This is a genomic window from Ectothiorhodospira mobilis (assembly GCF_900114895.1).
Taxonomy (GTDB): Bacteria; Pseudomonadota; Gammaproteobacteria; order Ectothiorhodospirales; family Ectothiorhodospiraceae; genus Ectothiorhodospira; species Ectothiorhodospira mobilis_A.
Genome location: NZ_FOUO01000009.1, coordinates 1 through 56,357 on the forward strand (window position 1 = coordinate 1; position 56,357 = coordinate 56,357).

A 56,357-nucleotide genomic window follows, 5' to 3' on the forward strand; every position below is an offset into this window, starting at 1 on the left:
CAATTCCAAAGAGCCCGACAGCTTCGCCCGGAGCGCTGGAGTGGAAAGACTCGTAACTGGTCGCATGTCGATATCGTCACCATGAATCCTGAGCGCGTTGCTCAAGATCAGCCACTGAAAATGGCTGCATAACGATGTGCTCTCAGGCGACAACCACCTTGACAGCCGCCGAGGCCCCCACGTGGAGCTCACAAACGCCGTCTTAATCCCTTCTTCTTCAGGGAAGGTTTTCGGTCTCTCGGAGGTCTTCACGCAGGACCTGGAGGACATGTCTTAATCCCTTCTTCTTCAGGGAAGGTTTTCGGTCGTCTGGTGGGTGCCCCGTGGGTAGGGGCGTGGTGGTCTTAATCCCTTCTTCTTCAGGGAAGGTTTTCGGTCCCCTGAAGATGGCCGAGAAATCCGCCCACATCGACGTCTTAATCCCTTCTTCTTCAGGGAAGGTTTTCGGTCTCCGTCGCACCGGAGCACCGTGCGGGCTGGCCGGATGTCTTAATCCCTTCTTCTTCAGGGAAGGTTTTCGGTCTGATTGCCGCTGCGCTGGCGAGCCAGGCAGCGAGCGTCTTAATCCCTTCTTCTTCAGGGAAGGTTTTCGGTCGCGGCATGAGGCAGGAGGAGCACCAGGAACAGGCGTCTTAATCCCTTCTTCTTCAGGGAAGGTTTTCGGTCAAGATGAAACAACAATTTACTGGTTTGAAGCGGAGTCTTAATCCCTTCTTCTTCAGGGAAGGTTTTCGGTCCAACCAACAAAGGAGAAGCACTATGAATCCGTCTTAATCCCTTCTTCTTCAGGGAAGGTTTTCGGTCGCGGGCGACGAGATGATCTCGTTCCATTATCCGATGTCTTAATCCCTTCTTCTTCAGGGAAGGTTTTCGGTCGAACCGAACCAGAGAACCGGGCGAATGAGTATAGGTCTTAATCCCTTCTTCTTCAGGGAAGGTTTTCGGTCTGCTCGATGCGGATAATGCTGCAGAAATCATGACTTGCAGCTGGGTTTCCGGAGAACTCCGGCTTCTGTGGAGGGAACTTCGGTTTGAGTGGGCCATTCCATCCGGATGGACGGGGGATACGGGGTATCCTGCTGCCGGTTGAATGTACTGGTTTGGTCTTCATGTCTTGTGCTGTCCTTGCAGGAAAAGGGCCAGGCCGGGGGCCTTATCGGAGTGTAGTTCCACATCGTCCGGAAGGCTACCCCGGCCCAGGGTATGAACCTCCATGGGGCGGGGGATGGGGTAGGCACGCACATCGTCTCTTCGGGGGTCGATGAGTTCTTCCAGGTCCTGCAGGAGACGGCCCAGTTGGCCGGTATGGCCTTCGTAGTAGAAGACCGAGTACTGCACCGGTTGGCCGTGTCCCTTGAGGAACCGGTGAACGCGGGTGAGGCGCTTGGGGTCGCGGATATCGTAGCAGATGATCCATTCCTTCTGCGCCGTCACCGACATCCCGAGATCTCCGAGCGGATGTGTCGTTTCAGATCCCCCAGGTGGTGGTGGACCCTGACGGCATTTTTCTGTACCCAGTTTTCAAAGAACACCAGGGCTTCGGGCCGGGTTTGCACCTGCCTGGGCAGGGTGCCGCAGTGCAGATTGAGTTCGGCCCACAGCAGGCGGGCGATGTCCTCCGCCAGCGGCAGGGGCACACCGCCAAAGCCCCAATAGTAGGGCTGCATCCCTTCCTTGTTCAATCGTTGTTCCACGACCCCGTAACACCATCCCAGGGATTCGTCGGGGAAATGGTTGGGGATCTGGTCGGCATAGACGAAGTCCCGCTTGATGCCCTCCAGGATGCCTGCCGGCGGGGGATGCCCCTGTCGACTGAGTGCGTTGCGCCAGGATTGCAGCACGTCCATGCGGCGGTGCTTCAGCCATTGGGGGTACTGATCGGGCCATTCGGGGCGATCCAGATAGCGCTGGATCGCGTCTGCCAGCGGTCCGGCACACCCGGGCGGTGGACTCAGGGTGCCCAGGGGGTGCCCTGATCCATCCACCCAGGTGATGGGGATGCCATATCCGAGACAGGCCTGCAGGGCCTTTCCGTTCCAGGTGACCTGTGGGCCGGAGAGGATGCGGTCCAGCCGGGACAGGGGCAGGTTCGTCACATGCGTCCCATTGCGCACCGCCAGGCTGGTGTCCCGGGCGGTAACCTCGCGTGGCCCCTCCAGGAGGTACAGGGGTTTGCGCGCGGGTTCCTGCAGGGGGTCATGTCTTCCATCATGGTGACCGTGCATCCCTTAATCCTCCTCCTGCTCCGGGTCTTCCAGCCATTGCGCCCCTTCGCTGCGCAGGGTCCGCGCCAGCCGGGCGCAGCGCTGCCGCAGCCAGCGGCGGTGGAGTGGTGCCGCGGTTTCCCAGTGGGCATAGAAATGCCGGCGGCCGGCCTTTCCCAGCAGGCAACCCTGGCCGTGCCGGCTGAAATGATCCGCGGTCAGTATCTCCTTGCGGAACAGCCCCCATACCCATTCGTCCGCCAGCGGCCTCAAGGGCTCCACGAGATCACAGGCGAGGGATTCGCGACCGATGGCCGGGCGATGATAGAAGCCGATCAGGGGGTCCAGCCCGGCGATCTGCGCGGCGCGTACGGCGTCGAAGTGCAGCAGGGTGTACGCCAGGGAGAGGCAGGCATTCACCGGGTCCCGGGGCGGGCGACGGTTGCGCCCGGAAAACCCCAATGCGGGCGGGAAGAGGCTGCGCAGGGCAGTGAAATAGGCACGGGCCGCAGCGCCCTCCAGCCCCCGCAGCGGGGGAATGGCGGGTTCGGGACCGGTTTCCAGGCGCCCCAGGCTGTCCGAGAGGGTTTGGATGCCATCGGTGAGAGCCTTGCGGGCATCGGGACGGGATCGCCTCGCCTTGCGCAGGAGGCGAACCTGGCGGGATACCTTGGCGCGCACCAGGTCCCGGGACCAGCGGCTGCAGAAGGACTCGTCCGAGAGGCGTCCGGTCTGGGCGATGCGTACCGCCGCCTCGTTGTGTCTGGGGCCCAACACCAGGGCGATGCGCCGGGATTGCCGCGGGCTGAGGACGAGCACCGAGGCCCCCGCCTCGGCCAGGCGCGACAACACCTCCGCGTCCAGGCGGGTCTGACGGCCCTGGATGATGACCCGTTCCAGCAATTTCAGGGGCACATTGCTGTAACGCGCCCCCTGCTGATAGAGGGCCAGGGCTTGGCCATCCATGCGTACCTCCAGGTCCGCACGGTCCAGCAGAAGGGTTCCCATGACATCACCCCATGTAAAACAGGTCCGGATCGCAGGGCTCGGCCCCCTGCCCTAAGGTATGCACCCGCCCGCGGGCATCCAGGCGCAGCAACAGGAAACGGTCCTCGCGCTCGTCCAGCAGCAGTGCCATATCGTGCAACAGTCCATGGCGCTCGGCCGGTGTGAGAAAGACCTCATGTACGGATTTCTGTCCGCCGGTGGCATAGGCCCTGACCAGGGCCAGGGCCGCCCGCAGACGACTGGGGGAGGAGACGTCATAGGCCGCCAGATAGAGGGCTCTCTTGGTCATCTTTCATGACACCTCCTCTCAGGAAAAACAGGGGGACGCCGCATCCCTGCGTCCCTGGCCCTTCCCTTGGTCCGGGCCGCGCCCCACGGGATGCACAATAGCGCCCCGGGTCCCTGGGGAGGGATGAGGCAGGCTTGCCACGGTGATCCATCGCCGGCAGGTGACGGGCCGATGGCCCCGGGAACCGCGACTGGTTGCGCTTCTCGATGCAGGTGCACTAGGGTGCCTTGTCTCCCTCTTCCCGGGCTGGCCTGCCGCGGGCTTCGCCCCGGGATGCGGGAGGTGACAAGCTTGCGGGATCATCACCGCTTCACGGCCCCTATACCGGAAACGGTCGACATCCCCTGCCCTGCCTCATCCACGATCATCCAAGGGACAATCCGACATGGCCCGTCTGTTCATCTCCTTTCTCGGAACCGGCAATTACCTCCCCTGCAACTACTGTCTGCCCGAGGACGGCCACGGGGCGCGGCGGGCGAACAATGTGCGTTTCGTCCAGACCGCCTTGCTGGGACTCCACTGCGCCGATTTTGGCCCCGAAGACCGGGCCCTGATCGCCTGCACACCCCAGGCCCGGGAGAAGCACCTGGAGGCCTTGCGGCATGAGCTGGAGGCCCGGGGCTGGCCGGGGCGCGTGGAGGCCCTCCCGATCCCCGAACCGGGAGGGACGGACGATGCCTGGGAGATCTTCCGGATCTTCAACGATGCGATACACGAGGGAGATGCCATCACCTTCGACATCACCCACTCGTTCCGCTTTCTCCCCCTCCTTTTCACCGTGCTGATCCAGTACCTGAAGGTCACCAAGGACATCCGTCTGAAAGGGGTGTACTACGGGGCCTTCGAACGCCTGGGCCCTCCCAGGCAGGTGGAGGCCATGCCCGTGGAAGAGCGGGATGCCCCCATCATGGACATGACCCCCTTCCTTGGCCTGTTCGACTGGAGCGTGGGCATCGACCGTTTCCTGCGCTCCGGTCAGCCGGACGATCTGAACCGCCTGGTCCAACAGGAGGTTCAACCCGTTCTCCGAGAGACCCAGGGCAAGGACGAAACGGCCCGTGCCCTGCGGGGCATCGCCCAGGGGCTTACGGAACTGGCGGAGGGGATCGATACGGTGCGGGGGCAGGAATTGGCCGAATTCAAGGCCCGGAAGCGCATCCTGGAACCCCTGCAGAGGGTGCAGACGGATATCCTGCCGCCGCTGCAACCCGTATTGGAGCGGCTTTCCGAGGACCTGGCGCTTTGGGAGGACCAATCTGCGGAAAATCTCCTCCACGCGGTGGGCTGGTGCATCCGCCACGGCCAGACCCAGCAGGGATATACCTTGTTGCAGGAGGGCATCATTACCCTGCTGGACCTGCGCATCCCCGAGATGGAGCGCATCGATGCAAAGGTGGCCGATACGAAGGCCGCCACGAAAGCGCGGCGTAATCTGCTTTCCAAGCTATTGAATGTGCTCGGCGGCAAGGAACCCAGGCCGGAGTCGGAATGGAAGGAAGAGCTGGCCGCCTATCCGGAGGTGGCCCGCGCCGCCCGGGAGTGGATCCCGAAGGCCCTGGTGCCCTGCTATGAGCGCATCACGCAGCTGCGCAACGACATCAACCACGGCGGTTTCATCCAACCTTCCAAGGCGAAGTCGCTCCGGGAGGAGCTGCAGCGCCTGCACCAGGAGGTTTCGGCCCTGCTTCTCACCTGAGAACCTTCCAGGATTACAGCGGATGCCCACCACCTACCAGCTCTACATCCATCTGCGCCGACCGTGCCGCCTCCAGGCGGGTCGGTTGCCGGCGGCGCGGCTGCCGGCGGGGTGGTATGTGTACACCGGCAGCGCACGGCGGAACCTGGCGGCGCGGGTGGAGCGGCATTTGCGTCGGGACAAGACCCTGCGCTGGCATGTGGACTGGCTGCTGACGCGGCGGGAGGCGCGGGTGGTGCATGTGGTGCTGTCGGAGGCGCCGGAGTGCCAGGCCAATGCCCGTGTGGGGGGCGAGGTGCCGGTGCCGGGGTTCGGGGCCTCGGACTGCCGCGCCGCCTGCGGCAGCCATCTGCGCTATCTGGGGCCGGAGCGCCCCAGGGTGGTGCCGGAAGCGGCGCTGCGGCGGCGCCGGCCGGGGCTACGGGCCCTGCGCGCGGCGCTGGAGGGGGGATGAGACGCTAGATCACCGCAACCGTACCCGCCCCTGGGAGTGCCGAGCACCCGAGGGGGCCGGGTGGGCCCGGCGGTCCTGGGGGGATTGCTGGGAGCGTCTAGCCTTGGTTTGGCCCTGTCGTGCCGAGCTGGGGCTCGGCGTTCCCAGGAGGGGGCGAGTGGGCCCGGCAGTGCTGTGGGGGTGCTGGGAGCGTCAAGCCTTGGTTTGGCCCTGTTGTGCCGAGCTGGGGGCTCGGCGTTCCCGGGGGCTGGTATCCGCCGTGGCTTTCCCTGGTCATGGGTGTTCAGGGTCGGCTACCATCCAATCATCATGCCCGAACTGGTCCATAGATATGAGCAAAATCCAATGAGTAGCGAAACTCGGCGGGACGAGGTGCTGGCGATCCTGCAGCAGTTCAAGGATCGCCGGGGGGAGCGCTATGGGATTACCAGAATCGGGTTGTTCGGTTCGGTGGCCCGAGGCGATTCGGGGCCGGACAGTGATATCGATGTCGTATACGAGACCGACGCACCCAATCTGTTTCGGGCCTCGCATATGCGCCAGGAGCTTGAGGAATGGATGGGCTGTCATGTGGACGTCATCCGGTTACGAGCCCGCATGAACCCACGTTTGAAGGCCCGCATCCAGAATGAGGCGCGTTATGTCACTTGATCCTCTGATCGTTGAACGATTGGAGGATGTACTGGCTGCACTTGAGCGCATCCCACGCCGATTCACCGGCATCACGACACCCGAAGATTTTTACGATAGCCCCGAGGGACAGGATCGACTGGATGCCATCTGTATGGTCCTGATCGCGGTGGGTGAAGCATTCAAGCAAATGGACAGGCAAACGGGTAGCAGCCTACTGGCACGCTATCCAGGCGTCGATTGGCCGGGTGTCAAAGGTGTTCGAGATGTGATCGCACACGGGTATTTTGATGTCGATGCCGAAGAGGTTTTCTCAATTTGTCAAAACGATATCCCAGTGCTCATGGATACGGTTCGCACCATGCTCAAGGATCTCTCCGATGATGCATCGTTATGATCTTGAGAAGGGGCAATAGAAATACCCTATCAGGAAACCTTTGATCAATGAGCCGGGAGCGCCGGACTCCAGATTGGCTCTGTGTATGCCGAGCTGGGGCTCGGCGTTCCCAGGAGGGGGCGAGTGGGCCCGGCGGTCCTGGGGGGGTGCTGGGAGCGCCTAGCACCAGCTTGGCTCTGTTCTTGCCGAGCTGGGGCTCGGCGTTCCCGGGGGGCCGGGTGGGTCCGGCGGTCCTGGGGGGCGCTGGGAGCGCCTAGCACCAGCTTGGCTCTGTTCTTGCCGAGCTGGGGCTCGGCGTTCCCGGGGGGCGGGTTTGGCCCGGCGGTCCTGGGGGGCGCTGGGAGCATCAAGACTTGGTTTGGCCCTGTCGTGCCGAGCTGGGGCTCGGCGTTCCCGGGGGGGGCGAGTTTGGCCCGGCGGTTCTGTGGGGGCGCTGGGAGCGTCTAGCCTTGGTGTGGCCCTGTCGTGCCGAGCTGGGGCTCGGCGTTCCCGGGGGGGCGGGTTTGGCTCGGCGTTCCCGGGGGATGGGCTTGAGGCTCGGCGTTCCCGGGGGCGGGGTTGGGGTTCGGGGCTCCCGGAGTGGCGTTTCTCAGTCGAAGACGATGGTCTTGTTGCCGTGGATGAGGACGCGGTCTTCCAGGTGGTAGCGCAGGCCCCGGGCGAGGACGGTGCGTTCCACGTCCCGGCCCAGGCGGATCAGGTCGTCCACGGTGTCGTCGTGATGCACGCGCACCACGTCCTGTTCGATGATGGGGCCCTCGTCCAGTTGGTCGGTGACGTAGTGGCAGGTGGCACCGATGAGCTTGACGCCCCGCTCGAAGGCCCGGTGGTAGGGCCTGGCGCCGACGAAGGACGGCAGGAAGCTGTGGTGGATGTTGATGATGCGCCCGGGATAGCGGGCGCAGACCTCGGGGGGGAGGATCTGCATGTAGCGGGCCAGGACCACGGTGTCGGCCCGGGCCTGGTCGATGAGTTCAGTGATGCGGGCGAAGGCGGCGGCCTTGTGATCCGGGTCCACCGGGACGTGGTGATAGGGGATGCCGTGCCATTCCACGTAGGCCCGCAGGTCCTCGTGGTTGGAGAGGACGCAGGGGATCTCCGCCAGCAGCTCGCCGCTGCGCCAGCGGTAGAGCAGGTCCGTGAGGCAGTGGTCCTGCCGGCTCACCAGGGGCACCACCCGCCGCGGGGTGATGTTGTCGATGACCTGCCAGCGCATGCCGTGGGCCTCGGCCACGGGGGCGAAGCGCTGGCGCAGGCCGTCCCCATCGAAGGGCAACGTGGCGGCATCGATCTCGCAGCGCATGAAGAACCAGCCGCTGGCGGCATCGCAGTGCTGGCTGGCCTCGGTGATGGAGCCGCCGTGTTCGGCGAGAAAGCCGCTCACCGCGGCGACGATCCCCACCCGGTCCGGGCAGGCGAAGGTGAGGCGGTAGCGCGGGCGTCGTTCGCTCATGGGTTGTCCGGGTCCAGGACGACGATGCCGTCCTCGTCGGCGAAGAGGAGATCGCCGGGGTTGAAGCGTACACCGGCAAAGCGCACGGGGATGTCCTCCCGGCCCTCGCCGCGTTTCTGGGTCTTCAGGGGATGGGTGGCCAGGGCCTTGATCCCCAGGGGCAATTCGGCGCAGGCGCGGGCATCACGGATGCAGCCGTATATCACCACGCCGGACCAGCCGTTCTTCACCGCCAGCAGGGCCAGCTGGTCCCCCAGCATGGCGCAGCGCAGGGAACCACCGGCGTCCACCACCAGCACACGGCCGCGGCCGCCCCGTTCCAGCAGGGTGCGCACCAGGGAATTGTCCTCGAAACACTTGAGGGTGACCACCTCCCCGCAGAAGGCCTTCTCGCCCCCATAGTCCCGGAAGACGGGTTCACAGATGCGGAGGTCCTCTCCCGGGTGCTCGTCGCACAGATCGGCCGTTCCCTGGAAGCTCAACCGCCGTGATGTCATGGATCGTTCTCTCCACTGGTTGGAAAAAAGCGGGGCCGCACCCGCAGGATGCGGGGCGGCCCCGGTGGTGGAACCGGATGCGGACCGGCCTCAGCTACTGAACTGGCCTTCCTCGGTGGAGCCCTTGAGGGCCGTCACCGAGGAGGTGCCACCCTGGATCACCGTGGTGATGTCGTCGAAGTAGCCGGCGCCCACCTCCTGCTGGTGGGAGACGAAGGTGTAGCCCTTCTCGCGGGCCTCGAACTCGGGCTGCTGCACCTTTTCCACGTAGTGCTTCATGCCCTCGCCGCGGGCGTAATCATAGGCCAGGTCGAACATGTTGAACCACATGCTGTGGATGCCCGCCAGGGTGATGAACTGGTACTTGTAGCCCATCTCCGAGAGCTTGTCCTGGAACTCGGCGATGCTGCGGTCGTCCAGGTTCTTCTTCCAGTTGAAGGACGGCGAACAGTTGTAGGCCAGGAGCTGCCCGGGATTCTTCTCCCGCACGGCCTCGGCGAACTCGCGGGCGAAGCCCAGATCCGGCGTGCCGGTCTCGCACCAGACCAGGTCGGCATAGGGGGCATAGGCCACGCCGCGGCTGATGGCCTGCTCCAGACCGTTCTTCACGTGGTAGAAGCCCTCGGCGGTGCGCTCGCCGGTGATAAAGGGCCGGTCGTTGTCGTCGAAGTCGGAGGTGAGCAGCGTGGCGGCCTCGGCGTCGGTGCGGGCCAGCAGCAGGGTGGGCACGCCCATGACGTCGGCGGCCATGCGCGCGGCGATGAGCTTGTGCACCGCCTCCTGGGTGGGCACCAGCACCTTGCCGCCCATGTGGCCGCATTTCTTCACCGCCGCCAGCTGGTCCTCGAAATGCACCCCGGCGGCGCCGGCGGTGATCATGTTCTTCATCAGCTCAAAGGCGTTGAGCACGCCGCCGAAACCGGCCTCGGCATCGGCCACGATGGGCAGGAAGTAGTCGACACCCTCCGGGTCTTCCGGGCTGATGCCCTTGGACCACTGGATCTCGTCGGCCCGCTTGAAGGCGTTGTTGATGCGGCGCACCACGGTGGGGACGGAGTCGTAGGCGTACAGGGACTGGTCGGGGTACATGGTCTCGGAGGTATTGGCATCCGCCGCCACCTGCCAGCCGGAGAGGTAGATGGCCTCGATGCCCGCCTTGGCCTGCTGCACGGCCTGTCCGCCGGTGAGGGCCCCCAGGCAGTTGACGTAGCCCTTGCGGGCGCCGCCATGGACCCGATCCCACAGCTTCTCGGCGCCGCGCCGGGCCAGGGTGTGTTCCACCTGCACGGAGCCCCGCAGACGCACCACATCGGCGGCGGTGTAGCCGCGGCGCACGTCCTTCCAGCGGGGGTTCTCGGCCCAGTCCTTCTCCAGCGCCTTGATCTGTTCTTCTCGATTCATGCCTGACCCTCTGTCACTTGAGCGAATGACCCGTCACCGGGCTTGTTGTATCCGGGGGCCTGGACCGCCCTTCCCTGCGAAGATGGCCGCCCGCCTGCTGCGGCGTCTGCCCTGCCCCGGCATTTGACGTAGAGCAATCCAGAGTAACGCGCACGGGAACAAATGCCAGCAAGAAATTTCAATAATAGTCATTAATTGATGCAATGCAACATAATCGGGCGCCAGCGCCGGTGGCCCCGGGCCCATGGGGGCCGATGAACGGTCTGCGGCAGCGCGTCATCCGACGGATCGCCCCGCCGGGGGCGTGATACAGTGATCGGGTATCCGGCCGTAACCGCATAACAGGTGACCAGGCATGCAGGATCGCGCACGGCAAATCGCCCGTTCCATCCTCACGGGTTTCGAGCGGCACTTCTCCTTCTTCCAGGAGATCACCAGCGGGGCCCGGGAACGCTTCGAGCAGGCGGACTGGGAGGCGGTGCGCGCCGCCTCGGTGAAGCGCATCAGCTCCTACGACGAGCGGGTGCAGGAGACCCAGGCCAAGGTCAGGGCCAACTTCGGCATGGAGGGGTTCGACAAGACCCTGTGGCAGCAGGTGAAGATCGCCTACATGGAGCTGCTGCAACACCATTCCCGCCCGGAGCTGGCGGAGACCTTCTACAACTCCGTCTTCTGCCGCCTGTTCGAGCGCAAGTACTACAACAACGACATGATCTTCGTGGAATCGGTGGCCGACCGGCAGGACCTGGCGGAGCGCTACCGGGGCTATCTCACCTTCCACACCCGGGACGGGGGCCTGGAGACCTGCATCTGGGAGATCCTCTCCGCCTTCTACTTCAACCTGCCCCACGCCGATCTGTCCCGGGACGTGGCCAACATCGCCCGCACCCTGGAGCAGCGCTCGGAGTTCGGGCCCGAGGCCATGGGGGATCTGCGCATCGACATCCTGGAGTTCCCCTTCTTCCGCAACAAGGCGGCCTATCTCATCGGCCGTGTGGTGCACGAGGGACGCAGCCACCCCTTCATCGTGCCCCTGACCAACAACGAACGCGGCGGGCTGGTGGCGGACACCCTGCTGGTGACACGCCAGGAGGCGGCGGCGGTGTTCAGCTTCGCCCGGGCCTACTTCCTGGTGAAGACGCCGGTGCCGGCGGCCACGGTGGCCTTCCTCAGCGACATCATGCCGGATAAACCCATCGCCGAGCTGTACATGAGCATCGGCTTCCACAAGCAGGCCAAGAACGAGTTCTACCGGGACTTCCTGCACCACCTGGAGCGCAGCGACGATGCCTTTGTCGTCGCCCAGGGCACGCCGGGGCTGGTGATGCTGGTGTTCACCCTGCCCTCCTACCGCTACGTGTTCAAGGTCATCAAGGACCGCTTCCCGCCGCAGAAGGAGGTGACCCACGAGCTCATCGAGCGGCGCTACCTGCAGGTGAAGATGCACGACCGCGTGGGCCGCATGGCCGACACCCTGGAGTTCTCCGAGGTGGCCTTCCCCCTGGACCGCTTCTCCCCCGAGCTTCTGGAGACCCTGCAGCGGGAGGCGGCCCACCAGCTGGAGATGGACGGGGACAACCTGGTGATCCGCCATCTCTACATCGAGAAGCGCATGCTGCCCCTGGATGTCTACCTGGAGCGGGCCAGCGAGGCCGAGGCGCGCCAGGCCCTGGACGACTGGGGGCAGGCCATCAAGCAGCTCATGGGGGTGAACATCTTCCCCGGCGACCTCTTGTTCAAGAACTTCGGCGTCACCAAGAGCGGCAAGGTGGTCTTCTACGACTACGACGAGATCTGCTATCTCACCGAATGCCACTTCCGCAAGATCCCCGAGCCCCCCTTCCCCGAGGATGAGCTCAGCTCCGAGGCCTGGTACTCGGCGGGGCCCAACGAGATCTTCCCGGAGGAGTTCATCACCTTCCTCAGCACCGACCCGAAGATCCGCCGCACCCTGAAGGAATTGCACCCGGAGCTGTTCGACTACCGCTACTGGCAGCGGCGCCAGGAGGAGGTGCGCCGGGGCATCCACGGGGATGTCTTCCCCTACCCCCAGTCCCTGCGTTTCGAGTATCACGCCCCGGACACAAGCCAGGCCCTTGAGCAGACCGTTACCGGCACCCGGGTCAGTTCATGCTGAGCAGGACTCGGCGTTTTCAGTGGCCGGGCCTTCCCACGGGGATCGCTGGGAGCGCCAAGCCTTGGTTTGGCCCTGTCGTGCCGAGCTGGGGCTCGGCGTTCCCGGGGGGGTGGATTGGGGCCCGGCGTACCCATGGGAGTCGCTGGGAGCGCCAAGCCCTAGCTTGGCCTTTTCCGTGCCGAGCTGGGGCTCGGCGTTCCCAGGGGGCGGGCTGGGTTCTGACGTGTCCATGGGGCGCTGGGAGCGCCAAGCCCCAGCTTGGCCTTGTCCGTGCCGAGCTGGGGCGCGGCGTTCCCGGGGGGCGGGTTGGGTCCGGCGTCTCCATGGGGATGGCTGGGAGCGCCAAGCCCCAGCTTGGCCTTGTCCGTGCCGAGCTGGGGCTCGGCGTTCCCAGGGGCGGGCTGGGTCCGGCGTCTCCATGGGGATGGTTGGGGGCGCCAAGCCCTAGCTTGGCTCTGTCCGTGCCGAGCTGGGGCTCGGCGTTCCCGGGGGGCGGGCTGGGTCCCGACGTGTCCATGGGGCGCTGGGAGCGCCAAGCCTTGGTTTGGCCCTGTCGTGCCGAGCTGGGGCTCGGCGTTCCCAGGGGGGTGGATTGGGGCCCGGCGTACCCATGGGAGTCGCTGGGAGCGCCAAGCCCTAGCTTGGCCTTTTCCGTGCCGAGCTGGGGCTCGGCGTTCCCGGGGGGTGGGCTGGGTCCGGCGTTCCCGCATGCCGATTCGGGTCCCATTCACGGCATATCAGGTCACAAGGCGGCGAAGCGCTCCGGGACGCCGCCTCCCGACCATGGCGCGCACGGCCTGGCGGCAACCTCGAAAAATGGCCCCCGCTGGGGCATCATAACCGCAGGCCTGTAGCCGGGCTTCATCCGCGTCGCACAACCCTCGTCTTTGAAAAGACCGTGACGTCCTGCTCTAGGAGCTGGGAGACCCATGCCCCCAGTGACGTTTTCCCCTGAACAACACCAGGCCATCCAGGCATTGGCTCGGCGCCATGGCTGGTGTCTGGTGATCCTGTTCGGTTCCACCGCACGGGAAGGGGCCGGACGCGATATCGATCTGGCTGTATTGCCGAAATGCGTGCCGGATTTCATGACCCAGGCCCGCTGGCTGCGGCAGTTGGAAGAGATCCTGCCCGGGCCGGTGGATCTGCTGGTACTGCACGATGGCACGGGCCCGTTGATCCGGTATCACGTGTTCCGGGATGGATTGTGCCTGCATGAAGAAGAACCCGGCCGCTTCGACCGGGAGCAGGACCGGGCCTTTTTCCTGTACGCCGACTCGGTTCAATTCCAGAAACACGCCGAGGAGCCGCTCTATCCATGACCCCGGACCGCGTGGAGATTATCCAGCGCAAGCTCAGGATGTTGAGGCAATTCCTCACCGACCTGGACTCCTATTCCACACTGGATACCCAGGGCCGGCGCAGGGAACATTACGCGGTGGAACGCCTGCTGCAACTCCTTTGCGAATCCTCGGCGGATCTCGGCCTGCAGCTACTGCGCCTGGAGGGGCACCCGCTGGCCGCCAGCTACCGGGAGGTCTTCGCCGTGCTGCGGGACCGTCTGGGCCTGCCGGAGGAACTGGCCAGCGCCCTGATGGACGCCTGCGCCATGCGCAATCTCCTCACCCATCTCTACGATTCCATCGATCTGGATCGGGTGATCGGGACCATCGAGCCTGCACTGGAGGTGTACGGGCGTTTCGAACGTTGGGTCCGCTCCAGGGTCGCCTGAGTACCACCGCCTGACCGTCACAAGGCGGCGAAGCGCTCGAGGGTGGCCGCCTCTCGGCCCATGGCGCGGGCCAGCCAGGGGGGCGGAGAGCCCCGGAGCACGGTCTGGAGTTCCTCCAGGATCTCCCGGGCGTGGACGCCCCCCGGGCGCTTGATGGGATGGACGCCGGCGCGGATCACCCGGGCGGCGGCGGGGCCGCCGATGCTCTCCACGTACAGCAGGTGACAGTCCCCGAGGAGCCCGGCGCGGGCGGCATTGCGCTCCGGTGCCTTGTCCAGCTGCGCCGTGGGGCGGATGTCCACCAGCAGGGCGGTGTCCCCCGAGACCTGATAGATCAGAAAGCGCACGCAGGAACCGAAGTGACCGTCCACCCGTTCCCCGCTGTTGGAGGCCAGGGCCACGCGCAGGGAGCCGGGCAGATCCCCTTCGCTGTAGGGGGCCAGGGGCGGCAGGGGCGGTTCCACCTCCCGCTCGCCGTGCAGGTAGCGCAGGGCCATGCCCAGGCCCCGTTCATCCCATGGAGGACCCTCCGCGTCCGCCGGGCGGGTGCGTTCCAGTCCTTCCTTCAGGTGATCGGCGCTGAGGCCGTCCAGGGCCTTCACCGTGATGGGCGCGCCGAGCCGGGAGATGAGGATCTCCACGAGGCGGGCGAGTTCGATGCCGGGGAGGACCCGGCGGGCCAGGGCAATGCGCAGGGCGCATTCACGGTCGAGCATCTCGGTGGGCATGGGGATCTCCGGGTTGCTGGATGGGGGCGGATCCCTCGCGGGCCTACAGGCGGCGGGCGCGCAGGGTGATGGGCAGGCGCGGGGCCTCGTCCATGGGTTCAAGGAAGTACCGGGATCCGTCCGCCAGGGTGACCTCGCCGCCCCAGCGGCCGGGGCCTTCGTGCTCCAGGGAGACGATGGCCTCCTCCAGGTCCTTCTTGGGGACGTAGAGGGAGAGATCGCCGCTGGCGGTACGGTTGATCATGACGCTGGGCATGGGGACGTGCTCCTGCAGGGTCTTGGGGGAACCCCGGGGGCCTGTGGCCCCCGGGGCGCGCTGCACCGGGCCGGCCTCAGCGCACCAGGTCGTAGTGGTAGTCGGTGACGCCCATCTCCATGGTCTCGTCGTCCAGCCGCTCCAGCACCGCGTTCACCAGGGTGGTGAGGATGTACATGCCGCCCTCGTAGCCCAGGGTGGTCATGCGGTGCAGGTGGTGGCGGTCGAAGATGGGGAAGCCCATGCGCACCAGCGGCACCTGGAACTCCCGGCCCTTGGTGAAGGTATCGCGCTCGATGAACTTGCCGTAGGAGTTGCCGATCATGAAGTCGGGCTTGTCGGTGAACACCAGGGAGCGCAGGTGCCAGAGGTCACGGTTGATGTGCACCTCCGCCTCGGCGCCGTAGGGGCTCTCGGAGAGGATCTGCTCCATGGCCTTCTTCCAGCGCTTGTTGGCGTGGTGCACCAGGATGTGCCGGGGCTCGGCCCCCAGTTCCAGGAGGAACTTGCTCATGCCCATGACAAAGTCCGCATCCCCCCACAGGGCGTACTTCTTGCCGTGCAGCCAGGTGTGGGAGTCGGTCATCATGTCCACCAGGCGGCCGCGTTCCCGCTCCAGGGATTCGGGGATGGGCCGGCCCGTGATCTCGGAGACCTTCATGAGGAAGGCATCGGTCCATTCAAGCCCCATGGGGATGTTCACCCTGGGCACCTCGTGCTTCCAGGTGCCCTGGATGAACTTGCGGGTCTTGTCCAGCTGCCAGGGCTGAAGCAGGAGGGTGTCCCGGGCGTTGGGGGCGTCCTGGATCTCGGCCCGGGAGGTGCCGCCAGCGTACATGCGGTACTCGCCATCGGCGGGGGTGTCCAGCACCTCCGCGGGATCGCACAGCAGGGTGTGGTCCACCCCCATCTCCTCCATCATGCGGTGCATGACCCGGTAGTTGCCCAGGTAGGTCTCGAAGCCGGGCACCAGGTTGAGCTTGCCGTTGCTGCCCGCTTCCTTGCCCTCCATGTCGTTGAGGGTGAAGTAGCGCATGGTCCCCTCGAACATGTTGTCCCAGCCCGTGACGTGACTGCCCACGAAGGACGGGGTATGGGCATAGGGCGTGGGGAAATCCTCGGGGATGGCCCCCTCCTTCTTGGCATTGCCCACATAGGCGTTGAGGTCGTCGCCGATGACCTCAGCCATGCAGGTGGTGGAGATGGCGATCATCTCCGGCTGGTACAGGGCCCTGGCGTTTTCCAGCCCCTCGGTCATGTTCTTGTGGCCGCCGAAGACCGCCGAGTCCTCGGTCATGGAGTCGGAGACGCAGGCCACCGGCTCGCGGAAGTGGCGGTTGAAATAGGTGCGGAAATAGGCGACGCAGCCCTGGGAGCCGTGCACATAGGGCAGGGTCTTCTCAAAGCCCAGGGAGCAGAGTACGGCCCCCAGGGGCTGGCAGGCCTTGGCGGGGTCCACCGTCAGGGCCTCCCGCTGGAAGTTGAGGTCCTTGTATTCCGCCGTGGTGGTCCACTCGAAGACCTCGCGGATCTTCTCGGGGCTGTAGGCCTCCTCGGAGACGGCCCGCTTGCGGGCCAGCATCTGCTGGTAGTCCTCCTCCTGGAAGAGGGGGTAGCAGGGCTTGATCTGTTCGGGGTTCTGGCTCATGGGTCTTTTCTCCTGCCGCGCCACTCATCCGTGGACGGACGGCCTTGGAAAACGGGATGGGGGTCGCGGCGCCGGGTGTGGCGCCGCGGGATCGTCACGCCGCCCTGGCGCCTTCGGCCGCTGCCTTCTTCCACGGGGCCTTCAACTGGTCCCAGCAGGGGTTGTTGAGGGTCATGTCCATGTCCCGGGCGAAGATGGCAAAGCCGTCGTAGCCGTGGTAGGGACCGGAATAGTCCCAGGAGTGCATCTGGCGGAAGGGGATGCCCATCTTCTGGAAGATGTACTTCTCCTTGATCCCCGAGCCCACCAGGTCCGGGCGCACCCGCTGCACGAACCGCTCCAGCTCGTAGCCGGTGATGTCGTCGAACAGCAGGGTGGCGTCGCCCATATCCTTGATGGTGCGGTCGTAGTCGTCGTTGTGGGCGAACTCGTAGCCGGCCCCCACCACCTCCATGCCCAGGTCCTCGTAGGCGCCGATGACATGCCGCGGGCGCAGGCCGCCCACGTAGAGCATCACCCTGCGCCCCTCCAGGCGCGGGCGGTACTTCTCGATGACCGCGTCCATCTGGGGCTGGTATTTGGCGATGACCCGCTCGGCCCCCTCCTGGATCTTGTCGTCGAACAGGGCGGCGATCTTGCGCAGGCTCTCGGCGATCTTGGTGGGGCCGAAGAAGTTGTATTCCATCCAGGGGATGCCGTACTTCTCCTCCATGTGCCGCGCCAGGTAGTTCATGGAGCGGTAGCAGTGCAGCAGGTTCACCTTGGCCTTGGGGGCCAGCTCCAGTTCAGACATCGTGCCGTCCCCGGACCACTGGGCCACCACCCGCAGGCCCATCTCCTCCAGCAGGATGCGCGAGGCCCAGGCGTCGCCGCCGATGTTGTAGTCGCCGGTGAGGGCCACGTCGTAGGGGGTGGACTCGAAGCGGTCGTCCCCGTCCCGGCGCGGCAGGACCCAGTCACGGATGGCGTCGTTGGCGATGTGGTGCCCCAGGGACTGGGACACCCCGCGAAAGCCCTCGCAGCGCAGGGGCACCACCGGCTTGTCCAGCTCCTTGCCCTTCTTCTTGGAGACGGACTCGATGTCATCGCCGATGAGCCCCACGGGGCACTCCGACTGGATGGTGATGCCCTTGTTCAGGGGGAACAGGGTCTCGATCTCGTCGATGAGCTTCTCCAGCTTCTTGTCACCGCCAAAGACGATGTCCTTCTCCTGGAAATCCGAGGTAAAGTTCATGGTGCCGAAGGCGTTCACCCCGGTGTGGCCGGTGTAGTAGTTGCGCCGGCCGGCGCGGGAGTACTGGCCGCAGCCCACGGGGCCGTGGGAGATATGCACCACGTCCTTGACCGGGCCCCAGACCACGCCCTTGGAGCCGGCGTAGGCGCAGCCGCGGATGGTCATCACGCCGGGCTGGGACTTGCGGTTGGAGACGATGCACTTCTTGGCGCTCTCCGCCGAGGGGTCGTTCACCGCCAGATGCTTGGCCCGGTCCTTGCGGGCCTTCTCCGGGTAGACCTCCAGCACCTCCTGGATGAGGGCCTCGGCCTCTTCGCGTTTCATTGCGCACATTGCAGGATGCTCCTCTGCTCGCCGCCACTTCGCCGTGGACGGGCGTCAGGTGGGATGGGCGACGCCGGACGTTCCGCCGTCGGGATCAGGCCGAGGCCCCCGCCTCTTCCTCGGCGGTCTTGCCGACGATGCTCTCGTCCTCCACGTCCAGGATGCCGAATTCCATGAGCAGGTCTTCCAGCTCGTCCATGGTGCAGGGGGTGGGTACGACGAAATGCTGGTTATCGATGACCTTCCGGGCCAGGGCGCGGTACTCGTCCGCCTGTTTGGCCTTGGGGTCGTACTCGATCACCGTCATGCGGCGGATCTCGGCCCGCTGCACCACGTTGTCCCGGGGCACGAAATGGATCATGGTGGTGCCCAGCTTCTCCGCCAGGGCGATGATGAGTTCGTCCTCGCGGTCGGTGTTGCGGCTGTTGCAGATCAGCCCCGCCAGGCGCACGCTGCCGGAACTGGCATACTTGACGATGCCCTTGGCGATGTTGTTAGCGGCAAACATGGCCATCATCTCGCCGGAGACGACGATGTAGATCTCCTGGGCCTTGTTCTCGCGGATGGGCATGGCAAACCCCCCGCAGACCACATCCCCCAGGACGTCGTAGAAGACGAAGTCCAGGTCTTCCTCGTAGGCGCCCTCTTCTTCCAGGAAGTTGATGGCGGTGATGACGCCGCGGCCGGCGCAGCCGACCCCCGGCTCGGGACCGCCGGACTCGACGCACTTGACGTCGCCGTAGCCGGTACGCATCACGTCCTCCAGCTCCAGGTCCTCGACGCTGCCGGCGTCGGCGGCCATCTGCATGATGGTCTGCTGGGCCTTGGCATGCAGGATCAGGCGGGTGGAGTCGGCCTTGGGATCGCAGCCGACGATCATGACCTTCTTGCCGGCCTCCGCCAGGGCGGCGACCAGATTCTGGGTGGTGGTGGACTTACCGATACCGCCCTTGCCATAGATGGCGCATTGACGTGTGGGCATGGTGTGGATCTCCTCTGACGCGGGTCAGGTTGGGTTCACCAGGGGGTTTGCAACCCCCGTGCCATGCCGGAAGATGGCTTCAACACCCTGTTTTAACGGAATAAAACCCCATACCAGGCAGGAATCGAGGCGTTGCATACACGACAAAGACCCCAGAGCTGTGGGGATAACGACACCGGCCCCACCCTGCCCGCCGGGGCGCGCCTGCCCATCAACCGCTGCAACCTGCCAGCGGTGATCCTGGGCAGCCTCACCTACCAGCGCCATCCGGCGCCCCTGTTGCTGGACGGGCTGGCGGACCTGCACCGGGACCTGTGGCGGCATCTGGACACCCTGGACGATCCCGCCCTGCGGGCGGAGGACTTCATGGCCTGGATGCGCGGACAGTTCTGCCTGGACGATCCGGCGGCCTGCGGCCTGACGGGGCCCGGAGGGCGGGAGAAGGCGGACTACCGGCGGCTGGTGCGGGGCTGGGGGTTCAACCCGGACGGAAGGGAGGCGGCGGTGATCAAGGGGTGGGTGGAATCCCGCTTCGGGCTGGTGACCCGCTTCCATCGCGGGCCCCTGCAGGAGGCCGCTGGCGAGGCCTACGCCCGCTTCCTGCACGAGCGCACCAGCGGGCTGTGCAACACCAACGCCCTGGAGGCCCAGCTGGATCTGCTCTACGGCTTCTGCCAATACGAGCTGGCCCGGCGCCATCCCGGGCGGACCCATCTCACCCTCCATCGGGGGGTCAACCGCCTGGAGGAACACGAGGTGCTCTCCCGGCCGGCCCGGGACCGGGCCGTGCTGCTGCTCAACAACGTGAACGCCTTCAGCCGTGTGCGTGAGCGGGCCGATGAGTTCGGGGACTCCATCCTCACGGCCCGTATCCCCATGACCAAGGTGTGCTGCTTCCAGGACCTGCTCCCGGGTCTGCTGCGCGGCGAGGGGGAGCACCTGGTGCTGGGCGGGCTCTGCGAGGTGACCGTCACCACCCTGTGACGCCCCGGGATCCGCCTACCGGCCCCGGGGGCGCCGGCCGCCATAGACAAAGGCGGCGGCGCAGGCCCCCTCGGGGGAGACCATGCAGGCCCCCAGGGTGGCGCTCACGGCCTCTCCGCCGTCCACAGGCCCCAGACCACCGCCAGGCGGTCACCGGCATGGATCAGGGGGATGCGCTCCCGTTCCCAGGGCGGGATACCCCGCGCCTGCAGCAGCTTCTTCAGCACCCGGGTGCGCCCCCCCAGGCGCAGCCGCTCCCCCCCCCGGCGCAGGCCCACCGTCACCGGGGCCGGCAGCGCGGCGGGATCCAGGCCATGGCAGCGCATCACCCCGTCGCGGGTCAGGGTCACGCCGGTGCCCGGCACCGCCAGCGGGGTGCGGCCGTCCCAGGGCAGGCACAACCCCGGCGGCGGCGCGGCAAGCGGTGCCATGGCATGGAGGGCATCGCGGTAACGGCGCACCTCGGCCCCGGGCCAGGCCACCCGCACGGCGGCATCGGGGGCGGCCCCCAGGGCCTGTTGCAGCAGGCTCTCCAGGCGCGCCCGGCCGGGCAGGGGCAGCCCCTTCTCCTCCAGCCAGCCCCGCAGGGCGTTGCGCTGGCGGGGACGGCGCAGCCGGGCCAGGGCGGCCACCGACAGGGTGCCGGGGTCTTCCCCCCGCAGGGTCTCCAGGTCCTCCCGCGCCCGCTCCGCCAAAAGGTCCTGGGCCTCGGCCTGCAGGGCCGCCGCCCGGGCCAGGGTGGCGTCCACGGCGGGCCAGCGCGCCCGCAGCAGGGGCAGGATCTCATGGCGCAGGCGATTGCGGTCCAGGGCGGGGTCTTGGTTGCTCTCGTCCTCCACCCAGTCCAGGCCGTGGGCGCGGGCGTAGGCCTCCAGTTGCGGGCGGTCCACCTCCAACAGCGGGCGGCCGTGCCAGCCGGGGCCCAGGGGCTGCCACAGGGGCATGGCCGCCAGCCCGGCGGGACCGGACCCGCGCAGGAGCTGGAGCAGCAGGGTCTCCGCCTGGTCGCGGCGGTGATGGGCGGTGAGCAGACCGTCCCCCGGCTGCATGAAGGCCGCCAGGGCGCCGTAGCGGGCATGCCGGGCCGCCGCCTCGGGGCTCTCGCCGCGGCCCGGGGCGGCGTCCACCCGCAGGCAGTGGAACGTCACCCCCAGGCGCCGGCACAGGGCCTCGCAGGCCGCGGCCCAGGCCTCCGCCCGGGGGCTCAGGCCGTGGTGCACATGGACCGCGATCAGGGGCGGGGCGCATTCCAGCCCGGCCAGGGCGTGCAGCAGGACCACCGAATCCAGGCCGCCGCTGAGGGCCGCCAGACGGCGCCGGGCGGGCGGCAGACGCCCCAGGGCCTGGCACAGCCTCTCGGGCACCTCCCCGCTCGCGGGGACGCGGTTCAACACCGCCCCCCGGTCGGGGTCAGACCTGGCCGTACTTGAGGATGCGCTGGTAGCGGGCCTCCACCAGCGCGTCGGGATCCTTGCATTGCAGTTCGTCCAGGGTCTCCACCAGCTGGTTCTTCAGGGTGTGGGCCATGGCCGCGGGATCGCGGTGGGCGCCCCCCAGGGGCTCGTCGATGACACGGTCGATCAGGCCCAGTTCCTTCAGGCGGGTGGAGGTGATGCCCATGGCCTCGGCGGCCTCCGGGGCCTTTTCCGCGCTCTTCCAGAGGATGGAGGCGCAGCCCTCGGGGGAGATCACCGCGTAGGTGCTGTAGCGCAGCATCTGCACCTGGTCCCCCACGCCCACCGCCAGGGCGCCGCCGGAGCCCCCCTCGCCCACCACGGTGCAGACGATGGGGGTGCGCAGCCGGGACATCTCCATGAGGTTGCGGGCGATGGCCTCGCTCTGGCCCCGTTCCTCCGCCCCCACGCCGGGGTAGGCCCCGGGGGTGTCGATGAAGGTGATGATGGGCAAGCCGAAGCGCTCCGCCGTCTGCATCAGCCGCAGGGCCTTGCGGTAGCCCTCGGGGCGGGGCATGCCGAAGTTGCGGTGGATCTTCTCGCGGGTGTCCCGCCCCTTCTGATGGCCGATGACCATCACCGGCTTGCCGGCCAGGCGCCCCACCCCGCCGACGATGGCGGGATCGTCGGCAAAGGCCCGGTCGCCGTGCAGTTCCTCGAAGTCCGTGAGCATGTGCGCCACGTAATCCAGGGTATACGGCCGCCGCGGATGGCGCGCCAGCTGGGCCACCTGCCAGGCCGACAGCTTGGAGAAGATGGACTCGGTGAGGCTCTTGCACTTGGCCTCCAGGCGGTTGATCTCGTCCTGGATGTTCACCTCGGCGTCGTCGCTGACGCGGCGAAGCTCTTCGATCTTCGCCTCCAGCTCGGCGATGGGCTGCTCGAAATCAAGGAAGTCCGGGTTCATCGGTCGCCGTCGGGTCGGTTGCTCGGAACCGGCCATTGTACACGGGGCGCCGGCGCAGAAAAGTGCCTCACGGATAGCGCACCCGCACCCCGTCCTCCCCCAGCAGCCCCTTGAGGCCTTGCAGGAGTTCCTCGCTGGGGCGTACCTGCCAGCCTTCGCCGAAACGCAGGCGGGCCCGCGCCTCCTGGTTGCAGTAGTCCAGGACCACGGCGCACTGGCCGTTGCGGTGGGGTTCCAGATGGGTGCGCAGGTGCTGTGCCAGCTCCGGCGTGGCATTGCCGTTCACCGCCAGGTCCAGGCGCCGGGCGAAGTGCTCCCGGGCCTGGTCCAGGTCCATGAGCTGGCGGCAGCGCAGACGCACGCCGCCGCTGAACTCGTCGATGGCCGCGCCCCCCTCCACCACCAGCAGGCGGTCCTTCACCAGGAGATGGCGGTAGCGTTGGTAGTCGTCGCCGAACAGGGCCACCTCCACGCGACCGCTGCGGTCGTCCAGGGTGAGGAAGGCCATGCGTCCGGACTGGCCGTTGCGGGTGCGGATGGCCACCATCAGGCCCGCCACCACCACCGTCTGCTCCCGGTGGCGCCCCCGGCCGGGGGGGGCATTGCCGCCGTCCTGACCGTTGTCCCCGGACAGGTCCGCCAAGAGGTCAGCGATGCGCTTTTTCGTCATCTGCGCCAGTTCCCGCTCGTAGCGCAGGATGGGATGGCCGGTGAGATAGAGCCCCAGGGTCTCCTTCTCCGCCAGCAGGCGGCTCTCCTCGTCCCACTCGGGCAGGATCTCGGTCTCCGGGGCCTCGGCCCGGGGCGGTTCCACCACGCCGAACAGGTCCCCCTGACCCACGCTCTCATCCCGCAGGTGCTGCTCCGCCCGGGACATGGCCTGGGGCAGGCGGTGCATGAGGGTGGCCCGGTTGGGGCCGATGGAATCCAGGGCCCCGGCCCGGATCAGGGCCTCCAGGGTGCGGCGGTTGATCTTCTGGGAGTCGGCCCGCAGGCACAGGTCGTCCAGGTCACGGAAGGGCCCGGCCTGGGCGCGCGCCTCCAGCAGCACCTGGATGGCCGATTCCCCCACCCCCTTGATGGCCCCGAGGCCGTAGACGATGGTGCGCGCGTCGCGCACCGTGAACTCGTGGCTGGAGGCGTTCACGTCCGGCGGGATCACCTCCAGGTCCATGGAGCGGCATTCGTCGATGAGATGGACGATCTTGTCCGTGTGGTCCATGTCCGCCGAGAGCACCGCCGCCATGAAGGCCGCCGGGTAATGGCACTTGAGCCAGGCGGTCTGGTAGGACAGCAGGGCATAGGCCGCGGAGTGGGACTTGTTGAAGCCGTAGCCCGCGAACTTCTCCATGAGGTCGAAGATGTAGGTGGCCGTGGCCTCGTCCACCCCCTGTTCCAGGGCCCCCTTGAGGAAGATCTCCCGCTGCTTGGCCATCTCCTCGGGCTTTTTCTTGCCCATGGCCCGGCGCAGCAGGTCGGCGCCCCCCAGGCTGTAGCCCGCCAGCACCTGGGCGATCTGCATCACCTGTTCCTGGTAGAGGATGACGCCGTGGGTGGGCCGCAGGATGGGCTCCAGGGCGGGATGGGGATAGTGCACCTCGGCCCGGCCGTGCTTGCGGTTGATGTAGTCGTCCACCATCCCCGACTGCAGCGGACCGGGGCGGTACAGGGCCACCAGGGCGATGATGTCCTCGAAATCGTCCGGCTGCAGGCGCTTGATCAGGTCCTTCATGCCCCGGGATTCCAGCTGGAAGACGGCGGTGGTCTCCTGACGCTTGAGCAGGCCGAAGGTGTCCGGGTCGTCCAGGGGGATGGCGTTGATGTCCGGGACCTGATCGGTGGAGGCCCCGATGTTGCGCACCGCCCAGTCGATGATGGTGAGGGTGCGCAGGCCCAGGAAGTCGAACTTCACCAGGCCGATGGCCTCCACGTCGTCCTTGTCGAACTGGGTCACCACCCCCTGGCCGCCGGGCTCGCAGAACAGGGGCGAGAAGTCCGTGAGGCGGGTGGGGGCGATGACCACCCCGCCGGCGTGTTTGCCGGCGTTGCGGGTCACCCCCTCCAGCTTGCGGGCCAGGTCGATGAGGGTGCGCACCTCCTCGTCGTCCTCGTAGCTCTGGCGCAGGTCCTCCTCCTGCTCCAGGGCCTTGTCCAGGGTCATCCCCAGTTCCATGGGGATCTGCTTGGCGATGCGGTCCACGAAGCCGTAGGGATGGCCCAGGACGCGGCCCACGTCCCGCACCACCGCCTTGGCGGCCATGGTGCCGTAGGTGATGATCTGGGAGACCTTCTCCCGGCCGTAGCGCTCGGCCACGTATTCGATGACCCGGTCCCGCTTCTCCATGCAGAAGTCCACATCGAAGTCGGGCATGGAGACGCGTTCGGGGTTGAGGAAGCGTTCGAACAGGAGTTCGTAGCGCAGGGGATCCAGATCGGTGATCTTCAGGGCGAAGGCCGCCAGGGAGCCGGCTCCGGAACCCCGCCCCGGCCCCACCGGCACGCCGTTGTCCTTGGCCCAGCGGATGAAGTCGGCCACGATGAGGAAGTAGCCGGGGAACCCCATCTGGCAGATGACGTCCAGCTCCCGCTCCAGACGCTCGTGGTAGGGGCGGGCCCGTTCCTCCCGCTCCGGGGTGTCCTCGGGGATGAGGACCCGCAGGCGTTCCTCCAGCCCCTCCCGGGCCTGGCTGCGGAAATAGGCATCGGTGGTCATGCCCTCGGGGATGGGGAACTGCGGCAGGTGGTTCTCCCCCAGGGTCAGGGTCAGGTTGCAGCGGCGGGCGATCTCCACCGTGTTCTCCAGGGCCTCCGGGATGTCCTGGAACAGGTCCTGCATCTCCTGGGGTGTGCGCAGGTACTGCTGGCGGCTGTAGAGCCGCGGGCGGCGCTCGTCGTCCAGCACCCGGCCGTCGTGGATGCAGACCCGGGCCTCGTGGGCGTCGAAGTCCTCCGCGCGCAAGAAGCGCACGTCGTTGCTGGCCACCACCGGCAGGCCCATGCGGGTCGCTAGATCCACGGCGCCATGGAGGTAGTCCTCCTCCCCTTCCCGGCCGGTGCGCACCAGTTCCAGGTAGAAGCGGTCCGGGAACAGGGCCGACCAGTGGGCGCAGGCCTCCATGGCCGCCTCGTCGTGGCGGGCGAGCAGGAGGCGCCCCACCTCCCCCTCGCGTGCGCCGGAGAGGGCGATCAGGCCGCGGCAGGTCTCCGGCGTGAACCAGTCCCGCTGCAGCACCGGGCTGCCGCTGTCCTGGCCCTCCAGGTAGGCGCGGCTCACCAGCCGGGTGAGGTTACGGTAGCCCTCGTCGTCCTGGCACAGCAGCACCAGGCGGGTGGGCGGGTCCGTGGGCTGCTGCGCCGTCACCCGTACATCCACCCCGGTGATGGGCTTCAGGCCGGCCCCCAGGGCGGCCTTGTGGAACTTCACCATGGCGAACAGGTTGTCCTGGTCGGTGACGGCGCAGGCGGGCATCCCCGATGCCCGGCAGGCCTCCACCAGGGGGCCGACCCGGACCAGGCCGTCCACCAGGGAGAACTCGGAATGCACGTGCAGGTGTACGAATCGGGGGGTCATGGATCCAGGGATCGGCTTGCGGGGCCATCGGGGAGGCGGGGATTGTCGCCCGTCTTGCGGGACGACTCAAATCCATCCCGACAGACGTTGCCCAGGAGATATGTGGGCCTCCCTACGAGGCCGTGAAAGCCCCTGTCCCGCGGGCTCATCCCTGGCCGGCGGCGCGCACCGGGGCAAAGCTGCGGCGGTGGCAGGGACTGGGGCCGAGACGGGCCAGGGCCGCGCGATGGGCGGCGGTGGGATAGCCCTTGTGTCCGGCCAGGCCGTAGCCGGGGTAGCGGGCATCCAGTTCCACCATGAGACGGTCCCGGTGCACCTTGGCGAGGATGGAGGCGGCGCCGATGGCGGCCACGCGGCGGTCCCCCCCCACCACGGCCCGGGCCGCACAGGGCAGATCGGGGCAGCGGTTGCCGTCCACCAGGACCAGGCTCGGGGCCCGGGCCAGCCCCTCCACGGCCCGGCGCATGGCCAGGAAGGTGGCCTGCAGGATGTTCAGCCGGTCGATCTCCTCCGGGTTGCAGATGCCCAGGGCCCAGGCCAGGGCCGTTTCCCGGATCACCCCTTCCAGGGCCTCGCGGCGGGCGGGGGTCAGGGTCTTGGAATCGGCCACCCCGTCCACGGGGCGGGCCGGATCCAGGATCACCGCGGCGGCCACCACGGGTCCGGCCAGGGGGCCCCGGCCCGCCTCATCCACACCGGCCACATCGGGCCGCACCAGACCAAGATCTGCATCGCACGCCAAAAGCGGGGCTCTCCCATGGGAAACGCAGCGGATGGATGGGATCGGCGGCCGTCGCAACGCCCGGGGGCGCCTTATGTTGGCGACGGGGATCCCGTAAAATGGGCGGGAAATTCTAGCATACGGCCCGGCGCTGTCCGGCCACGCCTCTTTGGTGAACACCGATGCGTATTGAAACCCAGGTACTGGAGCGCATTCGCGCCCTGCCGCCGGAACAGCAGGAAGAGGTGCTCGATTTCATCGAGTTCATCCGCTCGCGCAGGCCGATTCCTGCAAAGGACAGACCCATGGGCCTGTGCAAGGGGGAATTCAGGGTACCGGATGACTTCGATGCCCCCTTGCCTGATGAGGTCCTGCGCGATTTCGAGTCATGAACCTGTTGATCGATACCCACATCTTCCTGTGGTACATCACTGACGACGCACGCCTCTCCCCCGAAATCGCGCACGCCATCCGCCGACCGGAGAATCAGATCCACCTGAGCGCCGTTTCCCTTTGGGAATGTCTCGTCAAACATCAACTGGGCAAGCTCCCACTGCCACAGGCCCCGGAAGCCTATCTGCCTTTGCAAAGGCAACGACATGGAATCGCTTCCCTTGATCTGGATGAAGCCAGCATCCGCCATCTGGTCAAGCTGCCCGCATTACATCGCGACCCCTTCGATCGCATGCTGATCTGCCAGGCCATTGAACACGCCCTGGTCCTGGTGACCATGGACGAGGCCATCCGCCGTTATCCGGTGACCCTATTCGAGGTGGGGAGTCAGGGATAGGGTTTCCCGCACTCTGCGTTGGAAGCGGCCCAGGCCATGCGGGGTACAGGCATCGTCCCGGAAGAGACCGGCGGTGTGGCCGCCTTATGCCGCCTTATGTTGGCGACGGGGATCCCGTAAAATGGGCGGGAGATTCTAGCACATGGCCCGTCCCACGCTGGCGCCGTCTAATCCACACGCATTACACCGGAACTGATCCATGCACCCCATCCGATGCGCCGTCATCGGCGTCGGCTACCTTGGCCGTTTCCACGCCCAGAAATACGCCGCCGCCGATCATGCCCAACTGGTCGCCGTGGCCGACACGGATCCCGAGGCCGCCGCAAGGGTGGCGGCGGAATGCGGCTGCCGCGCCGTCACCGACTACCGCGAACTGCTGGGGGAAGTGGATGCGGTGAGCATCGTAGTACCCACCACGCTGCACTACGAGGTGGCCCGGGAGTGCATCGCCCACGGCGTGCACGTCCTGGTGGAGAAGCCCATCACCCGCACGGTGGCGGAGGCCGCGGAACTCAACCGGCTGGCCCGGGAGAAGAACGTGTGCCTGCAGGTGGGGCATCTGGAGCGTTTCAACGCCGCCCTCATGGAGGTGAGCCGCCGCCCCACCCCGCCCCTGTTCATCGAGTCCCACCGGCTGGCCCCCTTCAAGCCCCGCACCACGGACGTGAACGTGGTCCTGGATCTGATGATCCACGACATCGACATCATCCTGGACATGGTGCGCTCGCCGGTGAAATCCCTGGCGGCCAGCGGGGCCCGGGTGCTCTCCGATGCCCTGGACATCGCCAATGCCCGCATCGAGTTCGACAACGGCTGCGTGGCCAACGTCACCTCCAGCCGGGTCAGCCTCAAGAGCGAGCGCAAGATGCGCATCTTCCAGAAGAACGCCTATGTCTCCATCGACTTCCAGAACCGGGGCCTGTCGGTGCACCGGCTCGGGGACCGGGAGGCCTTCCCGGGGATCCCGGAGATCACCAGCGAGAACACCGTGTTCGAGGAAGGCGACGCCCTGAAGGTGGAGATCCAGGCCTTCCTGGAGGCGGTGCGCGGTGAGGCGCCGGTGGTCGTCAGCGGCGAGGACGGCCAGCGGGCCCTGGAGACGGCTATCCGCATCAGCGAGCTGCTCCATGGCGAGGCCCCCGTGCTGGGGCAGTCCGCGCCCTGACCCCGTGCCTCCCGCCCTGCGGGCACCCATTATCCAGACGAATTGATGAAGAAGGATTGCGCATGATCCCCATGGTTGACCTCAAGGCCCAGTACGCCCATCTCAAGGCGGAGATCGACGCCGCCGTGCAGGGGGTGCTGGCCGACACCCGTTTCATCCTGGGCCCCAATGTCCAGGCCCTGGAGTCGGAACTGGCGGCGTATCTGGGGGTGGAGCACGCCGTCACCTGCGCCTCGGGCACCGATGCCCTGCACCTGGCCCTGCGGGCCGCCGGCATCGGCCCCGGGGACGAGGTGATCACCACCGCCTTCACCTTCATCGCCACCGCCGAGGCCATCCGCTACGTGGGCGCCACGCCGGTGTTCGTGGACATCGACCCGAAGACCTTCAACATCGATCCCGAGCGGGTGGAGGCCGCCATCACGCCCCGCACCCGGGCCCTGCTGCCGGTGCACCTGTTCGGGCAGCCGGCGAACCTGCACGCCCTGTCGGACCTGTGCCAGGCACACGGTCTGATGCTCATCGAGGACTGCGCCCAGTCCTTCGGCGCCACCCTGGACGGGCGTCAGACGGGGGCCTTCGGGGATTTCGGCTGCTTCAGCTTCTTCCCCAGCAAGAACCTGGGGGCCTTCGGCGACGGCGGTCTGGTGACGGCGCGGGACGCAGAACACGCCGCCCTGCTGCGCAACCTGCGCAACCACGGCAGCGACGTGCGCTATCACCATGACCGCATCGGCTACAACAGCCGCCTGGACGAGATGCAGGCGGCCATCCTGCGGGTGAAGCTGCCCCATGTGGATGACTTCAACGCCCGCCGCCGGGCGGTGGCCCAGCGTTACCACGCAGGCCTTGCAGAGAGCGGCGCCACGCCCCCCTTCGAGGACGGCCTGGGGGTGCATGTCTTCCACCAGTACACCCTGCTGAGCGAGCACCGCGACGCCATCATGGCCGCCCTGCAGAAAGCGGAGGTGGCCTCGGCCATCTACTACCCCATCCCTTTGCACCGGCAGAAGGCCTTCGCCGACATCACCGCCGGGGTGGACCTGCCGGTGACCGAGGACGTGGCCGCCCGCTGCCTGTCCCTGCCCATCCACCCCGAGCTGCCCCTGGAGACGGCGGACCGCATCGCCGCCCGGGTGCGGGAGGCGGCACCGCGGTGAACACCCGCCCCCGGCACATCATGGTGGTGGCCGGAGAGGCCTCCGGGGACCAGCACGCAGCGGAGATGGTGCGCGCCCTGGAGCGATTGCGCCCGGGGAACCGCTACTCGGGCATGGGCTGCGACGCCCTGGCGGCGGCGGGCACGGAGCGGATCGTGGACGCCCGGGACCTGGCCGTGGTGGGCCTGTGGGAGGTCCTGGCCCACTACCGCGACATCCGCCGCGCCCTGGACACCCTCAAGGCCCGGCTGCGGGCGGACCCGCCGGACCTGCTGGTGCTGGTGGACTACGTGGAGTTCAACCTGCGCCTGGCGCGCACGGCCAAGGCCCTGGGGATCCCGGTGCTGTTCTACGTCAGCCCCCAGGTCTGGGCATGGCGCGCGCGGCGGGTGCGGCGCATCGGCGAGGTGATCGACGCCATGGCGGTGCTGTTCCCCTTCGAGACGGAATTCTACCAACGCCACGGCATCCCCGTGCGCTACGTGGGCAACCCCCTGGTGGACACGGTGCGCCCCGGCGCCCCGCCGGAGGTGATCCGCCAGGACCTGGATCTGGACCCGGAGGCTCAGGTGGTGGGCCTCCTGCCCGGCAGCCGCAGGGGCGAACTGCGCCGCCACCTGCCGGTGATGATGCAGACCTGCCGCTGGCTGCGCCGGCGCCATCCCCGGGTGCAGTTCGTCCTGCCCCTGGCCCCGGGGGTAAACGTGGAGCGGGATGTCACCCCCCATCTGGACCCGCAACTGGGGATCCGCCAGGTGACGGGGCGCACCCACGATGTGCTGGCCGCCAGCCACACCCTCATCATCGCCTCGGGCACGGCCACCCTGGAGGCGGCCCTGATGGGCACCCCCATGGCCATCCTCTATCGGGTCTCGCCGCTGACCTACGCCGTGCTCAAGCGCATGCTGCTGATCCGGGACATCGGCCTGGCCAACATCGTCGCCGGCGAACGCGTGGTGCAGGAATTCGTCCAGTCCCGGGCCCGGCCCGAGGCCATCGGGGCCGAGGTGGAACGCCTGCTCACCGATCCGGACTATCATCAACAGGTGTGCCAGGGACTGGCCCGGGTGCGCGCGCGCCTGGGCGATGGCGGGGCCTCGGAGAACGTGGCCCGCATGGCCCTGGAACTCATGGACCACGGGCGGCTGCTGCCGTCCGGCAATGCGTCCCCCACCACTGAGGCATCATGATGGCCGCAGCCATGAACGACACCGAACGTCCCAGCCGGCGCCGCTGGATCCCCCTGACCCTGGCGGGGACTACGATCCTGACCCTGGTGGGGGCCCTGGCCCTGCCGGGACAATCCGCCCTGGTCTCCCTGGTGCTGTTCATCTTCCTGTTCCCCTGCACCCTGATGGTCCTGCTGGTGCGCTGGTGGCCCCGGCGCCACTGCCGCACCCTGGAGGGGGGCGCCCGCTGGCGGCGGCGCCTCTACTTCGCCGCCGCCGCCTTCCTGCTGGCCGCGGTGGTGAACCTGCTGGGGGGCATGCGCTTCTTCGGCACCGCCGTGGGCACCACGCTGCTCACGGCGGGGACGCTGCTGCTGCCCCCGGCCATGGTGCTCACCCTGCTGGCCTTCTCCCTGAGCCGGGACGATCCCACCGAGGAATTGCTGGAGCCCGGCGAGGTGATCCGCTTCCATGCCGAGACCCACTGGGGGGTATTCCTGCCCTCCATCCTGCTCACCACCCTGGCCCTGGTGCTGGCCCTGGGGCCCTTCGGCCTGGGCGGGCTGTCCCTGGCGGCCATGATCTACCTGCTGCTGCTGCCCGGCCTGCTGGCCCGTGCCCTGACCACCTTCATCAACACGGAGGTGACGGTGACCGACCGCCATCTCATCACGGTCACCGGCACCCTCTGGCGGCGGCGGCACATCATCCCCCTGAAGGAGATCCAGGCGGCGGGGGTGTCCTGGGGATGGCTGGGGCGTCTGCTGCGCTACGGCAAGGTGGGGGTGATCTGCCATGATGAGACCAGCCTCAAGCTGTCCGGGCTGGCCGATCCCATGAAGGTCCAGGACCTGCTGGACCCCTTCAGGCCGGACCCGGAAGAGGCAACGCCGGTGGGAGGGCGGTCATGAAGGTGGAACTGCGTCTGGAGCTGGACGTGGACCTGACCCGCATCCGCCTCCGGGACGTGAAGGCCCTGGTGGAGCGCCTCTTCGCCGCCCGGGACATGGAGGCCATCCGGCGCATCCGCGTCCTGGACGTGCGCCTGGGGGAGCCAGAAGGCGGCGGGGACGACGCCCCCGGCAGCCGCTGATCCCCCGGCTCAGCCCTCGCCCCGGCGGGGGGCGGTGCGCACGATGCCCCGGTGCTTGTCCTGACTCTCGCGGATGAAGGCCACGAAGGCCGCCACCTCCGGGTGGGCCTGGGCCAACGGGGCCACGGCCTCCAAGCCGCGCTCCCGATCGCGCCCCCGCACCAGATGCTTGAAGGCGCGGTGCAGGGCGGACACCAGTTCCGGGGAGGCCCCCCGCCGCCGGAGCCCCACCTTATTGATACCCACCGCCCGGGCGTAATTGCCGGAGGCCAGGCAATACGGCGGCAGATCCCGGTTCAGGGCCGTGCCCATGCTGGTGAAGGCCTGGTCCCCGATGCGGCAGAACTGGTGCACCAGGGTAAAGCCGCCCAGCACCACCCGGTCCCCCACCTGGCAATGCCCCGCCAGGGAGGCGGCGTTGGAGAAGACCCCATGGCTGCCCACGCGGCAGTCGTGGGCGATGTGGACATAGGCCATGATGAGGTTGTCCGAACCCACACGGGTGCAACCGCCGCCCTTGGGGGTGCCGCGGCTCAGGGTCACGAATTCGCGAATGGTGTTGCGATCGCCGATCTCCAGGCGCGTGGGCTCACCGGCATAGCTCAGGTCCTGGGGGGCCTCCCCCAGGGAGGCGAACTGGAAGATCCGGCACTCCTCCCCCACCCGCGTACCCTCGCGGATGACCACATGGGGGCCGATATGGGTGCCGCGGCCGATCTCCACATCCGGCCCGATGACCGTGAACGGCCCGATGTGCACATCTTCCGCGATCCGCGCCCCGGGATCGATCACCGCCCGGGGGTCGATCATGATTCCACGTCCTTGCCGGCGCACATGAGACTGGCGGAGGCCACCACCTCGCCGTCCACCCGCGCCTCGCCGTTGAAGCGCCAGATGCCGCGCATGGTGCGCACATGCTCCACGTGCAGGTGCAGCTGGTCACCGGGCTCCACCTGACGGCGGAAACGGGCCTCGTCGATGCCCACGAAGAGATAGAGCTGTTGCCGATCGCCCCCCTCACCCCGGTGTTCCTGGGTCTTGAAGGCCAGCAAGCCCGTGGCCTGGGCCAGGGCCTCCAGGATGAGCACCCCGGGCATCACCGGCCGGATGGGGAAATGCCCCTGGAAGTAGGGTTCGTTGAAGGAGACGTTCTTGATGCCGTCCAGGTATTCACCGGGTTTGTACTCGGTGACCCGGTCCACCATCAGGAAGGGAAAACGGTGCGGCAGGCAGCGCAGCACCTCATGAATGGTCATCTGGTCCACGGATTGTTCCTGTTCTTTTCTGGGTCGATTCGGATCGGGCTCGTGATGGATTTGCAATTGGATTGCCAGGGAACCCCTGACGCCTTCCGTGGGGCATGATCCCGGTAGCGCCCGCCGCTTCTGGCCATGGGCGGAGGGGCGGACCTGCGCCGCGCTCAATCGCGCGCGTCCCCCTGCAGGACCCGCTCGATGCGGCGGATGCGCCGGAACAGATCCCCCAGGCGGCGCAGGTGGGCCAGGCTCCGGTTCCAATCGCCGGAGGGGGCCTGGGGTACCCCCGAGGAGTAGACCCCGGGGTCGGGGATGGAACGGGTCACCAGGGTCATGGCGGTGATGGTGACCCCGTCGGTGATCTCCAGGTGACCGAGGATACCGGCGCCGCCGCCGATGGCGCAGCCGCGGCCGATGCGGGCACTGCCCGCGATGCCGACGCACCCGGCCACGGCGGTGTGGGCGCCGATGCGCACGTTGTGGGCCACCTGCACCTGGTTGTCCAGCTTGACACCGTCCTCGAGGACGGTGTCCTCCAGGGCCCCCCGGTCGATGGTGGTGTTGGCCCCCACCTCCACGTCATCGCCGATGCGCACCCCGCCCACCTGGGGCACACGCACCCAGGCCTCGCCGTCCCGGGCGAAGCCGAAGCCGTCGGCGCCGATGACGGCCCCCGGCTGGATCAGGGCGCGGCGGCCCACCACCACGCCCCGGCCCAGGGTGACCCGGGCCTCGAGGCGGGAGTCCGCCCCCACGCGGCTGCCGGGTTCCAGGACACAGCCGGGGCCGAGGACGACACATTCTCCCAGTTCGCAGCCCGCCCCCACCACACAATGGGGGCCCACCGCGGCGGAGGGATGCACCCGGGCGCCGGGATCCACGTGGGCGGAGGGATGGATCCCCGGCGCAGGACTTGGCGGCGGGTGCAGCAGGCGCGCGGCCCGGGCAAAGCCCAGGTGGGGATCGTCACACACCAGGGCGGGCACGGGACACAGGGGCAGGTCCTCCGCCCCCAGGATCACCAGGCCGGCCCGCGTACCTTCCAGCGCCTGGCGATAGCGCCCCCGGGAGACGAAGGCCACCTGTCCCGGACCCGCCCGCTCCAGGGGGGCCACGGAGTCCACGCAGGCCCCTTCTTCCCCGCCGTGGAGCACGCCGCCCACCTGCACGGCCAGGGTCTGCAGGGTGACACCCATGCCGCCTTGGGCCTTATTCGCCGGAGGATTCGTATCGGCGGCGCAATTCCTCCAGGACTCGGCCGGTGATGTCCGCCCGGTCGCTGGCATAGACCACGGTGCGTTCGGTCACCACCAGATCCAGTTCATCCCGCTGGGCGATGTCGAGGATCACCGACTGCACCAGGCGCTGCACCCGGGCCAGTTCCTCGTTGCGCCGGGAGTTGAGATCCTCCTGGAACATCTCCTGGTTATGCTGAAACTCCCGGGAACGGTTACGGAATTCCCGCTGCAGCTCGGAGCGCTCGTCGCTGCCCATGATCTCCGCATCCCGCTCCAGGCGCTGCTGCATCTCCCGCAGGGCATCCCGCTCGGCCACCAGCTCCGCCTCCCGCGGGGAGAATTCCTGTTCCAGTTGTTTGAACAGGGCCTCCGTCTGCGGGCACTGCTCCATCACCCGGCTGATGTTGACGAAGGCCACCGCATCGGCGGCCAGGGTCACGGCGGGGACCGCCAGCAGGATGATGAGCCCCAGTACGTAACCCAGTGGACGGATATGCCTCTTCAATGTCTTTCTCCAGATGCTGCCCACCTTGGGCGGTGTCTTGGATCGGGATGCGGCCGTGGCTAGAACGAAGCGCCGATGTTGAACTGGAAGGTCTGCAGCTCATCATCGGGCTTGTCATTTAACGCTTCGGCCAGACTGAATGTCAACGCGCCCACCGGTGAGAGCCAGGTCCAGCCCACACCCGTGGAGAAACGGATCTCACCGGCCTCGAAGTCTTCGTAGGTGGGATAGACCTGACCGGCATCCAGAAAGATGCTCATGCGCATGTTGTCCGCCTCCTGCATGAAGGGGGGCGGGAAGATGAGTTCGGCGCCCCCCAGGAGGCGGAAGTTGCCGCCGTAGGGGTCTCCTTCACTGTCCCGGGTGCCCGGTGCCCCCAGGGTGTAGTCCTCGAACCCGCGCACGGAGCGGTATCCCCCGGCGAAGTATTTCTCGAAGAAGGGCAGATCCGAGGTGTCGCCATAGGCATCCCCATAGGCCACCTCCCCGGAGAGGCGCAGGACCAGGCGCTCGCGCAGGGGTAGATAATGCTGGTTGCGGTAGCTGAGCTTATAATACTCCAGATCGCTGCCGGGCAGGGACAGGTCCAGGCCGAGCCGCTGCAGGTTGCCCTTCTCGGCGAACACCGTGCGGTTGCGGGTGTCGTGGCTCAGGCTGGCCCCCAGGGTGTAGAGCTGATAGTCATTCCCTTCCCGGTCCAGGTAGTCGAAGATCTCGTCCGGCGTGTAGTCGGAGGTGATCACGTCCACCCCCTCGATCCCCGGAGTGATGCGGAAGGTGTCGTATTCCGTCAGGGGGATGCCGTAGGAGATGTCGGCGCCGAAGCGGTCCGAGGAATAGCGGGAGATATCCGCCTCGTAGGCGTCCGTCTCGCGGTAGTAGAGATTGAACCCCCGGCTGATGCCGTCGAGGGTGTAGTAGGGATTCATGTAGGACAGGCTGTAGACGGTGTTCACCTGGCTGTTGTTCAGGGTGACGGACACGCTGTTACCGGAACCCAGGAAATTGTCCTCCGAGAGGCTCATGTTGAGCAGCACACCGTCGCTCTGGGAGTACCCGGCGCCGATCATGAAGTTGCCCGACAGGCGTTCCTCCACGGTGATATCCAGGTCCACCTGATTGGATGATCCCGGCACGCGCCGAGTCTCCACGTTCACGTCCTGGATGTAGGGCAGGCGCTGCAGGCGCACCCGGGATCGTTCCACCCGTGAGGCGTCGTACCAGCCGGCCTCCATCTGGCGCATCTCCCGGCGCAGGACCTCGTCCCGGGTTCGATCGTTGCCGTTGAAGTGGATGCGGCGCACATAGACCCGCTGCCCGGGGTCCACGAAGAAGGTTAGGTCCACCTCGCCGTTTTCCTCGTCCACCTCGGGGATGGGATTGACGTTGGCGAAGGCATACCCCTCGTCCCCCAGACGGCGGGTCAGGGCCTCGGCGGATTCGGTCACCCGGCGGCGGGAGAAGATGTCCCCGGCCTCCACCTGCAGCAATTCCCGCAACTCGTCCTCGGCCACGATGAGTTCCCCGGCCAGCTTCACCTCACGGATGCGGTACTGCTCCCCTTCTTGTACGTTGATGGTGACGTAGAGGTCCTTGAAGTCGGGGGTGAGGGTGACCTGGGTGGAATCCAGGTTGAAGTTGAGAAAGCCCGAATCCAGATACAGGGAACGCAGGCGCTCCAGATCCCCCGAGAGGCGCTGCTTGGAATACTGGTCCCGCCGGCTGAAGGGGTTGTACCAGGGGGCGTTACCCGATTCGAAGCGGTCCAGGATGGTCTCGTCCGAATAGGTCTCATTGCCCACCACCCGGATGTCCCGGATGCGGGCCACCTGGCCCTCGGCGATGTCGATGATCACATCCACCCGGTTGCGCTCCAGGGGTTCCACCTCCACGTCCACCTGAACGTTGTACTTGCCCCGGGCGAAGTACTGCTGCAGCAGCTCGTTCTTCAGGCGCTCCAGCACGCCCCGGTTGAACACCCGGCCCCGGTCCAGCCCCACCTGCCGCAGGGCCTCTTCCAGTTGTTCGGTCTTGATGTCCCGGTTACCGCTGATGCGGACCTCGTTGATGGCCGGCCGTTCCTCCACGCGGACCACCAGGGTATCGTCGCGTCTGGAGAGGCGCACATCGGAGAAGAACCCGGTCTCGTACAGGGTCTGGATCACCTGTGGGCTGCGGCCGGGATCGAAGGTGTCCCCCACCTTTAGGGGCAGGTAGCTGTAGACCGTGCCGGGGGTGATGCGCTCCAGCCCCTCCACCCGGATGTCGCCGATGACGAAGCGGCCCTCTTCTTCGGCGTGCAGGGAGGCGGGGGCCACAATGGACAGGACCAGACCCGCGCCGGCGATGAGTCGTTGCACCTCAGGGGACATTCGGTTTCAACCCAGGATTCGCATGAAGTCGTTGTAGAGGGCCAGGGTCATGAGCATGGCGATCAGCGCCAGGCCGATGCGCTGCCCCACGGCCTCCACGGTCTCGGACACCGGGCTGCCCTTGACCAGTTCCACCGCGTAGTACAAAAGATGGCCGCCATCCAGCACGGGGATGGGCATGAGGTTGATGATGCCCAGACTCAGGCTCACCAGTCCGAGGAAACTGAGGAAGGCGCTCACCCCGATGAGGGCACTGGTGCCGGCGTACTCGGCGATGCTCACGGGCCCGGCGATGTTGCTCAGGGCGGCGTCCCCCGTGATCAGCCGTGCCATGACCCGCAGGGTCAGGGCAGACATCTCCCAGGTGCGGTCCAAACCCATCCACACGGCCGTGAAGGGGTCGTGACGGATCACCACCCGCATGGCCTCCGCTGCCGCCTCGTCTACCCGGGGATAGGCGCCAATGCGGCCCACAGTCTCGCCGTTCTCCCTCACCGCATCGGTATGCAGGGTGAGATCAAGCTCGCGGCCGTCGCGCCGGATGCGCAGCTGCAGGTCCTGATCCGGGCGGGCCTGGACATAAGCCACCCAGTCGTTCCAGTCCTGCAGGGGACGTCCGTCCACCTGCAGGATGCGATCCCCCGGACGCAGGCCGGCGCGGGCCGCCGCGCCGTCCGCCACCAGCTCCCCCAGCACCGGCTCGGACCAGGGGCGCCAGGGGCGGATGCCCAACTTGTCCAGCACCGTACCCTCGCCGGTGAGCAGATGCCGGCGTCCGTCCAGGTCCAGCAGCCGCACCGCCTCACCACCGCCGGAGGTACGCACCCGCAGCGCCAGGGAACCGCCGTCCATGCCCTCATCCAGCAGGGCCACGGCGGCCTGTTCCCAGGTACGCACCCGGGTATCCCCCACGGCCAGCAGCTCGTCCCGGGGCGCCACATCTGCCGCCGCGGCCACGGTACCGGGCTCCACGGCCCCCACCACGGGCTTCACGCCGCTCACCCCCAGGCTGTACATGAGGGCGAAGACGGCAATGGCAAAGAGGAAATTGGCCGCGGGCCCCGCCGCCACGATGGCGATGCGCCGCCCCACGGTCTGGCGGTTGAAGGCCCGGTGGCGTTCCGCCTCCGGCACCGGCGCCTCGCGCTCGTCCAGCATCTTCACGTAGCCCCCCAGGGGGATCGAGCCGAGGACATACTCGATGCCGTCCCGGCCGGCCACGCGCCGCCACAGGGGGCGGCCGAAGCCCACGGAGAAGCGCAGCACCTTGACGCCGCAACGCCGCGCCACCCAGTAGTGCCCGAACTCGTGCACGGTGACGAGGATGCCGATGGCCACCACGAAGGCGGCGATGCTCACCAGGAAGCTCATCGCCGCGTCGCACCGCCGATGCGGGTCACGGCCGCTCCCGCCGCCTCCCGTGCGGCCCGGTCCGCCTCCAGGATCTGCGCCAGCTCCAGGGCATCCCCCCGGGGGATCCCCTCCAGGGCCGATTCGATCACCCGGGGGATGTCGGTGAAGCGGATGCGCGCCTGCAGGAAGGCCTCCACCGCCACCTCGTTGGCGGCGTTGAGGATGGCGGTGGCGGTGCCGCCGGCGCGGAAGGCCTCATAGGCCAGGCGCAGGCAGGGGAAACGGTCCATATCCGGGGCCTCGAAGTCCAATCGCCCCACCCGCACGATGTCCAGGGGGTCCACCCCGGAGTGGATGCGCTCAGGCCAGGCCAGGGCATGGGCGATGGGGGTGCGCATGTCCGGGTTGCCCAGTTGGGCCAGGACGGAGCCGTCGCTGTAGGACACCATGGAATGGATCACGCTCTGGGGGTGCAGCACCACCTCCACCTTGTCGGGGGTGGTGTCGAACAGCCAGCAGGCCTCGATCAGCTCCAGCCCCTTGTTCATCATGGAGGCGGAGTCCACGGAGATCTTGCGCCCCATGACCCAGTTGGGATGGGCACAGGCCTGCTCCGGGGTCACCGCCTCCAGATCCTCCGCGGCATAGTCCCGGAAGGGGCCCCCGGAGGCGGTGAGCAGGATGCACTCCACCCCCACCCGTTCCAGGCCGTCGCCGAAGTCCCGGGGCATGCACTGGAAGATGGCGTTGTGCTCGCTGTCGATGGGGAGCAGTTCGGCACCGCTTTTGCGGATCTCGTCCATGAACAGGCGGCCCGACATCACCAGGGCCTCCTTGTTGGCCAGCAGCACCCGCTTGCCGGCCCGGGCCGCCGCCAGGGAAGGCAGCAAGCCGGCACCGCCGACGATGGCGGCCATGACGCAATGGGTCTGGGGCAGCCGCGCCACCTCCTCCAGGGCGTCGGCACCGGCCATGGCCTGGGTCTGCAGTCCGGCATCACGCAGGGCGGCGGCCAGCTCCCCCTCCCGGGCCGGATCGGCCACCACGGCGAATTCCGGGGTATGGACCCGGCACTGGGCCACCAGCCGCTCCACGTTGCCATTGGCCGTAAGGGCCACCACCCGGTAGCGCTTGGGGTGCCGGGCCACCACGTCCAGGGTATTGACCCCGATGGTGCCGGTGGCGCCCAGGACGGTGATGCCCATGGGGGAAGCGCTCATGTGAATCCTCTTCCGGTGTTCAATCGGTCGTGTCAAAGCCGGATCGCCCGGCCCTCCCCCTTGGCATTGCCGTGCCTGCCACCCCGGGGACGGGGGATCGTGAAGACGCTATCTTGCCACAAATCCGCCCCAGATCAGACCGGCAAGGAAGATGGGCGCGGCAGCGGTGAGGCTGTCGATGCGGTCCAGAACCCCGCCATGACCGGGCAGCAGGGTGCCGCTGTCCTTGGCCCCCGCCTCCCGTTTGAGCACGCTCTCGAAGAGGTCCCCGGCCACGGAGACCAGCACCGTGACCAGACACAGGAGTACGAAATAGACCCCCAGACGCGGGGTGACCCCCAGGGCCCACATCCCCAGCAGGGCCAGGGGCAGGGTCCCCAGGACGGCCCCCAGCAGCCCCTCCCGGGTCTTGCCGGGACTGATCTCCGGGGCCAGACGCGTGCGGCCGAAGCGCCGGCCGGTGAAATAGGCCGCGGTATCGGCGCCGGCGGTGAGCAGGATGAGATAAAGCACCAGCAGCGGCTGCACCTGGTGGAGCCATACCAGGGCGAGCCAGGCGGGGATCAGGGTCAGCCCCCCGGCCAGGGCGAACAGCAAGGGGCGCCGGGGGCCCTGCAGCAGGGGATGCCCGGGATGATAGACGGTCAGCCCCGCCACCACCAGCGGCCACCAGAGGACCGCCAGGGCCACGGGCCAGATCAGACCCTGGACGAACACCGACTGGGCACACCCCAGGGCCACTGCCCCCAGGGCGGTGACATAGAGGCCCCGGCGGGCACGGCCTTGCAGACCGCACAGGCGGCCCCATTCCCACGCCCCCAGGAGGATCACCCCCAGCATGGCGGCGGCAAAGGCCACCCCGGGCAACCAGAGCACTCCGGCCACCAGCCCGGCGGCCAGGAGCACGGCGGTGATCACCCGCTGCCTAAGCATCCCCGTTCCCCGCGATCTGTTCCTGGATGTGGCCGAATCGGCGCTGCCTGCCGGCGAAACAGGCGAAGGCCCGGTCCAGCTCGGTTTCGTCGAAATCGGGCCAGAGCACGTCGGAGAAATAGAGTTCGGTATAGGCCAGTTGCCACAGGAGGAAGTTGCTGATGCGCTTCTCCCCCCCCGTGCGGATGAAGAGATCGGGGTCCGGCAGTTGCGCCGTGGCCAGGTGCGATTCCAGCACCTGGGCCGTCACCGCCTGGGGATCCAGTTCGCCGGCATGGACGCGCTCTGCCAGACGCCGGGCGGCCTGGGTGATGTCCCAGCGCCCGCCATAGCTCACCGCCACCACCAGGTCCATGTGGTCGTTGCCCGCGGTGCGCGTCTCGGCCTCGGCCATGCGCTCCTGCAGACGTTCGGAAAAGGCGCTGCGATCACCGATGAAACGCAGACGGATGCCCTTTTCCACCAGCTCCGGGACCTCCCGGCCGATGGAACCCACGAACAGGTCCATGAGGGTCCCCACCTCGTGGCGCGGGCGGCGCCAGTTCTCGCTGCTGAAGGCGAACAGGGTCAGGACCTGCACGCCGCGGGCGGCGCATACGCGTACGGCCGTGCGCGCCGCCTTCACCCCCTGGCGGTGGCCCTCGGTGCGCGGCCGCATGCGGGCACGCGCCCAGCGGCCGTTGCCATCCATGATGATGGCCACGTGCCGGGGCACGCCTTCGAAGCTGGAGGAGAATTCCGTCACTGCCGGGACTGCGCCGCGCCGTTCAAACGGCCATCAGTTCCTTTTCCTTTTCCGCCAGGACCTTGTCCACCTCGGCCACGTACTGGTCCGTCAGCTTCTGGATCTCGTCCTGCCCCTTGCGTTCATCGTCCTCCGACAGGGTCTTGTCCTTGAGCAGGGACTTGAGTTCACCGTTGGCATCCCGACGGATGTTGCGGATGGCCACGCGGGCGTTCTCCGCCTCATGGCGCACCACCTTCACCAGCTCCTTGCGGCGCTCCTCGGTGAGGGCGGGCATGGGCACACGGATGACGGTCCCGGCGGTGGCCGGATTGAGGCCCAGATCCGAGTTCATGATGGCCTTCTCCACCTTGCCCACCATATCCCGCTCCCAGGGGGTCACGGTGAGGGTGCGGGCATCCTCCACGTTGACGCTGGCCACCTGGTGGATGGGCACCTCACTGCCGTAGTACTCCACATGGACATGGTCCATCAGGCTGGTGTGAGCACGACCGGTGCGGATCTTGGCCAACTCGTGACGCAGGGCCTCGATGCTCTTGCCCATGCGCGTGGCGGCGTCTTTCTTGATGGTATCCAGCATGTGGCACTAACCTCTCTCGACCAGGGTCCCCACGCGCTCTCCCATGACCAGGCGCTGGAGTTCCCCTTCCTTGTAGATATTGATGACCCGAAGGGGCATGTCGTTGTCCCGGCACATGACGATGGCGGTGGCGTCCATCACCCCGAGGCGGTGATTCAGGACCGCATCGTAGGTGAGCCGCTCGTAGCGCCGCGCGTCGGGATTCGATACCGGATCGGCATCGTAGACGCCATCCACCTTCGTGGCCTTGATCATGACGTCCGCGTTCATCTCGATGGCCCGCAGACTGGCGGCGGTATCGGTGGTGAAGAAGGGATTGCCGGTGCCCGCGGCAAAGACCACGATCCGCCCCTTTTCCAGGTGGCGCACGGCGCGTCGGCGGATGTAGTCCTCGCACACCTGGTTGATCTTCAGGGCGGACATGACGCGGCAGAACTTGCCCACCCGCTCCAGGGCGTCCTGCATGGCCAGGCCGTTCATCACCGTGGCCAGCATCCCCATATGGTCCGCGGTCACCCGGTCCATACCCGCCTGGGCCATACCCGCGCCGCGGAAGATGTTGCCGCCGCCGATGACGATGGCCACCTCCACCCCCAACCGGCTCAACTCCGCCACCTCCCGGGCCACCCGGCCCAGCACCTGGGGACAGATGCCGTACTCCTGGTCCCCCATGAGGGCCTCACCACTCAGCTTCAGCAGGATGCGCTTGAAGGCGGGCCGGTTGTCGTCTGTCATGGGGTAACCTGGATGACTGGTGATTCGGGACCGGGGCCCGAGGGGCCCCGGGGTGTATTGCTCGGGGGCGTCGCCCCCGGGAGGGTCCCGAGACTCAGGAACCCTTGGCCTGGGCCATCACCTCTTCGGCGAAGTTCTCGGTCTTCTTCTCGATGCCCTCGCCCACCTCGTAGCGGACGAAGCGGCGCACGCGGGCACCGGCCTGTTCAAGGAGCTTGCCCACGGCCTGGTCCGGGTCCTTGACGAAGGGCTGGCCCACCAGGGTGATCTCGCTCAGGTACTTCTTGATGCGGCCGCTGATCATCTTCTCGATGATCTCGGCGGGCTTGCCGCTCTCCTCCGCCTGGGAGCGGAAGATGGCCTTCTCCTTCTCCAGCAGCTCCTGGGGCACCTGGGTCTCGTCCACGCACACCGGATGGCTGGCGGCGATGTGCATGGCCAGGTCGCGGGCCAGGGATTCGTCGCCCCCTTCCAGCTCCACCACCACGCCGATGCGGGCACCGTGCAGATAGTGGCCGAGGACACTGTCGGCACCGCCCACCAGCTCGAAACGGCGCACCTGGACATTCTCACCGATCTTGGCCACCAGCGCGGCCCGGGTCTCCTCCAGGCTGCCCTCCTCGCCGGCCAGGGCCATGAGGGCGTCCACGTCCGCCGGCTCATGGGCCAGCACCTGGTCCGCCACCTGCTGGCTGAAGGCCTGGAAGTTTTCATCCTTGGCCACGAAGTCGGTCTCGCAGTTCACCTCGACGATGGCGGCGCGGTGGCCGTCCCCGGAGGCGGACACCACGATGCGACCCTCGGCGGCCACCCGGTCCGCCTTCTTCACCGCCTTGGCGGCGCCGGACTTGCGCATCTGCTCGATGGCGGCGTCCATATCCCCGCCGGCGGCGGTGAGGGCCTTCTTGCATTCCATCATGCCTGCGCCGGTGATCTCGCGCAGTTCTTTGACCATGGATGCGGAAATCTGCATTGGAAAATCACTCCTGAATGTTCGGTTTCCCCGCCGCGCCCGGATGCCCCGGCGCGGCGGGGGATTCGGCTGGGCCGCGCCTTAGGACTGGGCGGCGGGGGCAGCGGCCTCACCGGCGGGTGCCGGGGCCGCGCCCTCCTCCACCTCCACGAACTCGTCGGCCGAGCCGGCGCGGGCCACGTTACGGCCCTCGTTGATGGCGTCGGCGGCGGCCGTCAGGTACAGCTGGATGGCGCGCATGGCATCGTCGTTGCCGGGGATGACGTAATCCACGCCGTCCGGGGAATTGTTGCTGTCCACCACGGCCACCACCGGGATACCCAGCTTGCGCGCCTCGCTGATGGCGATGCGCTCATGGCCCACGTCGATCACGAACATCACGTCCGGCAGGCCGGGCATGTCCTTGATACCCCCGAGGCTGCGCTCCAGCTTCTCCATCTCGCGCACCCGCATCATGGCCTCCTTCTTGGCCAGGCGGTTGAGGGTGCCGTCCTCCTGCATGGCCTCCAGGTCCTTGAGGCGGCGGATGGACTGGCGCACCGTCTTGAAGTTGGTGAGCATGCCCCCCAGCCAGCGCTGGTTCACGTAGGGCATCTTGCAGCGCTTGGCGTGCTCCACCACCTGGTCCCGGGCGGAACGCTTGGTACCCACGAACAGGATGCTACCGCCATTGGCGGCCATCTTGCCCAGGTAGTTCATCGCATCGTTGAAGCAGGGGAGCGTCTTCTCGAGGTTGATGATGTGGATCTTGTTGCGGTGGCCGAAGATGTAGGGTTCCATCTTCGGGTTCCAGTACCGGGTCTGGTGGCCGAAATGGACACCGGCCTCGAGCATCTGACGCATGGTCACGTTGGCCATGAGGATTCTCCTGTTGTGTAGGGTTGAGCCTCCATGCGCCCCGCACAGCAACCCGCTGGGGGCACCCAGCTGTACGTGTCGGCGCATGTGTGGATTCTTGGATCAAGCGTGGGCACTCCGGTCCTGCGATTTGCATGGAGCGCGGGCGCTTTATACCATAAACGGTCTTTCACAACAAATGCATAGCGCGGCGCGCCGGGCCCGTACACCCACCCTGCCGGCGCCTCACCGAAGGATCCCACCCCGACGATGTCCGTAACCATCAAGACCCCCGAAGAGATCGAGAAGATGCGCGTGGCCGGCCGCATGGCCGCCGAAGTCCTGGAGATGATCGAGCCCCACGTGCGCGTGGGGGTCACCACGGATGAACTGGACCGCCTCTGCCACGATCACATCGTGAACGTGCAGAAGGCCACCCCCGCCCCCCTAAACTACCGCGGCTTCCCGCGATCCATCTGCACCTCCCTCAACCATCAGGTGTGCCATGGCATCCCCGGGGAACGGCAGCTCAAGGACGGGGACATCCTCAATATCGACATCACCGTGATCCACGAGGGCTATCATGGCGACACCAGCCGCATGTTCATGGTGGGCAAGCCTTCGGTGAAGGCGCGCCGCGTGGTGGAGGTGGCCCACGAGGCCCTGTGGCGCGGCATCCGCGAGGTGGCCCCCGGGGTGCGCCTGGGGGACATCGGCCACGCCATCCAGACCTACGTGGAGGCCCAGCGCTGCAGCGTGGTACGCGAATACTGTGGCCACGGCATCGGCCGCAAGTTCCACGAGGACCCGCAGGTGCTGCACTTCGGCAAGCCCGGGGAGGGCCTGGAACTGCGCCCGGGGATGACCTTCACCATCGAGCCCATGGTCAACCTGGGCAAGCGCCATACCAAGGTGCTGGCGGATGGCTGGACCGTGGTGACCAAGGACCACAGCCTGTCGGCCCAGTGGGAACACACCCTGGTGGTGACCGAGGACGGCTACGAGATCCTCACCCTGCGGTGCGACGAGCGCCCCGGCTGATGCCATGCCCCACTTGATCCCCCTCCCCCGGGTGCTGGCGCAGCGCCTGGACTGGCCCGCGCGGGAGGCGGCCCTCAAGGCCACGCCCACGCCGGACCGCCATGCCTTCATCCAGGTCCTGGAACGGGTGCAAGCGGCCCTGCGCTCCGCCTTCGAGGCCGGCTGCCCGGTGGAGGACCTGGTGCGGGGGCGGGCCGCCGTCGTGGACCGCCTGCTGGTGGAGGCCTGGTCGACCCTGGGTCTGGGCGCTCAGCCGGAACTGGGCCTGGCCGCCGTGGGCGGTTACGGCCGCGGCGAGTTGCACCCGGGTTCGGACATCGACATCCTCATCCTCTACCGCGACGGCGACCTGCCCGCCGCCACCGAGGAGGCCCTGGTGGACCTGCTCACCTTCCTCTGGGACATCGGCCTGGAGGTGGGCCACAGCGTGCGCAGCCTGGAGGACTGCACCCGCGAGGCCGAGCGGGACATCACCGTGGCCACCAACCTCCTGGAATACCGCCCCCTGGCCGGGCCCGATGCCCTGTTCGCCGATCTCGGGGCGCATATCGCGCCGGAACGCATGTGGAACAGCCGGGCCTTCTTCGCCGCCAAGCTGGAGGAACAGCAGGCCCGGCACATCCGTTTCGGGGAGACCGCCTACCGCCTGGAGCCCAACCTCAAGGAGAGCCCCGGCGGACTGCGGGACATCCAGATGATCGCCTGGGTCACCCGCCGCCACTTCGGCTCCGGTGACCTGGAGGAACTGGTGGACCACGGCTTCCTCACCGAGAACGAGTGCCGCGACCTGATGGAAGGGCGCGACTTCCTGTGGCGCGTGCGTTTCGCCCTGCACCTGCTGGCCGGACGCAAGGAGGACCGGCTGCTGTTCGACCACCAGCGCCGCCTCGCCCATCTGCTGGGCTTTTGCGACGCGGACCACAACCTGGCGGTGGAGCAGTTCATGCAGGTCTACTTCCGCACGGTTATGGGGCTGGAGCGGCTCAACGAGATGCTGCTGCAGCACTTTCGCGAGGCCATCCTGCTGGAGGACGACGGCGACGAGGTAATCCCCATCAACCGCCGCTTCCAGGCGCGGCGGGGGTTTCTGGAGATCACCCACCCCGGGGTCTTCCGCCAGTATCCACCCGCCCTGCTGGAGGCCTTCCTGCTGCTGCAGCAACACCCCGACCTGCAGGGGATCCGCGCCTCCACCATCCGCGAGATCCGCGCCCAACGCCATCTCATCGACGACCGTTTCCGTAACGACCTGGCCTGCCGCACCCTGTTCATGGAGATCCTGCGCCAGCCCCGGGGGGTCACCCATCAGCTGCGGCGCATGAACCGCTATGGCGTGCTCGCCGCCTACATCCCGGCCTTTGGCCTGATCGTGGGGCGCATGCAGTATGACCTGTTCCATGTCTACACCGTGGACGAGCACACCCTGGTGGTGATCCGCAACCTGCGGCGCATGGCCGATCCCGAGCACGCGGACGAACTGCCCGAGTGCTCGCGCATCTTCCGCCGCATCCCCAAGCCGGAGCTGCTCTACCTGGCGGGGCTGTTCCACGACATCGCCAAGGGGCGCGGCGGCGACCACTCCGAGCTGGGGGCCGAGGAAGCCCGCGCCTTCTGCCTGCACCACGGCCTGCCCCCCTTCGACGCCAATCTGGTGGCCTGGCTGGTGCGTTCCCACCTGCTGCTCTCCCTCACGGCCCAGCGTCGGGACACCTCCGACCCGGAGGTGGTCATGGAATTCGCCGCCCGGGTGGGCAACCTCATGCGCCTGAACTACCTCTACCTGCTCACCGTGGCGGACATCCGCGGCACCAACCCCCAGCTGTGGAACTCCTGGAAGAACTCCCTGCTGGAGAGCCTCTACACCGCCACCCGGCGCATGCTGCGCCGCGGCCTGGACAACCCCCCGGACCAGGAGGAGATGGTAGCGGAGGCGCAGAACCAGGCCCTGGGGATGCTGAAGGAACGGGGTCTGGACAAGGCCACGGTGCTTGCCGTCTGGAACGATTTCGACAGCGACTACTTCCTGCGCCACTCGGCGGACGAGATCGCCTGGCACACCCGCGCCATCCTGGAGGCGGACGAGGAGGACCTGCCCGTGGTGCAGGTGCGCCAGGAGACGGCCCGGGGCAGCACGGAGATCTTCCTCTACACCGAGGACCATCCCCACCTGTTCGCCCTCACCGCCACCGCCCTCACCCAGCTGGGGCTGGACATCGTGGATGCGCGCATCATCACCACCGCCAGCGGCCGCACCCTGGACACCTTCCTGGTGCTGGAGGACAGCGGCCAGCCCATCACCCAGGACTACCGCGTGCAGGAGATCGGCCGTCTGCTCAAGGAACGCCTGAAGGAACCCGACCGGCGTCCCGGCGCGGTGCGCCGCAACACCCCGCGGCGGCTCAAGCACTTCGACGTGCCCACGGAGGTGAGCTTCGCTCCCCGACCCCACCACCAGCGCACGGTGCTCGCGGTCACCACCGCGGACCGCCCCGGGCTGCTCTCCCGCATCGGCATCATCCTCACCGACTGCCGCGTGAAGGTGCACAACGCCAAGATCGCCACCGCCGGGGAACAGGCCGACGACATCTTCTATATCACCCACCTGGACGACACCCCCATCCAGGACCCGCAGGACCAGGCAAGGATCGCCGCGCGCCTGCGGGAGGCCCTGGATCCCCCCGGCGGCGAAGGGGCATGAATCCGGGCCCGCCCTTCCCCGGCGGCCCTGGCCCTGGCGTATACTCTCGGGCCTTTTGCACGGTCGCATCCCCATGATCCTGAACCCCGACCTGGACCGCCTCCAGCCCTACCCCTTCCAGCGCCTGGCCGCCCTCAAGGCCGGGATCACCCCGCCGGCGGAGCTGGAGCATATCCCCCTGTCCATCGGCGAGCCCCGTCATCCGGCCCCGCAGGTGGCGGTGCAGGCCCTGCAGGGGGCCCTGGACGGGCTCTCCCGCTATCCCGTCACCCGGGGCGAGGAGGCCCTGCGGGAGGCCATCGCCGCCTGGGCCACCCGGCGCTTTCACCTGCCCCAGACGGCCCTGGACCCAGGGCGCCACGTGCTGCCGGTGAACGGCACCCGGGAGGCCCTCTTTGCCCTGGCCCAGTGCGTGGTGGACCGCAACCGGCCGGATCCCCGGGTGCTCATGCCCAATCCCTTCTATCAGATCTATGAGGGGGCCGCGCTGCTGGCGGGGGCCCGCCCCGCCTTCATGGACCTGACGGCGGACAACGGCTTTTTGCCCGACCCCGACGCGGTGGATCCAGAGCTCTGGGACCGCTGCCAGCTGCTGTACCTGTGCAACCCGGGCAATCCCAGCGGGGCCGTGATGGACGAGGCGGCCCTGGTGCGCCTGTTGGAGCGGGCCCACCGGCATGACTTTGTCATCGCCGCCGACGAGTGCTATTCGGAGATCCACCCCCGGGACGGGACCCCGCCCCCGGGGATGCTGGGGGCGGCCCTCCGGGCCGGGTACGATGGTTTTGAGCGGGTACTGGTCTTCCACAGCCTGTCCAAGCGCTCCAACCTGCCCGGTCTGCGCTCGGGCTTCGTGGCCGGGGATGCCCGCCTGGTGGAGGCCTTTCACCGCTACCGCACCTACCACGGCTGCGCCATGGCGCCCCCGGCCCAGGCCGCCAGCATCGCCGCCTGGCGGGACGAGGCCCACGTGGTGGAGAATCAGGCCCTGTACGACCGCAAGTTCCGGGCGGTGCTGGAGATCCTGGACGGGGTGCTGGAGCTGCAGCGCCCCGCCGCCGGTTTCTACCTCTGGGCCCCCGTGCCCGGGGACGATACCGATTTCGCACGGGACCTGTTCGCCCGCGAGCATGTCACCGTGTTGCCCGGCAGCTACCTCTCCCGCGAGACCCCTGGCGGCAACCCCGGGCGCGGCCGGGTGCGCATGGCCCTGGTGGCCCCCCTGGAGGACTGCGTCGAGGCGGCGCAGCGCATGCGGCGTTTCCTGCAGGCCGGGGCCTGACCCGAATCCCTTTCACCCTCCCTGGAGAAACACACCATGAGCGATATCCAGACCCTGATCGAAGACGCCTTCGAGCACCGCAGCGAGATCACCCCCCGCGACGCCGACCCCAGGCTGCGGGACGCCGTCCACGAGGCCATCGACATGCTGGACCGGGGCACCGCCCGGGTGGCGGAGAAGCGGGACGGCCAGTGGGTGGTCAATGAATGGCTGAAGAAGGCGGTGCTGCTCTCCTTCCGACTCAATGACAACCAGTGCATCAAGGGCGGCTTCACCAACTACTACGACAAGGTGGAGGCCAAGTGGGCCGACGTGAACTCCCGCGAGCTGCGCGAAGGCGGTGTGCGCGTGGTGCCCCCGGCCACCGCCCGCAAGGGGTCCTACATCGCCCCCGGGGTGGTGCTCATGCCCTCCTACGTGAACATCGGCGCCTACGTGGACGCCGGCACCATGGTGGACACCTGGGCCACGGTGGGTTCCTGCGCCCAGATCGGCAAGAACGTACACCTCTCCGGCGGCGTGGGCATCGGCGGTGTGCTGGAGCCCCTGCAGGCGGCCCCCACCATCATCGAGGACAACTGCTTCATCGGCGCCCGCTCCGAGGTGGTGGAGGGGGTGATCGTGGAGGAGGGCTCGGTGATCTCCATGGGGGTCTACCTGGGCCAGAGCACCCGCATCTACGACCGCGAGCGGGACGAGATCCTCTACGGCCGCATCCCCGCCGGCTCGGTGGTGGTCTCCGGCAACTTGCCCTCCAAGGACGGCAAGTACAGCCTCTACTGCGCCGTCATCGTGAAGAAGGTGGACGAGAAGACCCGCTCCAAGGTGGGCATCAACGAGCTGCTGCGGGACCTGTAGGCCGTGGTCGACCCCGGCGCCCCAGCAGGGCGCCGGGAAGGGTGCCCCGGATCAATCCCGGTGCCCCTGACCGCGGTCGGAGGGAGGGCGGCGGCGCCGTTCCCGCAGGGCGCGGCGCACGGCCACGATCTGCCAGGCACAGAACCCCAAAAGGACACCGGCGGTGAGCAGGCCCTTGCCCAGGACCAGGGTGGTGGTGTCGATCATGGCGGGGACCTCCGTCCAAGGGTGAAGGGGGACTTCGGGATGGCCGAAGCCGGGAGCAAAGCCGATCCCGGGCGCTCGGCGGGGTCTCGTTCCGTTCCGTGCCCCAGGGGACGGGGCCGTTCTTTCGTGCGGCGTGGGGTTTTGCAGCGGGTGTCGACCGCAGGGATGCGGTCGTCAAGCCTCCAGGGAGGGATTCACGGCGTCCCGCTGCAGAAGCCCCCGTCGCACAACCGCACCCCAGGCCACCGCGGGAGCCCGGACTGTGATCCCTGACCCCGCCTTCAATCCCGGGTGAAGACCGCCATGGACTCCACATGGGCGGTATGGGGGAACATATCCATCACCCCGGCGGCCTCCAGATGGTAGCCGTGACGGTGCACCAGTTCCCCCGCATCCCGGGCCAGGGTGGCCGGGTTGCAGGAGACGTAGACCATGCGCTGTGGACCCAACCGGGCCAGCGGCGCCAGCATCTCCCGCGCCCCGGAACGCGGCGGATCCAGCAGCACCCGGTCCACCGGACCCTGCAGCCAGGGCGCATCGCTCACATCGGCCGCCAGGTCGGCGGCAAAATAGCGGGTGTTGCCGATACCGTTTCGGACCGCATTGGCCCGCGCCCGTTCCACCATGGCGGCATCCCCCTCCACGCCGGTGACCCGGGCCGCGCGCCGGGCCAGGGGCAGGGTGAAGTTACCCAGGCCGCAGAATAGGTCCAGCACCTGATGATCCGCCTCCACCTGCAGCAACTCCAGGGCCTGGGGCACCATCTTGCGGTTCACGTCCCGGTTCACCTGGATAAAATCCACCGGCGAGAAGGGGATCTCCAGACCTTCATCCGGATGGGCGAAGCACAGCTCGGCAGGCTCCAGGGGCCACAGGGGATGGATGCTCTGGGGACCCTTGGGCTGCAGCCAGACCTGCAGGCCCGTCTCCTCGGCGAAGGCCCGCAACCGCTCCCGGTCCGCCTCTCCCAGGGGATCCAGATGGCGGAACACCAGGGCCACCTGGTCGTCATCGGACACCCCCACCTCGATCTGGGGGATGCGGTCCCGGGCCCGCAGCCCCGTCAGCAGTTCACACAGCGCCAGGATGCGCTCCCCCACCGCCGGATGCAGCACGGGACAGGTCTCCAGCACCGCCAGGTAGGGGCTGCCCCGCTCGCGAAAGCCCACCAGCACGCCCCCCTTCTTGGGGACATGCTTCACCCCCAGCCGCGCCTTGCGCCGGTAGCCCCAGGCGGGCCCGGTGAGGGCCGGCAGCACCCTCCGGGGGGTCACCTCGCCGATGCGGGCCAGGTTGTCCATGAGCACCTGCCCCTTGGCCTGGATCTGGGCCCGGGGATCCATGTGCTGTAGCACACAACCGCCGCAGACCCCGAAATGGGGGCAACGGGGGTCCACCCGATCAGGCGAGGGCTCCAGCACGGCCTCCACCCGACCCTCGTCATAACGGCGCCGCCGGCGCAGGGGACGAAAGGTCACCACCTCCCCCGGCAGGACGCCGTCGATGAACACCGCCTTGCCCTCCACATGGGCCACGCCGCGGCCCTCATGGGTCAGGGAATCGATACGGGTGCGGATGGCCCCATCGGGGGACGGGGTCTGCGGGGAATCGGTCATGGAAAGGGTTTCGGTTGCCATGGGTTGCGGATGGTGCGGCGCCGGGGCGCGCCCCGGATCAATCCGTCTCGGGCGCGCCCTGCCAGGCGGCGAGAAAGTCCTGCAGATGCGCCCCTTCGGCCTGGGCCAGCATTTGCGCCAGACGCGCCTCCTCCCGGGCCAGGCCCTCGGGGCTCAGACGCCCGCGCAGGCGCTCGAAGCGCAGGAACACCAGGTAGGTGTTGAGCACATCCGTCTCGCAGTAATTGCGGATGCCCTGGATATCCCCGCCCTGCCAGGCGTCCCAGACACCGGCGCCGCTCATGCCCATCTTGCCCGGGAAGCCCAGCAGGGTGGCCACCTCATCCAGGGGGGCGTTGGCCCGCATCTGGTATCCCGCCAGGACATCCATGAGGTCCACGTGACGCCAATGGAAGCGGGAGAGGTAGTTGTTATAGCGAAAGGCCCGGTCCTCATCACCCACGTCCCAGTAACGCGGGGCGGACACCCCATGGACCAGGGCGCGGTAGTGCAGCACCGGCAGGTCGAAGCCGCCGCCGTTCCAGCTCACCAGCACGGGACTGTAGCGCTCGATGCCCTCGAAGAAACGCCCCACCAGTTCCGCCTCCCCGGACTCGGGCGTCCCCAGGGACCATACCTTGAGCTGGTCGCGGGTGGCCAGGACCACGGAGATGGCCACCACCCGGTGCAGGTGATGGGCCAGGAAGTCACTGCCGGTCTTCTGTATCCGCAGCTGCGACAGGGCCTTGGCCACCCCGGCGTCGTCCAGGTCCGCCATGCCGTGGATGCGCCGGCCGCCCTCGATGTCGGGGATGGTCTCGATATCGAAGACCATCACCGGTTCGCTCAGGGCCAGGCTCATGCCGGGAAGACACCGGTGGAGATGTAGCGGTCCCCACGGTCGCAGACGATGGCCACGATGACGGCATCGCTCAATTCCCGGGCCAGACGCAGGGCCACCGCCACGGCCCCGCCGGAGGACACCCCGGCGAAGATGCCCTCCCGCGCCGCCAGGGCGCGCATGGTCTCCTCCGCCTCGCCCTGGCTCACCTCCAGCACGGAGTCCACGCGCTGGGGTTCATAGATGCGCGGCAGGTAGGCCTGGGGCCAGCGGCGGATGCCGGGGATGCTGGACCCCTCCCCGGGCTGCACACCGACGATGCGCACCTGGGGATTGCGTTCCTTGAGGTAGCGGGACACCCCCATGATGGTGCCGGTGGTCCCCATGGCGCTGACGAAATGGGTCACGGCACCACCGGTGTCGCGCCAGATCTCCGGGCCCGTGGTGGCGTAGTGGGCACCCGGGTTGTCCGGGTTGGCGAACTGATCCAGCACCCGTCCCCGGCCCTCCCGTTCCATGGCCAGGGCCCGGTCCCGGGCACCCTCCATGCCCTCGTCCCGACCCACCAAAACCAGTTCGGCACCGAAGGCCTTCATGGAGGCACGGCGCTCGGCGCTCATGTTCTCGGGCATGATCAGCACCATGCGATAGCCGCGGATGGCCGCCGCCATGGCCAGGGCGATGCCGGTATTGCCGCTGGTGGCCTCGATGAGGGTGTCCCCGGGTCGGATCTCGCCCCGCGCCTCGGCCTGACGGATCATGTGCACCGCCGCCCGGTCCTTCACCGATCCCGCGGGGTTGTTCCCCTCCAGCTTTACGAGGAGGGTATTGCCGTTCCCCACGGGCAGGCGCACGAGGCGCACCAGCGGGGTATTGCCGACAAAATCTTCCAGGGTGGGATAGGCCATCTGCATCTGCCTCAGGGCCGGCGGGGATTCGGGAGCGGGGCTGCACCAGAGCGCGGCATTTTGATGTGTCATCTAGTATATAGACTCGGGACACACGTTTCGAACCTGGGCAAGGAGGCCGGAAACCGATCCGGCACACCCGGCCCACAGGAAACGCTCCGATGGCATAATGAGAACGGTGTCTCAAACTCCCCACCGGGAACGACATGGCCCTTGCCCGCATGATCCAACCCCTGTACCCCCGTGGCACCACCGCCCTCGCCGGCCTGCTGCTGGCGGGTGCCTGCCTCCACCCCGCCATGGCCCAGGAGGACTGGCCCACGGAGCAGGACTATTTCATGGACCTGCCCGTGGCCCTCACCGCCACGCGGCTGCAGCAGCCCCTGCAGGAGGCCCCCGCCTCGGTGACGGTCATCGACCGGGAATGGCTGGAACAGAGCGAGGCGCGCAACCTGGCCGACATCCTGCGTCAGGTCCCGGGTTTCATCGTGGGACGGGAAAACGGCAACCGGCCCATCGTCACCTACCACGCCCTGGCGGAGCAGTTCGTGCGCCAGGTGCAGGTGCTGGTGGACGGCCGTTCCATCTACAACCCCACCAGCGGCGGGGTGCAATGGCTGAGTCTTGCCCTGCCCCCGCAGGAGATCGAGCGCATCGAGGTGATCCGCGGCCCCAATGCCGCCGCCTATGGATCCAACTCCTTTCTCGCCATCATCAACATCATCACCCGACATCCGGGGGAGACCCGGGGGGAGCAGGTGGTCACCCGCCTGGGCAGCAACGGCATCCGGGACCTCTACCTGCGCCATGGCGGCACCACGCAGCAAAGTGCCTATCGCCTGTCGGTGTATCACCGGGAGGACGAGGGCTTCACCGGCAACCACGATCCCCGGGACAACACCGCCCTGCGCGGGCGCTTCGACTGGGACCTGGCCTCGGGGGTCACCCTCACCACGCAGTTAGGGCTCACCTATCTGGACAACGGCTTTGGTTCCGCCACCACCCCCGAGTATCCCGAGGGCGGATTCACCCAGGACTCCGGGCACCTGCACCTGACCCTGCAGGACAACCGCAATCCCGATGCCCTGCTCAAGGTGCAGTACTACCTCAATTTCCTCAATCTGCATGACGGTTACGCCCTGGATCCCTGCTGCCCAGTGGAGCGGGACGTCCATTCCCGCCGCCACGACCTGGAGGTGGAATCCCACCTCCAGCTCCGGGACGGCCTGCGCATGGTCTGGGGGGGCGGCGCCCGCCTGGACGCCTCCCGCAGCCAGGCCTACCTGGGCCATGACCGCTGGGTGCGGGACCATGTCTACCGCCTGTTCGCCAACCTGGAATGGTCCCCGGACCGGCGCTGGCTGGTCCATCTGGGCGGCATGTACGAGTCCAACGAGCTCAGCGGCAGCGATCTCATGCCCCGGCTGGCCCTGGTCTACATGCCCGATGCACAGCACAGCCTGCGCCTGGTGGCCAGCCGCGCCCTGCGCAGCCCCAGCCAGGTGGAGAAACGCTTCAACGAGCGCCTGGCCCCACCCCCCATGTCCGGCGTGGACCTGGAACCGGAGGAGATCCAGTCCTTCGAACTGGGCTATCACGGCCAGTGGCTCGGGGGGCGCCTGGTCAGCGATGTCAAGCTCTTCCGGGACCGCTTCAGCGACCTGATCCAGATCCCCTACGACGCCGCCTACTACCGCATCGGCACCGATGGCTACTTCCGCAACGCCGGCGACATGGACCTAAGCGGTGTCGAGGGCGCCCTGGACTATCGCCCCTGGGCAGACCTGCGCCTGCGCGGCGGGCTCTCCCTCCTGGACGCCAACCCCCAAGACCCCGAGGCCCGGCGCCAGGCCGACTCGGTACCGGGACACATCCTCCACCTGGGGATGCGCTACCACCTGCCCGGTCCCTGGCGGCTGTCGGCGGAGTATTACCACTATGGAAACATCCGCTGGGTGGACGATTCCCGCGGCCCCGCCACCGATGCCGGGGACGGATTCCTGGACCTGCACCTGCGCCGCCGCCTGGGCCCCGAAACCCACCTGGCCTTGTCCCTCACCGACGTACTGGCCTCG

At 67.6% G+C, this 56,357-nt stretch carries 53 protein-coding genes and 1 CRISPR repeat array (1 of these 54 running past the window's edge); of the genes, 20 read left to right on the plus strand and 33 right to left on the minus strand.

The window, feature by feature from the left end; translation table 11 throughout:
• Window positions 1–199 precede the first annotated feature (199 nt).
• Window positions 200–947: a CRISPR direct-repeat array (repeat unit 37 nt; unit sequence GTCTTAATCCCTTCTTCTTCAGGGAAGGTTTTCGGTC).
• 160 nt (window positions 948–1,107) lie between these two features.
• The 4 genes from cas2 to BM214_RS08225 are packed head-to-tail and all read right to left on the minus strand — an operon-like array spanning window position 1,108 to window position 3,501.
• On the minus strand, window positions 1,108–1,440 hold the full coding sequence (gene cas2 / locus BM214_RS08210; RefSeq protein ID WP_090485498.1) for a CRISPR-associated endonuclease Cas2: 333 nt from the start codon (window positions 1,438–1,440) through the stop codon (window positions 1,108–1,110).
• Window positions 1,431–2,225, minus strand: a complete 795-nt coding sequence (locus BM214_RS08215) for a CRISPR-associated endonuclease Cas1 (RefSeq protein ID WP_090485501.1) — start codon at window positions 2,223–2,225, stop codon at window positions 1,431–1,433. The genes cas2 and BM214_RS08215 overlap by 10 nt, the downstream gene beginning before the upstream one ends.
• Before the next feature lie 3 nt (window positions 2,226–2,228).
• A complete protein-coding gene (gene cas1, locus BM214_RS08220; protein ID WP_090485503.1) occupies window positions 2,229–3,212 on the minus strand; it encodes a CRISPR-associated endonuclease Cas1 in 984 nt (327 codons plus the stop codon).
• A 4-nt stretch (window positions 3,213–3,216) separates the two neighbouring features.
• Window positions 3,217–3,501 carry a CRISPR-associated endonuclease Cas2 gene (locus BM214_RS08225; protein ID WP_090485506.1) on the minus strand — a complete coding sequence of 95 codons (285 nt, stop codon included), beginning with the start codon at window positions 3,499–3,501 and terminating at the stop codon, window positions 3,217–3,219.
• A 385-nt stretch (window positions 3,502–3,886) separates the two neighbouring features.
• Between BM214_RS08225 and csx2 the strand changes: the two genes are divergently transcribed.
• The 4 genes from csx2 (at window position 3,887) to BM214_RS08245 (ending at window position 6,678) form a co-directional block, all read left to right on the plus strand.
• The gene (gene csx2, locus BM214_RS08230; RefSeq protein ID WP_090485509.1) at window positions 3,887–5,197 is read left to right on the plus strand and encodes a TIGR02221 family CRISPR-associated protein; all 1,311 of its coding nucleotides are present in this window, start codon (window positions 3,887–3,889) and stop codon (window positions 5,195–5,197) included.
• Window positions 5,198–5,219: 22 nt separating this feature from the next.
• Window positions 5,220–5,651 carry a GIY-YIG nuclease family protein gene (locus tag BM214_RS08235; protein ID WP_090485512.1) on the plus strand — a complete coding sequence of 144 codons (432 nt, stop codon included), beginning with the start codon at window positions 5,220–5,222 and terminating at the stop codon, window positions 5,649–5,651.
• A 309-nt stretch (window positions 5,652–5,960) separates the two neighbouring features.
• The gene (locus BM214_RS08240; protein ID WP_218149045.1) at window positions 5,961–6,302 is read left to right on the plus strand and encodes a nucleotidyltransferase family protein; all 342 of its coding nucleotides are present in this window, start codon (window positions 5,961–5,963) and stop codon (window positions 6,300–6,302) included.
• Window positions 6,292–6,678 (plus strand): HepT-like ribonuclease domain-containing protein, encoded by a 387-nt coding sequence (locus BM214_RS08245; protein WP_090485518.1) that lies wholly within the window; start codon window positions 6,292–6,294, stop codon window positions 6,676–6,678. Before BM214_RS08240 ends, BM214_RS08245 begins: the two co-directional genes overlap by 11 nt.
• A gap of 589 nt (window positions 6,679–7,267) precedes the next feature.
• Here BM214_RS08245 and purU read toward each other — a convergent pair.
• The 3 genes from purU to aceA all read right to left on the minus strand — a co-directional run bounded on the left by purU (window position 7,268) and on the right by aceA (window position 10,029).
• A complete protein-coding gene (gene purU / locus BM214_RS08250) occupies window positions 7,268–8,131 on the minus strand; it encodes a formyltetrahydrofolate deformylase (RefSeq protein WP_090485521.1) in 864 nt (287 codons plus the stop codon).
• Window positions 8,128–8,628: a ribonuclease E activity regulator RraA gene (rraA, locus tag BM214_RS08255; protein WP_090485526.1), complete on the minus strand. Its 501-nt coding sequence runs from the start codon at window positions 8,626–8,628 to the stop codon at window positions 8,128–8,130. The genes purU and rraA overlap by 4 nt, the downstream gene beginning before the upstream one ends.
• 90 nt (window positions 8,629–8,718) lie before the next feature.
• Entirely contained in the window at window positions 8,719–10,029 is a 1,311-nt protein-coding gene (aceA, locus tag BM214_RS08260; protein ID WP_090485529.1) for an isocitrate lyase, read from the minus strand.
• A 355-nt stretch (window positions 10,030–10,384) separates the two neighbouring features.
• Here aceA and aceK point away from each other — a divergent pair, with 355 nt between their 5' ends.
• The 3 genes from aceK to hepT all read left to right on the plus strand — a co-directional run bounded on the left by aceK (window position 10,385) and on the right by hepT (window position 13,898).
• A complete protein-coding gene (aceK, locus tag BM214_RS08265) occupies window positions 10,385–12,166 on the plus strand; it encodes a bifunctional isocitrate dehydrogenase kinase/phosphatase (RefSeq protein WP_090485532.1) in 1,782 nt (593 codons plus the stop codon).
• A 929-nt stretch (window positions 12,167–13,095) separates the two neighbouring features.
• Entirely contained in the window at window positions 13,096–13,488 is a 393-nt protein-coding gene (locus BM214_RS08270; protein ID WP_090485535.1) for a nucleotidyltransferase family protein, read from the plus strand.
• Complete coding sequence (hepT, locus tag BM214_RS08275; protein ID WP_090485538.1) at window positions 13,485–13,898, plus strand: type VII toxin-antitoxin system HepT family RNase toxin; 414 nt, start codon at window positions 13,485–13,487, stop codon at window positions 13,896–13,898. Before BM214_RS08270 ends, hepT begins: the two co-directional genes overlap by 4 nt.
• 17 nt (window positions 13,899–13,915) lie before the next feature.
• Here hepT and BM214_RS08280 read toward each other — a convergent pair whose 3' ends face one another.
• The 5 genes from BM214_RS08280 to nifH form a co-directional block, all read right to left on the minus strand.
• Window positions 13,916–14,626 (minus strand): dinitrogenase iron-molybdenum cofactor biosynthesis protein, encoded by a 711-nt coding sequence (locus BM214_RS08280; protein WP_090485541.1) that lies wholly within the window; start codon window positions 14,624–14,626, stop codon window positions 13,916–13,918.
• Window positions 14,627–14,669: 43 nt separating this feature from the next.
• Window positions 14,670–14,882, minus strand: coding sequence for a putative nitrogen fixation protein NifT (gene nifT, locus BM214_RS08285; RefSeq protein ID WP_090485759.1), 213 nt, complete (start codon window positions 14,880–14,882; stop codon window positions 14,670–14,672).
• 76 nt (window positions 14,883–14,958) lie between these two features.
• Window positions 14,959–16,530 (minus strand): nitrogenase molybdenum-iron protein subunit beta, encoded by a 1,572-nt coding sequence (gene nifK / locus BM214_RS08290; RefSeq protein WP_090485544.1) that lies wholly within the window; start codon window positions 16,528–16,530, stop codon window positions 14,959–14,961.
• A gap of 94 nt (window positions 16,531–16,624) precedes the next feature.
• A complete protein-coding gene (gene nifD, locus BM214_RS08295) occupies window positions 16,625–18,097 on the minus strand; it encodes a nitrogenase molybdenum-iron protein alpha chain (protein ID WP_090485547.1) in 1,473 nt (490 codons plus the stop codon).
• An 85-nt stretch (window positions 18,098–18,182) separates the two neighbouring features.
• Window positions 18,183–19,070, minus strand: a complete 888-nt coding sequence (nifH, locus tag BM214_RS08300; RefSeq protein WP_090485551.1) for a nitrogenase iron protein — start codon at window positions 19,068–19,070, stop codon at window positions 18,183–18,185.
• 132 nt (window positions 19,071–19,202) lie between these two features.
• Here nifH and BM214_RS08305 point away from each other — a divergent pair, with 132 nt between their 5' ends.
• A complete protein-coding gene (locus tag BM214_RS08305; RefSeq protein ID WP_090485554.1) occupies window positions 19,203–20,054 on the plus strand; it encodes an NAD(+)--dinitrogen-reductase ADP-D-ribosyltransferase in 852 nt (283 codons plus the stop codon).
• Window positions 20,055–20,158: 104 nt separating this feature from the next.
• Here the strand turns inward: BM214_RS08305 and tilS are convergent, their stop codons facing one another.
• The 4 genes from tilS to rnhB form a co-directional block, all read right to left on the minus strand.
• The gene (gene tilS, locus BM214_RS08310) at window positions 20,159–21,418 is read right to left on the minus strand and encodes a tRNA lysidine(34) synthetase TilS (protein WP_244887904.1); all 1,260 of its coding nucleotides are present in this window, start codon (window positions 21,416–21,418) and stop codon (window positions 20,159–20,161) included.
• 46 nt (window positions 21,419–21,464) lie between these two features.
• Window positions 21,465–22,415: an acetyl-CoA carboxylase carboxyl transferase subunit alpha gene (gene accA, locus BM214_RS08315; RefSeq protein WP_090485558.1), complete on the minus strand. Its 951-nt coding sequence runs from the start codon at window positions 22,413–22,415 to the stop codon at window positions 21,465–21,467.
• A 67-nt stretch (window positions 22,416–22,482) separates the two neighbouring features.
• A complete protein-coding gene (gene dnaE / locus BM214_RS08320) occupies window positions 22,483–25,986 on the minus strand; it encodes a DNA polymerase III subunit alpha (RefSeq protein WP_090485560.1) in 3,504 nt (1,167 codons plus the stop codon).
• Between the two features lie 145 nt (window positions 25,987–26,131).
• Window positions 26,132–26,728, minus strand: a complete 597-nt coding sequence (gene rnhB / locus BM214_RS08325; RefSeq protein ID WP_090485563.1) for a ribonuclease HII — start codon at window positions 26,726–26,728, stop codon at window positions 26,132–26,134.
• A gap of 161 nt (window positions 26,729–26,889) precedes the next feature.
• On the opposite strand from rnhB, the gene BM214_RS08330 reads away from it, so the two are divergent.
• From BM214_RS08330 to BM214_RS08360, 7 genes are all read left to right on the plus strand, one after another.
• Complete coding sequence (locus tag BM214_RS08330; protein WP_090485566.1) at window positions 26,890–27,099, plus strand: DUF2281 domain-containing protein; 210 nt, start codon at window positions 26,890–26,892, stop codon at window positions 27,097–27,099.
• Window positions 27,096–27,497 carry a type II toxin-antitoxin system VapC family toxin gene (locus BM214_RS08335; RefSeq protein WP_090485569.1) on the plus strand — a complete coding sequence of 134 codons (402 nt, stop codon included), beginning with the start codon at window positions 27,096–27,098 and terminating at the stop codon, window positions 27,495–27,497. The genes BM214_RS08330 and BM214_RS08335 overlap by 4 nt, the downstream gene beginning before the upstream one ends.
• Window positions 27,498–27,696: 199 nt before the next feature.
• Window positions 27,697–28,662: a Gfo/Idh/MocA family protein gene (locus tag BM214_RS08340; RefSeq protein WP_090485572.1), complete on the plus strand. Its 966-nt coding sequence runs from the start codon at window positions 27,697–27,699 to the stop codon at window positions 28,660–28,662.
• Window positions 28,663–28,724: 62 nt separating this feature from the next.
• Complete coding sequence (locus BM214_RS08345) at window positions 28,725–29,822, plus strand: DegT/DnrJ/EryC1/StrS family aminotransferase (protein WP_090485576.1); 1,098 nt, start codon at window positions 28,725–28,727, stop codon at window positions 29,820–29,822.
• Window positions 29,819–31,012, plus strand: a complete 1,194-nt coding sequence (gene lpxB / locus BM214_RS08350; protein ID WP_280521888.1) for a lipid-A-disaccharide synthase — start codon at window positions 29,819–29,821, stop codon at window positions 31,010–31,012. The genes BM214_RS08345 and lpxB overlap by 4 nt, the downstream gene beginning before the upstream one ends.
• Before the next feature lie 11 nt (window positions 31,013–31,023).
• Entirely contained in the window at window positions 31,024–31,902 is an 879-nt protein-coding gene (locus BM214_RS08355) for a PH domain-containing protein (RefSeq protein WP_177217628.1), read from the plus strand.
• A complete protein-coding gene (locus BM214_RS08360; RefSeq protein ID WP_090485582.1) occupies window positions 31,899–32,084 on the plus strand; it encodes a hypothetical protein in 186 nt (61 codons plus the stop codon). The genes BM214_RS08355 and BM214_RS08360 overlap by 4 nt, the downstream gene beginning before the upstream one ends.
• A gap of 9 nt (window positions 32,085–32,093) precedes the next feature.
• Here the strand turns inward: BM214_RS08360 and lpxA are convergent, their stop codons facing one another.
• The 13 genes from lpxA to rpsB all read right to left on the minus strand — a co-directional run bounded on the left by lpxA (window position 32,094) and on the right by rpsB (window position 44,852).
• Window positions 32,094–32,894, minus strand: a complete 801-nt coding sequence (gene lpxA, locus BM214_RS08365) for an acyl-ACP--UDP-N-acetylglucosamine O-acyltransferase (protein ID WP_090485585.1) — start codon at window positions 32,892–32,894, stop codon at window positions 32,094–32,096.
• Entirely contained in the window at window positions 32,891–33,340 is a 450-nt protein-coding gene (fabZ, locus tag BM214_RS08370) for a 3-hydroxyacyl-ACP dehydratase FabZ (RefSeq protein WP_207146506.1), read from the minus strand. Before fabZ ends, lpxA begins: the two co-directional genes overlap by 4 nt.
• A gap of 164 nt (window positions 33,341–33,504) precedes the next feature.
• Window positions 33,505–34,536, minus strand: coding sequence for a UDP-3-O-(3-hydroxymyristoyl)glucosamine N-acyltransferase (gene lpxD / locus BM214_RS08375; RefSeq protein WP_090485591.1), 1,032 nt, complete (start codon window positions 34,534–34,536; stop codon window positions 33,505–33,507).
• 13 nt (window positions 34,537–34,549) lie between these two features.
• Window positions 34,550–35,083 (minus strand): OmpH/Skp family outer membrane protein, encoded by a 534-nt coding sequence (locus BM214_RS08380; RefSeq protein ID WP_090485593.1) that lies wholly within the window; start codon window positions 35,081–35,083, stop codon window positions 34,550–34,552.
• A 59-nt stretch (window positions 35,084–35,142) separates the two neighbouring features.
• Window positions 35,143–37,455, minus strand: coding sequence for an outer membrane protein assembly factor BamA (gene bamA, locus BM214_RS08385; RefSeq protein WP_090485596.1), 2,313 nt, complete (start codon window positions 37,453–37,455; stop codon window positions 35,143–35,145).
• Between the two features lie 6 nt (window positions 37,456–37,461).
• Window positions 37,462–38,826 (minus strand): RIP metalloprotease RseP, encoded by a 1,365-nt coding sequence (gene rseP / locus BM214_RS08390; protein ID WP_090485599.1) that lies wholly within the window; start codon window positions 38,824–38,826, stop codon window positions 37,462–37,464.
• Window positions 38,823–40,028, minus strand: coding sequence for a 1-deoxy-D-xylulose-5-phosphate reductoisomerase (gene ispC / locus BM214_RS08395; RefSeq protein WP_090485602.1), 1,206 nt, complete (start codon window positions 40,026–40,028; stop codon window positions 38,823–38,825). Before ispC ends, rseP begins: the two co-directional genes overlap by 4 nt.
• A gap of 108 nt (window positions 40,029–40,136) precedes the next feature.
• Window positions 40,137–40,961 carry a phosphatidate cytidylyltransferase gene (locus BM214_RS08400; protein WP_090485606.1) on the minus strand — a complete coding sequence of 275 codons (825 nt, stop codon included), beginning with the start codon at window positions 40,959–40,961 and terminating at the stop codon, window positions 40,137–40,139.
• A complete protein-coding gene (uppS, locus tag BM214_RS08405) occupies window positions 40,954–41,706 on the minus strand; it encodes a polyprenyl diphosphate synthase (RefSeq protein WP_280521889.1) in 753 nt (250 codons plus the stop codon). Before uppS ends, BM214_RS08400 begins: the two co-directional genes overlap by 8 nt.
• Window positions 41,707–41,728: 22 nt before the next feature.
• Window positions 41,729–42,286: a ribosome recycling factor gene (gene frr / locus BM214_RS08410; protein WP_090485610.1), complete on the minus strand. Its 558-nt coding sequence runs from the start codon at window positions 42,284–42,286 to the stop codon at window positions 41,729–41,731.
• A gap of 6 nt (window positions 42,287–42,292) precedes the next feature.
• A complete protein-coding gene (gene pyrH, locus BM214_RS08415; protein ID WP_090485613.1) occupies window positions 42,293–43,021 on the minus strand; it encodes a UMP kinase in 729 nt (242 codons plus the stop codon).
• 94 nt (window positions 43,022–43,115) lie between these two features.
• Complete coding sequence (gene tsf, locus BM214_RS08420; RefSeq protein WP_090485616.1) at window positions 43,116–43,994, minus strand: translation elongation factor Ts; 879 nt, start codon at window positions 43,992–43,994, stop codon at window positions 43,116–43,118.
• Between the two features lie 81 nt (window positions 43,995–44,075).
• On the minus strand, window positions 44,076–44,852 hold the full coding sequence (rpsB, locus tag BM214_RS08425; protein WP_090485619.1) for a 30S ribosomal protein S2: 777 nt from the start codon (window positions 44,850–44,852) through the stop codon (window positions 44,076–44,078).
• Between the two features lie 249 nt (window positions 44,853–45,101).
• On the opposite strand from rpsB, the gene map reads away from it, so the two are divergent.
• The 4 genes from map to dapD all read left to right on the plus strand — a co-directional run bounded on the left by map (window position 45,102) and on the right by dapD (window position 50,710).
• Window positions 45,102–45,872 carry a type I methionyl aminopeptidase gene (gene map, locus BM214_RS08430; protein ID WP_090485623.1) on the plus strand — a complete coding sequence of 257 codons (771 nt, stop codon included), beginning with the start codon at window positions 45,102–45,104 and terminating at the stop codon, window positions 45,870–45,872.
• Window positions 45,873–45,876: 4 nt separating this feature from the next.
• Window positions 45,877–48,570, plus strand: a complete 2,694-nt coding sequence (gene glnD, locus BM214_RS08435; protein ID WP_090485626.1) for a [protein-PII] uridylyltransferase — start codon at window positions 45,877–45,879, stop codon at window positions 48,568–48,570.
• A 79-nt stretch (window positions 48,571–48,649) separates the two neighbouring features.
• Window positions 48,650–49,852 carry a succinyldiaminopimelate transaminase gene (gene dapC, locus BM214_RS08440; RefSeq protein ID WP_090485770.1) on the plus strand — a complete coding sequence of 401 codons (1,203 nt, stop codon included), beginning with the start codon at window positions 48,650–48,652 and terminating at the stop codon, window positions 49,850–49,852.
• Between the two features lie 36 nt (window positions 49,853–49,888).
• Window positions 49,889–50,710: a 2,3,4,5-tetrahydropyridine-2,6-dicarboxylate N-succinyltransferase gene (dapD, locus tag BM214_RS08445; RefSeq protein ID WP_090485629.1), complete on the plus strand. Its 822-nt coding sequence runs from the start codon at window positions 49,889–49,891 to the stop codon at window positions 50,708–50,710.
• A gap of 51 nt (window positions 50,711–50,761) precedes the next feature.
• Here the strand turns inward: dapD and BM214_RS12510 are convergent, their stop codons facing one another.
• From BM214_RS12510 to cysM, 4 genes are all read right to left on the minus strand, one after another.
• Complete coding sequence (locus BM214_RS12510) at window positions 50,762–50,917, minus strand: hypothetical protein (protein ID WP_177217629.1); 156 nt, start codon at window positions 50,915–50,917, stop codon at window positions 50,762–50,764.
• A gap of 281 nt (window positions 50,918–51,198) precedes the next feature.
• Window positions 51,199–52,533, minus strand: coding sequence for a 23S rRNA (uracil(1939)-C(5))-methyltransferase RlmD (gene rlmD, locus BM214_RS08450; RefSeq protein WP_090485632.1), 1,335 nt, complete (start codon window positions 52,531–52,533; stop codon window positions 51,199–51,201).
• Window positions 52,534–52,591: 58 nt separating this feature from the next.
• The gene (locus tag BM214_RS08455; RefSeq protein ID WP_238618849.1) at window positions 52,592–53,395 is read right to left on the minus strand and encodes a 3'-5' exonuclease; all 804 of its coding nucleotides are present in this window, start codon (window positions 53,393–53,395) and stop codon (window positions 52,592–52,594) included.
• Complete coding sequence (gene cysM / locus BM214_RS08460) at window positions 53,392–54,282, minus strand: cysteine synthase CysM (RefSeq protein WP_090485780.1); 891 nt, start codon at window positions 54,280–54,282, stop codon at window positions 53,392–53,394. Before cysM ends, BM214_RS08455 begins: the two co-directional genes overlap by 4 nt.
• A gap of 221 nt (window positions 54,283–54,503) precedes the next feature.
• Here cysM and BM214_RS08465 point away from each other — a divergent pair, with 221 nt between their 5' ends.
• On the plus strand, window positions 54,504–56,357 hold the 5' portion of the coding sequence (locus BM214_RS08465) for a TonB-dependent receptor plug domain-containing protein (RefSeq protein WP_177217630.1). The gene runs 87 nt beyond the window's last position; the window shows 1,854 of its 1,941 coding nt (coding positions 1–1,854); it begins with the start codon at window positions 54,504–54,506; its stop codon lies beyond the right edge, outside the window.

Coding starts and splice junctions, on each gene's coding strand:
- aceK (WP_090485532.1), top strand. CDS start 10,385: ATGCAGGATCGCGCACGGCAAATCGCCCGTTCCATCCTCACGGGTTTC.
- BM214_RS08340 (WP_090485572.1), top strand. CDS start 27,697: ATGCACCCCATCCGATGCGCCGTCATCGGCGTCGGCTACCTTGGCCGT.
- BM214_RS08240 (WP_218149045.1), top strand. CDS start 5,961: ATGCCCGAACTGGTCCATAGATATGAGCAAAATCCAATGAGTAGCGAA.
- BM214_RS08245 (WP_090485518.1), top strand. CDS start 6,292: ATGTCACTTGATCCTCTGATCGTTGAACGATTGGAGGATGTACTGGCT.
- BM214_RS08215 (WP_090485501.1), bottom strand. CDS start 2,225: ATGCACGGTCACCATGATGGAAGACATGACCCCCTGCAGGAACCCGCG.
- tsf (WP_090485616.1), bottom strand. CDS start 43,994: ATGCAGATTTCCGCATCCATGGTCAAAGAACTGCGCGAGATCACCGGC.
- BM214_RS08360 (WP_090485582.1), top strand. CDS start 31,899: ATGAAGGTGGAACTGCGTCTGGAGCTGGACGTGGACCTGACCCGCATC.
- dnaE (WP_090485560.1), bottom strand. CDS start 25,986: ATGACCCCCCGATTCGTACACCTGCACGTGCATTCCGAGTTCTCCCTG.
- cysM (WP_090485780.1), bottom strand. CDS start 54,282: ATGGCCTATCCCACCCTGGAAGATTTTGTCGGCAATACCCCGCTGGTG.
- cas2 (WP_090485498.1), bottom strand. CDS start 1,440: ATGTCGGTGACGGCGCAGAAGGAATGGATCATCTGCTACGATATCCGC.
- BM214_RS08235 (WP_090485512.1), top strand. CDS start 5,220: ATGCCCACCACCTACCAGCTCTACATCCATCTGCGCCGACCGTGCCGC.
- BM214_RS08400 (WP_090485606.1), bottom strand. CDS start 40,961: ATGCTTAGGCAGCGGGTGATCACCGCCGTGCTCCTGGCCGCCGGGCTG.
- lpxD (WP_090485591.1), bottom strand. CDS start 34,536: ATGGGTGTCACCCTGCAGACCCTGGCCGTGCAGGTGGGCGGCGTGCTC.
- BM214_RS08225 (WP_090485506.1), bottom strand. CDS start 3,501: ATGACCAAGAGAGCCCTCTATCTGGCGGCCTATGACGTCTCCTCCCCC.
- aceA (WP_090485529.1), bottom strand. CDS start 10,029: ATGAATCGAGAAGAACAGATCAAGGCGCTGGAGAAGGACTGGGCCGAG.
- rseP (WP_090485599.1), bottom strand. CDS start 38,826: ATGAGCTTCCTGGTGAGCATCGCCGCCTTCGTGGTGGCCATCGGCATC.
- rlmD (WP_090485632.1), bottom strand. CDS start 52,533: ATGACCGATTCCCCGCAGACCCCGTCCCCCGATGGGGCCATCCGCACC.
- BM214_RS08330 (WP_090485566.1), top strand. CDS start 26,890: ATGCGTATTGAAACCCAGGTACTGGAGCGCATTCGCGCCCTGCCGCCG.
- csx2 (WP_090485509.1), top strand. CDS start 3,887: ATGGCCCGTCTGTTCATCTCCTTTCTCGGAACCGGCAATTACCTCCCC.
- nifT (WP_090485759.1), bottom strand. CDS start 14,882: ATGCCCAGCGTCATGATCAACCGTACCGCCAGCGGCGATCTCTCCCTC.
- purU (WP_090485521.1), bottom strand. CDS start 8,131: ATGAGCGAACGACGCCCGCGCTACCGCCTCACCTTCGCCTGCCCGGAC.
- BM214_RS08280 (WP_090485541.1), bottom strand. CDS start 14,626: ATGCCCACCGAGATGCTCGACCGTGAATGCGCCCTGCGCATTGCCCTG.
- rpsB (WP_090485619.1), bottom strand. CDS start 44,852: ATGGCCAACGTGACCATGCGTCAGATGCTCGAGGCCGGTGTCCATTTC.
- glnD (WP_090485626.1), top strand. CDS start 45,877: ATGCCCCACTTGATCCCCCTCCCCCGGGTGCTGGCGCAGCGCCTGGAC.
- map (WP_090485623.1), top strand. CDS start 45,102: ATGTCCGTAACCATCAAGACCCCCGAAGAGATCGAGAAGATGCGCGTG.
- BM214_RS08455 (WP_238618849.1), bottom strand. CDS start 53,395: ATGAGCCTGGCCCTGAGCGAACCGGTGATGGTCTTCGATATCGAGACC.
- ispC (WP_090485602.1), bottom strand. CDS start 40,028: ATGAGCGCTTCCCCCATGGGCATCACCGTCCTGGGCGCCACCGGCACC.
- rraA (WP_090485526.1), bottom strand. CDS start 8,628: ATGACATCACGGCGGTTGAGCTTCCAGGGAACGGCCGATCTGTGCGAC.
- BM214_RS08345 (WP_090485576.1), top strand. CDS start 28,725: ATGATCCCCATGGTTGACCTCAAGGCCCAGTACGCCCATCTCAAGGCG.
- pyrH (WP_090485613.1), bottom strand. CDS start 43,021: ATGACAGACGACAACCGGCCCGCCTTCAAGCGCATCCTGCTGAAGCTG.
- accA (WP_090485558.1), bottom strand. CDS start 22,415: ATGAACCCGGACTTCCTTGATTTCGAGCAGCCCATCGCCGAGCTGGAG.
- BM214_RS08355 (WP_177217628.1), top strand. CDS start 31,024: ATGAACGACACCGAACGTCCCAGCCGGCGCCGCTGGATCCCCCTGACC.
- nifD (WP_090485547.1), bottom strand. CDS start 18,097: ATGTGCGCAATGAAACGCGAAGAGGCCGAGGCCCTCATCCAGGAGGTG.
- BM214_RS12510 (WP_177217629.1), bottom strand. CDS start 50,917: ATGATCGACACCACCACCCTGGTCCTGGGCAAGGGCCTGCTCACCGCC.
- nifK (WP_090485544.1), bottom strand. CDS start 16,530: ATGAGCCAGAACCCCGAACAGATCAAGCCCTGCTACCCCCTCTTCCAG.
- cas1 (WP_090485503.1), bottom strand. CDS start 3,212: ATGGGAACCCTTCTGCTGGACCGTGCGGACCTGGAGGTACGCATGGAT.
- fabZ (WP_207146506.1), bottom strand. CDS start 33,340: ATGACCATTCATGAGGTGCTGCGCTGCCTGCCGCACCGTTTTCCCTTC.
- dapD (WP_090485629.1), top strand. CDS start 49,889: ATGAGCGATATCCAGACCCTGATCGAAGACGCCTTCGAGCACCGCAGC.
- frr (WP_090485610.1), bottom strand. CDS start 42,286: ATGCTGGATACCATCAAGAAAGACGCCGCCACGCGCATGGGCAAGAGC.
- nifH (WP_090485551.1), bottom strand. CDS start 19,070: ATGCCCACACGTCAATGCGCCATCTATGGCAAGGGCGGTATCGGTAAG.
- bamA (WP_090485596.1), bottom strand. CDS start 37,455: ATGTCCCCTGAGGTGCAACGACTCATCGCCGGCGCGGGTCTGGTCCTG.
- BM214_RS08270 (WP_090485535.1), top strand. CDS start 13,096: ATGCCCCCAGTGACGTTTTCCCCTGAACAACACCAGGCCATCCAGGCA.
- hepT (WP_090485538.1), top strand. CDS start 13,485: ATGACCCCGGACCGCGTGGAGATTATCCAGCGCAAGCTCAGGATGTTG.
- lpxA (WP_090485585.1), bottom strand. CDS start 32,894: ATGATCGACCCCCGGGCGGTGATCGATCCCGGGGCGCGGATCGCGGAA.
- BM214_RS08335 (WP_090485569.1), top strand. CDS start 27,096: ATGAACCTGTTGATCGATACCCACATCTTCCTGTGGTACATCACTGAC.